60 protein-coding genes (2 of these 60 running past the window's edge) are annotated in these 57,671 nt (G+C 49.2%); 4 read left to right on the top strand and 56 right to left on the bottom strand.

Annotated features, from left to right (window positions below; all coding sequences use genetic code 11):
• The 48 genes from pyrH to ACETK5_RS06685 all read right to left on the bottom strand — a co-directional run.
• A protein-coding gene (pyrH, locus tag ACETK5_RS06920) for a UMP kinase (protein ID WP_006211297.1) crosses the window boundary here: on the bottom strand, positions 1–721 show its 5' portion. The gene continues 8 nt to the left of window position 1, outside the view; the window shows 721 of its 729 coding nt (coding positions 1–721); its start codon is at positions 719–721; its stop codon lies off the left edge, out of view.
• A gap of 295 nt (positions 722–1,016) precedes the next feature.
• The gene (tsf, locus tag ACETK5_RS06915; RefSeq protein ID WP_100538050.1) at positions 1,017–1,667 is read right to left on the bottom strand and encodes a translation elongation factor Ts; all 651 of its coding nucleotides are present in this window, start codon (positions 1,665–1,667) and stop codon (positions 1,017–1,019) included.
• A 248-nt stretch (positions 1,668–1,915) separates the two neighbouring features.
• Entirely contained in the window at positions 1,916–2,614 is a 699-nt protein-coding gene (gene rpsB / locus ACETK5_RS06910; protein WP_071220108.1) for a 30S ribosomal protein S2, read from the bottom strand.
• A 239-nt stretch (positions 2,615–2,853) separates the two neighbouring features.
• Complete coding sequence (locus ACETK5_RS06905) at positions 2,854–3,456, bottom strand: hypothetical protein (RefSeq protein WP_394054776.1); 603 nt, start codon at positions 3,454–3,456, stop codon at positions 2,854–2,856.
• Positions 3,453–3,968, bottom strand: coding sequence for a DUF6115 domain-containing protein (locus tag ACETK5_RS06900; RefSeq protein WP_394054774.1), 516 nt, complete (start codon positions 3,966–3,968; stop codon positions 3,453–3,455). Before ACETK5_RS06900 ends, ACETK5_RS06905 begins: the two co-directional genes overlap by 4 nt.
• Before the next feature lie 25 nt (positions 3,969–3,993).
• Complete coding sequence (locus ACETK5_RS06895; RefSeq protein WP_100539451.1) at positions 3,994–4,305, bottom strand: hypothetical protein; 312 nt, start codon at positions 4,303–4,305, stop codon at positions 3,994–3,996.
• Positions 4,306–4,364: 59 nt separating this feature from the next.
• Positions 4,365–5,774 (bottom strand): DUF342 domain-containing protein, encoded by a 1,410-nt coding sequence (locus tag ACETK5_RS06890; protein ID WP_326112964.1) that lies wholly within the window; start codon positions 5,772–5,774, stop codon positions 4,365–4,367.
• A 30-nt stretch (positions 5,775–5,804) separates the two neighbouring features.
• Positions 5,805–6,593, bottom strand: coding sequence for a FliA/WhiG family RNA polymerase sigma factor (locus ACETK5_RS06885; RefSeq protein ID WP_071220103.1), 789 nt, complete (start codon positions 6,591–6,593; stop codon positions 5,805–5,807).
• 15 nt (positions 6,594–6,608) lie between these two features.
• Complete coding sequence (locus ACETK5_RS06880) at positions 6,609–7,010, bottom strand: hypothetical protein (protein WP_100538054.1); 402 nt, start codon at positions 7,008–7,010, stop codon at positions 6,609–6,611.
• A gap of 3 nt (positions 7,011–7,013) precedes the next feature.
• Positions 7,014–7,511, bottom strand: a complete 498-nt coding sequence (locus ACETK5_RS06875; protein WP_100538055.1) for a chemotaxis protein CheD — start codon at positions 7,509–7,511, stop codon at positions 7,014–7,016.
• A complete protein-coding gene (locus tag ACETK5_RS06870) occupies positions 7,504–8,097 on the bottom strand; it encodes a chemotaxis protein CheC (protein WP_251035541.1) in 594 nt (197 codons plus the stop codon). The genes ACETK5_RS06875 and ACETK5_RS06870 overlap by 8 nt, the downstream gene beginning before the upstream one ends.
• Positions 8,098–8,133: 36 nt before the next feature.
• Entirely contained in the window at positions 8,134–8,595 is a 462-nt protein-coding gene (locus ACETK5_RS06865; RefSeq protein ID WP_071220099.1) for a chemotaxis protein CheW, read from the bottom strand.
• A 50-nt stretch (positions 8,596–8,645) separates the two neighbouring features.
• Positions 8,646–10,715, bottom strand: a complete 2,070-nt coding sequence (locus ACETK5_RS06860) for a chemotaxis protein CheA (RefSeq protein WP_326112962.1) — start codon at positions 10,713–10,715, stop codon at positions 8,646–8,648.
• 23 nt (positions 10,716–10,738) lie between these two features.
• A complete protein-coding gene (locus ACETK5_RS06855) occupies positions 10,739–12,076 on the bottom strand; it encodes a protein-glutamate methylesterase/protein-glutamine glutaminase (RefSeq protein ID WP_394054770.1) in 1,338 nt (445 codons plus the stop codon).
• A 39-nt stretch (positions 12,077–12,115) separates the two neighbouring features.
• On the bottom strand, positions 12,116–13,006 hold the full coding sequence (locus ACETK5_RS06850) for a MinD/ParA family protein (protein WP_326112960.1): 891 nt from the start codon (positions 13,004–13,006) through the stop codon (positions 12,116–12,118).
• Positions 13,003–14,442, bottom strand: a complete 1,440-nt coding sequence (gene flhF, locus ACETK5_RS06845) for a flagellar biosynthesis protein FlhF (RefSeq protein WP_326112958.1) — start codon at positions 14,440–14,442, stop codon at positions 13,003–13,005. Before flhF ends, ACETK5_RS06850 begins: the two co-directional genes overlap by 4 nt.
• A complete protein-coding gene (gene flhA / locus ACETK5_RS06840; RefSeq protein ID WP_100538061.1) occupies positions 14,439–16,472 on the bottom strand; it encodes a flagellar biosynthesis protein FlhA in 2,034 nt (677 codons plus the stop codon). Before flhA ends, flhF begins: the two co-directional genes overlap by 4 nt.
• Before the next feature lie 24 nt (positions 16,473–16,496).
• Positions 16,497–17,585: a flagellar biosynthesis protein FlhB gene (flhB, locus tag ACETK5_RS06835; RefSeq protein WP_394057348.1), complete on the bottom strand. Its 1,089-nt coding sequence runs from the start codon at positions 17,583–17,585 to the stop codon at positions 16,497–16,499.
• 20 nt (positions 17,586–17,605) lie between these two features.
• Entirely contained in the window at positions 17,606–18,394 is a 789-nt protein-coding gene (gene fliR / locus ACETK5_RS06830; RefSeq protein ID WP_100538063.1) for a flagellar biosynthetic protein FliR, read from the bottom strand.
• A gap of 11 nt (positions 18,395–18,405) precedes the next feature.
• Positions 18,406–18,675, bottom strand: coding sequence for a flagellar biosynthesis protein FliQ (gene fliQ, locus ACETK5_RS06825; RefSeq protein WP_100538064.1), 270 nt, complete (start codon positions 18,673–18,675; stop codon positions 18,406–18,408).
• A gap of 39 nt (positions 18,676–18,714) precedes the next feature.
• Positions 18,715–19,467, bottom strand: coding sequence for a flagellar type III secretion system pore protein FliP (gene fliP / locus ACETK5_RS06820; protein ID WP_100538065.1), 753 nt, complete (start codon positions 19,465–19,467; stop codon positions 18,715–18,717).
• The gene (locus ACETK5_RS06815) at positions 19,464–19,988 is read right to left on the bottom strand and encodes a FliO/MopB family protein (protein ID WP_100538066.1); all 525 of its coding nucleotides are present in this window, start codon (positions 19,986–19,988) and stop codon (positions 19,464–19,466) included. The genes fliP and ACETK5_RS06815 overlap by 4 nt, the downstream gene beginning before the upstream one ends.
• Positions 19,989–19,999: 11 nt before the next feature.
• Positions 20,000–20,365, bottom strand: coding sequence for a response regulator (locus tag ACETK5_RS06810; RefSeq protein ID WP_006211317.1), 366 nt, complete (start codon positions 20,363–20,365; stop codon positions 20,000–20,002).
• Positions 20,366–20,394: 29 nt separating this feature from the next.
• Positions 20,395–21,654, bottom strand: coding sequence for a flagellar motor switch phosphatase FliY (gene fliY, locus ACETK5_RS06805; RefSeq protein ID WP_100538067.1), 1,260 nt, complete (start codon positions 21,652–21,654; stop codon positions 20,395–20,397).
• Complete coding sequence (gene fliM / locus ACETK5_RS06800; protein WP_100538068.1) at positions 21,644–22,642, bottom strand: flagellar motor switch protein FliM; 999 nt, start codon at positions 22,640–22,642, stop codon at positions 21,644–21,646. Before fliM ends, fliY begins: the two co-directional genes overlap by 11 nt.
• A 35-nt stretch (positions 22,643–22,677) precedes the next feature.
• Complete coding sequence (locus ACETK5_RS06795; RefSeq protein WP_100538069.1) at positions 22,678–23,142, bottom strand: flagellar basal body-associated FliL family protein; 465 nt, start codon at positions 23,140–23,142, stop codon at positions 22,678–22,680.
• Positions 23,139–23,363, bottom strand: coding sequence for a flagellar FlbD family protein (locus ACETK5_RS06790; protein ID WP_009594749.1), 225 nt, complete (start codon positions 23,361–23,363; stop codon positions 23,139–23,141). Before ACETK5_RS06790 ends, ACETK5_RS06795 begins: the two co-directional genes overlap by 4 nt.
• Positions 23,364–23,415: 52 nt before the next feature.
• Positions 23,416–24,240 (bottom strand): flagellar hook-basal body complex protein, encoded by an 825-nt coding sequence (locus ACETK5_RS06785; RefSeq protein WP_100538070.1) that lies wholly within the window; start codon positions 24,238–24,240, stop codon positions 23,416–23,418.
• A 74-nt stretch (positions 24,241–24,314) separates the two neighbouring features.
• Entirely contained in the window at positions 24,315–24,704 is a 390-nt protein-coding gene (locus ACETK5_RS06780) for a TIGR02530 family flagellar biosynthesis protein (RefSeq protein ID WP_394054764.1), read from the bottom strand.
• Positions 24,701–25,294, bottom strand: coding sequence for a flagellar hook capping FlgD N-terminal domain-containing protein (locus ACETK5_RS06775; RefSeq protein ID WP_394054762.1), 594 nt, complete (start codon positions 25,292–25,294; stop codon positions 24,701–24,703). Before ACETK5_RS06775 ends, ACETK5_RS06780 begins: the two co-directional genes overlap by 4 nt.
• Positions 25,295–25,314: 20 nt before the next feature.
• Positions 25,315–26,658, bottom strand: coding sequence for a flagellar hook-length control protein FliK (locus ACETK5_RS06770; protein ID WP_394054761.1), 1,344 nt, complete (start codon positions 26,656–26,658; stop codon positions 25,315–25,317).
• Between the two features lie 47 nt (positions 26,659–26,705).
• Positions 26,706–27,638: a MotE family protein gene (locus tag ACETK5_RS06765; RefSeq protein WP_394057347.1), complete on the bottom strand. Its 933-nt coding sequence runs from the start codon at positions 27,636–27,638 to the stop codon at positions 26,706–26,708.
• Positions 27,639–27,677: 39 nt separating this feature from the next.
• Positions 27,678–28,121: a flagellar export protein FliJ gene (fliJ, locus tag ACETK5_RS06760; RefSeq protein ID WP_100538075.1), complete on the bottom strand. Its 444-nt coding sequence runs from the start codon at positions 28,119–28,121 to the stop codon at positions 27,678–27,680.
• A gap of 9 nt (positions 28,122–28,130) precedes the next feature.
• Positions 28,131–29,450 (bottom strand): flagellar protein export ATPase FliI, encoded by a 1,320-nt coding sequence (gene fliI / locus ACETK5_RS06755; RefSeq protein WP_100538076.1) that lies wholly within the window; start codon positions 29,448–29,450, stop codon positions 28,131–28,133.
• Positions 29,434–30,288: a FliH/SctL family protein gene (locus ACETK5_RS06750; RefSeq protein ID WP_394054758.1), complete on the bottom strand. Its 855-nt coding sequence runs from the start codon at positions 30,286–30,288 to the stop codon at positions 29,434–29,436. Before ACETK5_RS06750 ends, fliI begins: the two co-directional genes overlap by 17 nt.
• Positions 30,281–31,297: a flagellar motor switch protein FliG gene (gene fliG / locus ACETK5_RS06745; RefSeq protein ID WP_100539452.1), complete on the bottom strand. Its 1,017-nt coding sequence runs from the start codon at positions 31,295–31,297 to the stop codon at positions 30,281–30,283. The genes ACETK5_RS06750 and fliG overlap by 8 nt, the downstream gene beginning before the upstream one ends.
• A gap of 11 nt (positions 31,298–31,308) precedes the next feature.
• Positions 31,309–32,889 carry a flagellar basal-body MS-ring/collar protein FliF gene (fliF, locus tag ACETK5_RS06740; protein ID WP_326112938.1) on the bottom strand — a complete coding sequence of 527 codons (1,581 nt, stop codon included), beginning with the start codon at positions 32,887–32,889 and terminating at the stop codon, positions 31,309–31,311.
• A gap of 34 nt (positions 32,890–32,923) precedes the next feature.
• Entirely contained in the window at positions 32,924–33,232 is a 309-nt protein-coding gene (gene fliE, locus ACETK5_RS06735; protein WP_009594713.1) for a flagellar hook-basal body complex protein FliE, read from the bottom strand.
• A 44-nt stretch (positions 33,233–33,276) separates the two neighbouring features.
• Positions 33,277–33,726 carry a flagellar basal body rod protein FlgC gene (gene flgC, locus ACETK5_RS06730; protein WP_326112937.1) on the bottom strand — a complete coding sequence of 150 codons (450 nt, stop codon included), beginning with the start codon at positions 33,724–33,726 and terminating at the stop codon, positions 33,277–33,279.
• A gap of 5 nt (positions 33,727–33,731) precedes the next feature.
• Positions 33,732–34,139 (bottom strand): flagellar basal body rod protein FlgB, encoded by a 408-nt coding sequence (flgB, locus tag ACETK5_RS06725; protein ID WP_071220075.1) that lies wholly within the window; start codon positions 34,137–34,139, stop codon positions 33,732–33,734.
• 458 nt (positions 34,140–34,597) lie between these two features.
• On the bottom strand, positions 34,598–36,004 hold the full coding sequence (gene hslU / locus ACETK5_RS06720) for an ATP-dependent protease ATPase subunit HslU (RefSeq protein WP_326112935.1): 1,407 nt from the start codon (positions 36,002–36,004) through the stop codon (positions 34,598–34,600).
• 49 nt (positions 36,005–36,053) lie between these two features.
• Entirely contained in the window at positions 36,054–36,596 is a 543-nt protein-coding gene (gene hslV, locus ACETK5_RS06715) for an ATP-dependent protease subunit HslV (RefSeq protein WP_006211334.1), read from the bottom strand.
• A 29-nt stretch (positions 36,597–36,625) separates the two neighbouring features.
• A complete protein-coding gene (trmFO, locus tag ACETK5_RS06710; RefSeq protein ID WP_394054754.1) occupies positions 36,626–37,960 on the bottom strand; it encodes an FADH(2)-oxidizing methylenetetrahydrofolate--tRNA-(uracil(54)-C(5))-methyltransferase TrmFO in 1,335 nt (444 codons plus the stop codon).
• 15 nt (positions 37,961–37,975) lie between these two features.
• Positions 37,976–40,075, bottom strand: coding sequence for a type I DNA topoisomerase (topA, locus tag ACETK5_RS06705; protein WP_326112933.1), 2,100 nt, complete (start codon positions 40,073–40,075; stop codon positions 37,976–37,978).
• 36 nt (positions 40,076–40,111) lie between these two features.
• A complete protein-coding gene (gene dprA / locus ACETK5_RS06700) occupies positions 40,112–41,287 on the bottom strand; it encodes a DNA-processing protein DprA (RefSeq protein ID WP_394054752.1) in 1,176 nt (391 codons plus the stop codon).
• 130 nt (positions 41,288–41,417) lie between these two features.
• Positions 41,418–42,347: a succinate--CoA ligase subunit alpha gene (gene sucD / locus ACETK5_RS06695; protein ID WP_071220478.1), complete on the bottom strand. Its 930-nt coding sequence runs from the start codon at positions 42,345–42,347 to the stop codon at positions 41,418–41,420.
• A gap of 96 nt (positions 42,348–42,443) precedes the next feature.
• Positions 42,444–43,604, bottom strand: coding sequence for an ADP-forming succinate--CoA ligase subunit beta (gene sucC / locus ACETK5_RS06690; protein ID WP_006211339.1), 1,161 nt, complete (start codon positions 43,602–43,604; stop codon positions 42,444–42,446).
• A gap of 207 nt (positions 43,605–43,811) precedes the next feature.
• Entirely contained in the window at positions 43,812–43,967 is a 156-nt protein-coding gene (locus ACETK5_RS06685) for a hypothetical protein (RefSeq protein WP_326112930.1), read from the bottom strand.
• A 130-nt stretch (positions 43,968–44,097) separates the two neighbouring features.
• Between ACETK5_RS06685 and ACETK5_RS06680 the strand changes: the two genes are divergently transcribed.
• Positions 44,098–46,338, top strand: coding sequence for a helix-turn-helix domain-containing protein (locus ACETK5_RS06680; RefSeq protein ID WP_394054749.1), 2,241 nt, complete (start codon positions 44,098–44,100; stop codon positions 46,336–46,338).
• Positions 46,339–46,362: 24 nt separating this feature from the next.
• On the opposite strand, the gene ACETK5_RS06675 is transcribed toward ACETK5_RS06680, so the two are convergent.
• From ACETK5_RS06675 to ACETK5_RS06665, 3 genes are all read right to left on the bottom strand, one after another.
• On the bottom strand, positions 46,363–47,226 hold the full coding sequence (locus tag ACETK5_RS06675) for a carbohydrate ABC transporter permease (RefSeq protein ID WP_394054747.1): 864 nt from the start codon (positions 47,224–47,226) through the stop codon (positions 46,363–46,365).
• Positions 47,227–47,238: 12 nt separating this feature from the next.
• Positions 47,239–48,156 carry an ABC transporter permease gene (locus ACETK5_RS06670; RefSeq protein WP_326112928.1) on the bottom strand — a complete coding sequence of 306 codons (918 nt, stop codon included), beginning with the start codon at positions 48,154–48,156 and terminating at the stop codon, positions 47,239–47,241.
• 149 nt (positions 48,157–48,305) lie between these two features.
• Entirely contained in the window at positions 48,306–49,841 is a 1,536-nt protein-coding gene (locus tag ACETK5_RS06665) for an ABC transporter substrate-binding protein (RefSeq protein WP_326112927.1), read from the bottom strand.
• Between the two features lie 554 nt (positions 49,842–50,395).
• Between ACETK5_RS06665 and ACETK5_RS06660 the strand changes: the two genes are divergently transcribed.
• The 3 genes from ACETK5_RS06660 to ACETK5_RS06650 all read left to right on the top strand — a co-directional run bounded on the left by ACETK5_RS06660 (position 50,396) and on the right by ACETK5_RS06650 (position 53,296).
• Positions 50,396–51,169: a collagen-like protein gene (locus ACETK5_RS06660; protein ID WP_394054745.1), complete on the top strand. Its 774-nt coding sequence runs from the start codon at positions 50,396–50,398 to the stop codon at positions 51,167–51,169.
• Between the two features lie 310 nt (positions 51,170–51,479).
• Positions 51,480–53,093 carry a YifB family Mg chelatase-like AAA ATPase gene (locus tag ACETK5_RS06655; protein ID WP_394054743.1) on the top strand — a complete coding sequence of 538 codons (1,614 nt, stop codon included), beginning with the start codon at positions 51,480–51,482 and terminating at the stop codon, positions 53,091–53,093.
• Between the two features lie 53 nt (positions 53,094–53,146).
• Positions 53,147–53,296, top strand: a complete 150-nt coding sequence (locus ACETK5_RS06650; RefSeq protein WP_326113725.1) for a VOC family protein — start codon at positions 53,147–53,149, stop codon at positions 53,294–53,296.
• 97 nt (positions 53,297–53,393) lie between these two features.
• On the opposite strand, the gene ACETK5_RS06645 is transcribed toward ACETK5_RS06650, so the two are convergent.
• From ACETK5_RS06645 to ACETK5_RS06625, 5 genes are all read right to left on the bottom strand, one after another.
• A complete protein-coding gene (locus tag ACETK5_RS06645) occupies positions 53,394–53,777 on the bottom strand; it encodes a YraN family protein (protein WP_100538151.1) in 384 nt (127 codons plus the stop codon).
• Complete coding sequence (locus tag ACETK5_RS06640) at positions 53,777–54,088, bottom strand: EscU/YscU/HrcU family type III secretion system export apparatus switch protein (protein WP_100538152.1); 312 nt, start codon at positions 54,086–54,088, stop codon at positions 53,777–53,779. The genes ACETK5_RS06645 and ACETK5_RS06640 overlap by 1 nt, the downstream gene beginning before the upstream one ends.
• On the bottom strand, positions 54,085–56,118 hold the full coding sequence (locus ACETK5_RS06635; RefSeq protein ID WP_394054740.1) for a hypothetical protein: 2,034 nt from the start codon (positions 56,116–56,118) through the stop codon (positions 54,085–54,087). The genes ACETK5_RS06640 and ACETK5_RS06635 overlap by 4 nt, the downstream gene beginning before the upstream one ends.
• An 80-nt stretch (positions 56,119–56,198) precedes the next feature.
• Positions 56,199–56,816: a ribonuclease HII gene (locus ACETK5_RS06630; protein ID WP_394054739.1), complete on the bottom strand. Its 618-nt coding sequence runs from the start codon at positions 56,814–56,816 to the stop codon at positions 56,199–56,201.
• 227 nt (positions 56,817–57,043) lie between these two features.
• On the bottom strand, positions 57,044–57,671 hold the final stretch of the coding sequence (locus ACETK5_RS06625) for a GH32 C-terminal domain-containing protein (protein WP_394054737.1). Its footprint extends 3,209 nt past the window's final position; the window shows 628 of its 3,837 coding nt (coding positions 3,210–3,837); its start codon lies beyond the right edge, outside the window; it ends in the stop codon at positions 57,044–57,046.

Genomic DNA, 57,671 nt, shown 5'->3' with positions numbered 1-57,671 from the left:
CACTCCCTTTGACGATCGTTCCGATTTTCTCGCCCAGAACGACGCGCTTGATATTACCTTGCTCCGTAATAGCGAAGACGATGAGCGGGATGTTGTTGTCCATACATAACGATGAAGCTGTAGAGTCCATTACCCCAAGGTTTTTGTTCAATACGTCTAGATACGTCAGCTGCTCGTACTTCTCGGCAGTTTCATCCTTAAATGGATCAGCGGAGTACACTCCGTCCACCTTGTTCTTCGCCATGAGAATCACTTCTGCTTCGATTTCCGCTGCGCGAAGCGCTGCAGTCGTATCGGTGGAGAAGTATGGGTTACCCGTTCCTGCCGCAAAAATAACGACACGACCTTTTTCCAAATGCCGAATGGCTCTGCGGCGAATATACGGCTCCGCAATTTGCTGCATTGAGATAGAGGTTTGCACCCGAGTCGGCACATCGATCTGCTCCAAAGCATCCTGAAGAGCCAAAGAGTTCATCACCGTTGCGAGCATTCCCATATAATCAGCTGTCGCACGGTCTATTCCGTTCGCGCTGCCAGCGATACCGCGCCAGATGTTTCCGCCGCCGCACACGATCGCGACCTCCACACCAAGCTCGACAACCTCGCGAACCTGCTCAGCGATCGATGAGATCGTCTCAGCATCAATACCATATCCATTCTGCCCTGAAAGGGATTCCCCACTGACTTTCAATATCACTCGTTTATATACAGGCTGTTCCAAATGATAACCCTCCACTTTAAGACGGCGCCTAAGTATACGACGCCCGTTTGAAAAACGACAGACAGACACACCGGCACTGCTTGACGGTTTATAAAAATCGGGTAAAAACATCCGTCTCAAGTAGAAACTTCTGGTCGTCTAATCAAGACTTGAGTCCATTCTTTCTTGTGAGATAAGGGGTGCCTTTACTCCGAATTTATAACAATCTTATCTCTCTTATGCCTTATATCTCTTAAAAAAGAAGGAACACAGGTGTGTTCCACTCTTTTCTATAACTTATATTAGCCTATTCGGCTTATTTATTCACCTGGGACATAACTTCTTCAACGAAGTTGTCTTGTTTTTTCTCCAAGCCTTCGCCCAATTCAAAACGAGCAAAACGACGGATGGAAATGTTCTCACCGATCGTGCTGATTTTTTCATTAAGCAGCGTGTTGATTGTTTTGTCAGGATCTTTGATGAAGGCTTGCTCAAGCAAGCAATATTCTTCATAGTATTTGTTGATGCGGCCTTCAACCATTTTCTCAACGATTTTTTCAGGCTTGCCTTCGTTCAGAGCTTGGTTTTTCAAAATTTCTTTTTCTTTCTCAAGGTCTTCCGTTGGCACTTCTTCACGACGAACATATTTAGGATTTGCAGCGGCAATATGCATTGCGATATCGCGAGCAAACTCTTTGAATTGATCTGTTTTACCTACGAAGTCGGTTTCACAGTTGATTTCAACGAGAACGCCGATGCGTCCGCCGCCGTGAATATAAGACTCTACAACGCCTTCAGTTGCAATACGACCCGCTTTGTTTGCTGCTGCAGACAAGCCTTTTTCGCGAAGTACTGCGATCGCTTTGTCGATATCACCATTTGTTTCATCCAGCGCTTTTTTGCAATCCAGCATGCCCGCGCCTGTTCTTTCGCGAAGTTCTTTTACCGCACTAGCTGTTACTGCCATTAGAATTCCCTCCAAATTGGTATGATGAAGTTTTGCGTTTGGACCTCAAGAAGACCGTCATTCTGTTGTTCTCTCCAGGATTCCAGACCGCATTAAGTAGTTGTTCTTCCCCTGCGATGCCAGGCTCCGAATGCCATACGTTATACGCACGTTATCCGTTCTAACATCTTAAAAAAAGGGCAGTGAGAGGTTATACACCTACCAACCACCCTTTTCATTTAATTCATGGTTTATACGTTTAATCCCGATTAAGCAGTTGTTTCTTCGCCTTGGTGAGCTTCAACAACGGCATCGGCCATTTTACCAGTCAACAATTTGACAGCGCGGATCGCGTCATCGTTACCTGGGATTACATAGTCGATTTCATCCGGATCACAGTTCGTATCAACGATACCAACGATTGGGATACCCAATTTGCGAGCTTCCGCTACTGCGATACGCTCTTTGCGAGGATCGATAACGAACAATGCGCTTGGAAGACCCTTCATGTTCTTGATACCGCCCAAGAATTTCTCAAGACGATCTTTCTCTTTGCGGAGAAGGATAACCTCTTTCTTAGGCAATACTTGGAACGTGCCGTCCTCTTCCCAAGTTTCGAGCTGCTTCAAGCGGTTGATACGCTTTTGGATCGTTTCGAAGTTAGTCAAAGTTCCGCCGAGCCAACGTTGGTTGATGTAGTACATGCCGCAACGCTCTGCTTCTTCCTTCACGGAATCTTGAGCTTGTTTTTTCGTGCCGACGAACAGGATTGTACCGTTCTCTCCAGCTACGCTTTTTACGAAGTTGAATGCTTCTTCAACTTTCTTGACCGTTTTTTGCAGGTCGATAATGTAGATACCGTTTCTTTCAGTGAAGATAAATTTATCCATTTTCGGGTTCCAGCGACGAGTCTGGTGACCGAAGTGAACGCCAGCTTCCAAAAGCTGTTTCATGGAAATTACTGCCATCTTCACGCACCTCCTAAGTTTGGTTTTTGTGTGTCCCTCCGCCAAGATCATTTTTCATTAAGACTCCCAGTCCTGGAAGCACCCTTAACGAAATCACTCTAGCGTGTGTTTTAACACCGTCAATTACTATAACATAACCATGGGCAGGTTGCAATGTCTTTTGTGTGCTTGACCAGGTCCATTCTATCAACGGCTGCACGCAGATCCCGCAAAGAAAAAAACCACTCTCAACCGAAGTGCTAGTTGGAGGGTTTTGTAGTGATCTTCGTGATGATCGAATTGTAGCTCTCGCCTGCCGTGAACGAGTATGTACCGCTCAGGATCTTGGTATTGATTTTATTCTCGGTAGCTTTAGTGATGAATGCCTGTTTGTTGTCAATGACGCCAGCATTCAAAAGACTGTTTGCCACATCACTGAGATTGTTTCCGGATTGAATGTTTACTTTAATATGCGCTTCCGCTTTGGCCGGTGTTTTCGGCTCCGCCGGATTCGTCACCCGGGGAGATTCCTGTTTCTTATCCACGCCTGTTTCAGGTTTCTCCGGCTGCTGCGGTGCTTCCGGCTTTTCCGTCCCCGCCTTCAGTACAGGATCGGCTCCTTCGGACTCACCAGCGCCATCAGAAAGCCGTTTCTCTTCCCACTGCTCCGCTGTCAACAGTTCTTCCGAGCCTTCGAAAACTTGCATATCCATGGCTTCCGCTGCAGCCATCAGCTGCTCCTTCGTTAATTCCTCCGTCGTTGCTGCGGTGGTGCCTTGACCGATCCACATCAGCTGAAGCAGCACCGCGCCGATCACGAGACCGCTCCCCAGGCCCATCATAAATGTACGGTTCTTGATCACACGGATTCCTCCTGTTTGGCCAACTGGATAATAAGTTGAACTTCGCCTCGCTGAAGACCCGTGGTCTTGGCAATCATATCGATGGACTTTCCTTGTTCATATAGATCAAACAGCTCCGTGTATCTGGATTTGATGGAATGGACAGGAGGTGCAGGTTCAACCTCGGAAGCCGCTGCAGCGGCTTGCGCCAGCTTCTCTTCCGCCGTTCGAATTCGCGTTTGCGAATCGGTCATTTTCTGCTCCATGGCCAGCATGCGCTGCCGCAAATCACTGACCTGCTCTTGATGTGCTTGCTGCTTGGCATCAAGTTCTTTCTTCATCTGACTAACCAGTTCCACCAGTTGTTCGTTCTCGTTCTGGATTTCCGCCATATATCCTTCAAGCGTGTTCTCCACTTCTTTGACAACCCGCTCGCTGGACACGGCCTCTTCACGGCGTTTCGGCAGCATAAAAGCATACAGCACGGCGGCAATGCCAAGCAGCACGATATATATCCATGGTTTCAAATCCATTAACTCCTTTGTGCCTATAAATTATCTAGAGCGAAACATCGAAATTTTTGCCTTTATAGGGATGCTCTGCCGGCTGCTCCACGATCTCGCCCGATTCCGCCGTTCCCCGGCCTTGCTGCTGCTCAGAGGATTGACGACTCCCGTCATCGCGCACGGCTGTTTCCGCCGTCTCACTCACTTCCGTGCTTCGCTGAGCTTCCGCACGGCTGTTCTTGTTTAACTCACCCGCAAGCAGCGTCTGATCATTCATCGGGCGCTGCTGGGTTTCATTATGCATCTTGCCCGCTTCATTGGTTCTGGGGACCGCAATTTGCATCTCAACCGATTTCAAACTCAATGGAATCACCTCATGATATAGGATCATGTCCACAAGCATTTAACACGTATGTTCTATCCCTACAAGAGCGGCACCATGGTGATATCCCCTTCATGATAGTAAAAAGAAACCCGCTGCGTGGGGTCCTTAACAAAGCGGGTATACCGCCCTATGACAATTTTGGCTCCGCCGTAGATCGTCTTTACCACATTCACTCTTGCTTTGCCGGTATCCTCAAGCATCTTCTCGATTTCCAGCATTCTATCCTTTATATCGGCTTGTTCTGCCATGTTGGATTTCTTGGTCGCATTCAGCTTGATTCGCAGCGCCAACTTGTCTGGAGACAATTGACCCGAGGATGCTAACTGATTCAGAAGATAAAGCGCTTTATCGGTTTTGTCCATACTTTCTAATGACTGCTTCAATTGAGCTCTAAGATCTGCCAGTTCATTCCGCAGCTCGGGCAGCACACCAACTTCAACTACGGTAGCCGTCGACATGCTGTTTCCGATCGTTCGGGCAACCACTTTTTCCCCCGCCTGCAAAATGCCGCCTACCACAAGGCCCTTCATACCGTTGCATTCGATATTCTGAACCGCCCGGATATTGGAGTGCATGATGCTCTGCGAGACGAATACGCTAGCTCCGGCTATGACGTTTCCATCCTGGATGAACGAGCTTTTGACATCCTGACCCGCCTTTACATAACCCTTGTTGTACCCGATGATTCCGCCGGATATATCGATCGAACCTTCAGCCTCCAGCTCGGCTCCCTCCACAAAGCCAGTGACTCGGATATCTCCTGCTGCCTTGATTCTGAAACCGGTAAGCACATTGCCGCGAATGACCACCGTACCGACAAAGTCGATATTGCCTATACTGTAATCAACATCCCCGTTAATCTCATATACCGGAAACACATTGATTTTTCCCTTTTCCGTTTTGGTGAGGAGTCCGTCAAGCGCAGCGTACATTGCGGTTTTCTCCGCGTTAACAACAACGTTCTTCCCAACCTTGAAATGAGCTTCCTTTCCCGGTTTGCTCGGAATCTCCTCTCCGGTTACCGCTGTTCCGGGGACTCCCTTCGTTGGGGGGATTCGGTTGGCAAGCAGCTGCCCCTTCTTTACATTATTTAAACGAATCACTTCTTTATAATCCACTTTGCCATCTTCGATCTCCAGCGGCTTCAGATTCGTCTCATTCCCAAAACTGACGGTAAATTCGATTCTGCCGTTCTGTCCGTGCACAGGTTCCGTTCCCATGGCAATCGGCGTTCTACTATATTGATATTCCTCCGCATGATCTGCGATTCGCCGCAACGTATCATGTTGAAGTCCATATCGTACATCATGACTTCTCAGAAATTGCTCAAGATCTTCTACAGAGCAAGAGAAATCCTTCTCCCACTTGGTGAACTGTATATAGGCGACGACCTTGTCATCCGATAGCGTAACGCTAAAGTACTGATCCAATGCATAATCTACAGACAATCCAGGAACCCCCTTCATAAATGGCAAGCGTCAATCGTTTTGCATCAGCAAATCCCGATCTTTATCGAGCGCGCCCCGAAGTCTCAATATCGCTTTGGAATGAAGCTGAGATATTCGTGAAGGTGATAGCGACATCACTTCAGCAATTTCACTGAGTGATAAATCCTCATAATATAATAAGGAAACTACGGTCCGCTCTTTCGGGGTTAATTTACCGATACCCTTCATCAGGGCTTCTCGCAGGTAAAATTCATGGACCTTGTGATCCGGATTCTTCGCTTTCTCATCAACCAGGAGCGACATTCGGGTCTCAGACTCCTCCTCGCGGATCGGATCCTCCAGAGATGTCAATGTCATGACCGCTACTTCCTGCAGCATGTGCCGGAATTCCTTCTCGGTCACGTCAAGGTAATCACTCATCTCGGAATCACTGACGCTGCGTAAATACTTCTGTTCCAACTGCTGATATGCAGTTTCAATCTTCTTCGCCTTCTCGCGGACGGAACGAGGCACCCAGTCCCCTTGACGCAGCGAGTCCAGTATGGCCCCACGCACACGCCAAGAAGCATAGGTTTCGAATTGCAGCCCTCGCTTGTAATCAAACTTCTCGATAGCGTCAATCAGACCCATTACCCCATTGCTGGCCAAATCTCCCTTAGAAACGTTCTTCGGAAGACCGATGGCCAAACGGCTTGAAACATAGTCAACGATGTGCAAATGATATTCGATTAGTTTCTTCTTCGCTTCATGGTCTCCATCTTCCTTCCATGCGCTCCATAAATCCGCATGATTTAGCACAGAAGCTTTACGTTCGTCCAATTGCCTTCACCCTCCTTATTCTTCCGTAAGGTGACGAACGGCCTTGGCCAGTTCTTCGGGTTCTTTCGTTGAAACCAGCTTAGGAGGATTTAGCGGTACAAAGTCTCCATTCTCTTTGCTGCTGGATTCGGAATGGATTAAATCCATCAATTCCCGATCCTCATCAGGCGTGGATAAATCAAGAACAGTTCCTCGGTTTTGCTCCCGCTGCGTGTCGGCGTCCCCTTGAACAGCGGCTCGCGGACCCGTAATGGCAGCAAACATCCAATTCAACAGGAACGCCAGGAGAAACCAAATCGCACATGCAATGAGAGCCCGATACATGCTAGTCATCCACAGATTGTTACGTATGGAGAAAATAAATGTGAACACAAACCCGGCAATTCCAGTCATCAGATAAAAACGGAGTTTTCCCATTAGCTACAATTCCTTTATGCCCTTTTGTACGCTTCGTATTGTAAACTTACCCGTTGTACAGTCCAACTCAACGGTTCTTCCATAATTTCCTCCGGTATCCTCGGCAATTAGCGCAATCCCCATCTGCTCGAGCCCAGCCTTGCAAGACTCCACATTACGAGGTCCAATGCGCATGGTGTCACCGGATCCGGCAAAAGCAAACATTTGAGCTCCCCCTGCCATTTTGGCTACCATACGTGCCGGAGAAGCACCCAAATTCCTCATCTTGTTCAACAGGATCGGAAGAGCCGTATCGGCGTATTTTGCCAGATTCAGCTGCCCTTCTCTGGCGATCGCCGAAGATGGAAGCATCACATGCGCCATTCCACCAATCTTCGTCACCGGATCATACAACGTCAGTCCGACGCACGAGCCGAGTCCCGTTGTTCGCAAAATACCGTTTGGACCTGCGACGTTCAGATCCGCCATGGCTACTTTCACTATGCTTTGTTCTTCAATCATGCTCTAAAGGCACTCCTAAAGCTTCGAAAATTTGAGCAAATGATTGTGGATCAGGTATCAGGAAGAACTGGCCTTCCACCTCGTTCTGCCCTTCTAGGAACGTCGTGTTGATTAAGAGGGCATCGTCTCCCATTTCTCCGAACTGCAGAAGCCCATAACTTAAGATGGCGCCAGCCATATCCATTGCGAGAGCCGGCACCGTAGGTGTCATGGACAGATTGGTCAAATCCGCGAGCGACGATAAGTACGAGCCTGACAATATGTTTCCGATCTCGCATAATGCGGACTGCTCCATCTCGGAGAATTGCTCCTCATCCGAAACTTCAAATCCCGCCAGATTCTGCAGCAAATTCTTCCCGGCTTCCGGACTCATAATAAAGAAGAGATTGCCCGGCGCACTGCCTTCGACCCTTAAAAATACGGCAAGAACGAGTTGTTCGCTCCCCCCTACACTTTCAGCAATCTGTTCAAACGGCAGGAGTTGAACTTTTGGAACAGCCATATCAATAGGTTTGTTAAGCAAGCGGGAGAGGGCGGTTGCCGCATTGCCCGCTCCGATGTTTCCTACTTCCTTCAAAACATCCATTTTGATTTCCTTGCCATGCTTAAACAGCTCCACTGTCTACTCCTCAAGGCCTTCCAGCTGAATAATCTCACTCTTGTTCAGCACTTCGGACAGATTCAGCATAACGAGAAGGCGCTCCTCTCCTACCTTCGCGACACCGCGAAGATATTTCGCTTTAATTCCGCCGACCACCTCAGGTGGAGAGTCAATGCTGTCCGTATTCAGATCGATTACATCACTGGCGGAATCCACGATAAAGCCTACCTGCATGTCATTGACCGCTACGATGATAACCCGCGTTTGATCGGTTGCTTCAACCTCGTCCAATCCAAAACGGCCGCGCAAATTAATAACGGGGATGACAACGCCTCGAAGATTAATAACCCCTTTTACGAAAGCATAGGTCTTGGGAACACGCGTAATGGGCATCATTCGCTCAATGGTCTGAACCTTGTCTACCTCGATGCCGTATTCTTCCTCGCCAAGTTTAAAGACTATAACCTTGATTTCTTCTCCCATGATAAGTCCTCCTTCAAAATGTGTGGCCTGCCGTGCGTAATAGCAACCCTTTATTTGATAAATGCATTTGCGTCAATGATAAGAGCGACTTGTCCATCTCCTAGGATGGTTGCTCCGGATACCCCCTGGATAGCAGGCAGATATTTACCCAGATTTTTAATGACGATTTCACTCTGTCCGATAAAATCATCGATGGTGAGTGCCGCCAAACGATCCCCCTTGCGGATTACAACGATCTCTGTTTCGTCTTCCAGCTCTTCGTCAAAATCCGGAACTTCAAACAGACGGCTGAGCGAGATGACCGGAATCAGCGATTCCCGGAACTGGATCATGCGGCTGCCGTGAACATGTTTGATTTGTCCACGCTTGATGATGCCCGTTTCAACAATGGAGGAAAGCGGAATTGCATATTTTTCGGATCCCATCCGAATCAGCATAGCTGCAATGATAGACAGCGTTAATGGAAGCTGAACCGAAAAGTTCGTGCCTTTTCCCGGTGTCGAGTAGATGGTGACGTTACCGCCCAGAGCAACGATTTTGGATTTAACAACGTCAAGCCCAACGCCTCGGCCTGATACATCCGAGATTTTCTCTGCGGTGCTGAATCCCGGTGCAAATAGCAGTTGATTGACCTCGTCATCGGTCATGGTCGCTGCTTCAGCCTCCGTAACAACGCCCTTTGCCAATGCGTTCTTCAGGATTTTGTCACGGTAGATACCGCGTCCATCATCCTCGATCTCAATGAAAACATTGTTGCCGCTATGGAACGCACGCAGGTGCACGGTACCGGTCTCCGGTTTACCGGCAGCGATACGGTCGGCTACAGGTTCGACGCCATGGTCTGCCGAGTTCCGCAGCAAGTGGACCAGCGGATCACCGATCTCATCAATAACCGTACGATCCAGCTCCGTTTCAGCCCCGGTAATAATCAAATCAATCTTCTTGTCCAATGTTTTGGCAAGGTCCCGTACCATCCTAGGAAAACGATTAAACACCGTATCTACAGGGACCATGCGCAGCTTCAGGACGATATTCTGCAAATCGCTGCTCACGCGGCTCATATGCTCAACGGTGTCCGTCAGTTCCTGATTCTTGGACTCACTGGCCAATTGTTCTAGCCGTACCCGGTCAATCAGCAGTTCACTGAACAGATTCATTAATACATCCAGCCGCTCAATATCAACCCGTATCGTTCTCGAAGGATTACCTCCCCCTGCATTTCGGGCAGGTGCCTTGGACTCTTTGGCAGGTGCAGAAGTACTCTTGGCTTCCGGTGAAGCCGTTGCCGCTGGAGCTGCCTCTGAAACTTGCGGTTTAACAGCTTCTGCTGTAGCCGCGCTCTCCTGAACCATTTGCTGCAATGATTCATGATCGAGCGCCACAACCGTAGTAGTCTCGATCTCCGAAACGCCAAGAATCTGGCTTTCAATGTCTTGCGTTTCTCTTTGTGTTATGTAATACAACGAAAATACGCGATCGAATTCACCTTGTTCAATCTCTTGAACGTCCGGATACGTCTTGACAATTTCTCCGGATCTTTCCAGCGTTTCGAATACCATGTAGGCACGAACCGCCTTGAGTTGGCAATCCTCTCGCAATGTCACTTGTATATATAGAACCTTATGTCCTTCCGAAATCGATTGATCAAGCACGGAGAATTGAAACTCATCCAATTCAATTCCCTGGACGGCCACAACGGAGTTATCCCCTTCGGCAGCACCACCGCCAGTCGAAGCTCCTTCTCCACGTACAATCGACTGCAAGGAAGCCACGATAGAGGAAACATCCGCTTTCCCGTCCCCGCCTTCGGTAATATCCTGCACCATCGATTCAAGAGCGTCCAAGCTTTTGAAGAGCGTGTCAAAGATAAAATCCTGCATCTTTAGCTTTTCGTTCCGGACAAGATCCAGCACGTTTTCCATCTGGTGGGTAAGCGAAGCCAGATCTTCGTATCCCATCGTTGCTGCCATACCCTTGAGCGTATGAGCCGATCGGAAAATAATCTGTACGATCCCGATATCGTCCGGGTTGCTTTCTAATTGAAGCATGTTTTCATTTAATGATTGCAGATGATCATTTGACTCATCAATAAACATTGTCAAATATTGATTCATGTCCATTGAGAGACACCTCCTCTTCAAGTTCACTTTCCGTTATTTACAGCTTGAACCATTCTAGGTGCAATATCATGAAGTGGCAGAACGTGGCTTACGCATCCGAGCTCAACAGCTGATCTCGGCATCCCGTATACGACGCAGGTTTGCTCGCTCTCCGCATAGGTCGATGTCACCCCTGTATCGTAAAGCTTCTTCATCATTCTCGCTCCATCGCTTCCCATGCCGGTCATCAGTACCGCATGACGCTTGATCATGGTCAACGGCAGCAGGGATTCGAACAGCACATCTACAGATGGACGGTGACCGTTGCGGGTCTCATCCTCACTTATCCTAATTTGGTAAGTGCCGCTGTCCGAGCGGTAAACCCTCATATGGCTGCCTCCCGGGGCAATGTAGGCTTTGCCTGGTTCCAATACCATCCCTTGTTCTGCTTCCATGACCTCCAGCTGGCTGAATGAATTCAGGCGCTGTGCAAGCGATTTGGTAAAACTCGGCGGCATATGTTGAACGATGACAATCGGGGCACAGAAGTCACCGGGAATGGGCTCGAGAAAAGCCTTCAATGCTCTTGGCCCGCCGGTCGAACAGCCCACCGCAACCAAATCCGTCAAATCCGTTGACTGCGGTATCTTTGCTTCATGGCGCTGACGACTCTCGTTCTCTGGAAGCACGACTGGAGCTAAGTCCGTAACCGGCTTACGATCTGCACGTTTTCTCTTTGATCCAGAGGGCTCTGCTCCTTCCGTAGCAGTAGACACCTTCTTCTCAACAGTCCGTGATGACGGCTTACGAGGTGAATCCTTTAGTTTGCTCCGTTGGTCAGTCTCGCTGACCGTCGTTTTAGTCTCATTCACCTGCGGTTTCTTGTTCAGCGTTTTGTCAGAAGGCTTTGGCGAAAGAGGAACCGTTATGTCCGCGCTCCGTCGTCTCTGCTCTTCTTCTTCCCACAATGCCCTCCGCTGTTTAGCCTGCATCGCCGCATTCAGTTGCTTCATTAGTTCTGAACGCACCTGCTCAATATCAAGCGCATTAGAAATGGAAGGCTTTCGTATAAAATCAAATGCTCCTGCCTCAAGGGCAAGAATGGTCTCTTTCATGCCTTGCTCATTAATGCCAGACAACATAATGACCGGACGGGGGCCCGAATCCATAATTAATTTCAGAGCATCCAGGCCGTTCATTTCCGGCATTTCTACATCCAGTGTAATGACGTCCGGATTCAATTCCTTTACTTTCCGAACGGCATCAAGCCCGTTATCAGCTGTTCCGACAACCTGAAAAGAGGGGTCGCGCTCGATGAAATCGGAAAAGATTTTCCTCATGAATGCGGAATCGTCAACGACAAGCACACGAAAAGGCTTCATAGATGTCCACCTCAGTTTTCCATTAATCCAAGCAAAGAATCATTTCGTACGTTTGAGCCACCGATGCATAAATCCTTTGATTCCCTTCGGAGCTTCCGGCTCTGTGGCAGCAGGAACGGTCATGTAGCGGAGCGCGATCCGTCTGATATCACTAGAAGCGTTACATCGCGGATAAGCCGCTGTGAACGGGACCTGCCGCTTAACCGCCTGGACAACATGCGTATCATCGGCAATCGAACCGAGCAGCTTGATGTCGATATCCAGAAAACGCTGGGCCGTCAAAATGATTTTGTTAGCAGCTTCCCGAGCCTCCTGTTCATCACCCGCACGATTGACAATCAGGCTGAACGGAACCTGGCATTCCGTGCCGTGCACCACCTTGATTAAGGCATAGGCATCCGTAATGGATGTCGGTTCCGGCGTCGTGACGACAAGGCATTGATCAGCGGACGTAATGAATTTCATATTTTCCTTGGATAAGCCGGCTCCTGTATCAAAGATGATATAGTCCATCTCGGAAGCAATACGCTCAATCTGGGATATAAAATAATCCATCTCGTCTTCCGATAGGGACATCATGTCCGCCAAACCGGAACCTCCAGCAATGTAGGGAAGCCTGTCCGGCCCGTACTGAATCACTTCTTCAATGCTCTTCTCCCGGCGAATGAGATGATATAGGCTGTACCGGGAGCTTACACCCATAAGAACGTCAATGTTTGCCATCCCGATGTCGGCATCAAACACCAATACCTTTTTGCCCATCGACTGCAAAGTCAGTGCAAAATTCAGTGTGAAATTGGATTTGCCAACCCCGCCTTTTCCGCTGCTGACCGTTATAATCTTGGCAGTTCTTGGAGATGTTGCCATACCGCTGTTCCCTGACTGCTGGGAAGAAACCAGCTGGCGAAGCGAATGAGCTTGATCCGTCATGTACGAATCTCTCCCAGCAGCAGATGGCATAACCGCTCACTGTCGGCCATCAACAGATCATCCGGCACATTTTGACCATTGGTCATATAGGACAAGCGAAGGTTATGGGCATCAATCAGATTAAACAAGGAGCCGTAGCTTCCGGTTTCATCCATCTTCGTGAAAATGACCTTATCGAGTTCGTATTTGCTGAAATGATCCGCGATTTCGATCATATCGCTGCTCTTGGAAGTCAGGCTGAGCACCAGATAGGTTTCGCTTTGATCGGAATGGGAGAACAAACTTTGAAGCTCGGAAACGAGCAGCTCATTCCGGTAGTTCCGACCCGCTGTATCCATTAACACCAAATCACAATCCTGCAGCTTCTGAAGGGCCCGCTGCATATCACCAGGCGATTGCACAACTTCCATCGGCACATTGAGAATGGATGCGTAGGTACGCAGCTGTTCAACGGCAGATATCCGATACGTATCGGAGGTGATCAGACCTACCTTGCGTTGGTTACGGAACAGCTGCTCTGCAGCGATCTTCGCGATCGTGGTTGTCTTGCCGACCCCTGTCGGTCCGGCGATATACACAATCCGCGTCTCGGGCTGAACTCCGCCGCCGATACGACCCTCAAGGAACGCCTCGGCTTGCTTGTAAATCACGTTCTGGAGCTCGGCCTCGCTCATCTGCATATGATTAGCTTTCCAGGCTTCCTCCGCGGCTGTGAGCCACTCTTCCGTCAGCTTGGCTGAAAGATCCTGCTTGAGCAGCTGATCCCGAATGCTTTGCAGCGGCTCGGGAAGATGCTGCGCTTCAAGATTTTGCCTGGATAATCGCGCAATCCATTCCTTCATTTCCTTAAGCTCTTCAAGGACTCTTTGTTCGGATTCGCTAATCCCCAGACGGGAACTTAAAGGCTCCTCCTGTCTCCCACGGGATGACTTAACAGATTCAACAGACACTGCTGTTTCCGTTTGATCGCTTCGCATCGCTGCTTTTGCAGCTGCAGCAGGCTGTTGCGCGTGGTCCAATTCGTCCTTTTGCCTGTCAACCGTCTCCTCGGAAGCTGCAACCTGGCTGAGAATCTCTGCAAAACGACTATAGTCGTCCTCATGCTGTACGCCGGAAGCTGTATCCGTGTTATTCACAGAACTCGTGGAAGTCTGTGAACCTGGCTTCGAAATTTCTGCTGTTCGTTGATATGCCTTGGGTACGGCACCAGAAGGTACAGAAGGCGTAACTTTGGACTTTATCGGAGCAGAACCTTTGGATTTCTCCGCTTGTTCTACTGCCGCGATCACCTCGATCTTCTTACGGGTAAACATCCCTAGGAATCCGCCTACCTTGGTTTCCTTTGTACTCAGTATGACGGCATCCGCACCCAAATCGGTACGAATGTGCTGCATCGCCTCAGGCATCGTGTCGACGATATACCTCTTCACTCTCATAAGTTCACCACTCCGACACTTTGAATTTCGACGTTCGGCTCAAGCTCACTATAGGACAACACCGGAATATCCTGCATGCTTCGTTCAATGACCTGCCTTAAATACATTCTTATGGCCGGTGAGGTAAGCAGAACAGGCTGCTGTCCCATCTGAATGATCCGGTTAACCTGTTCACTGAGCTTCTGAAACACACTCTGTGTCGATGCCGGGTCCATGGCAAGATAGCTTCCTTGGTCGCTCTGCTGGACGCTTTCGGCGATCTTCTTCTCCAGCTGTGGTCCAACCGTGATGACCCGCATGGCCTCTCCCTCTTGAGCATATTGCTGGGTAATCTGGCGCGAGAGGGCTTGTCTTACATATTCGGTAAGGACATCGGGATCTTTCGAGTAATGTCCATAGTCCGCAAGCGTCTCAAGAATCGTGACCATGTCCCGGATCGAGATTTTTTCGCGGAGAAGCTTAGCCAATACCTTCTGCACTTCTCCAATGGTCAGCACGGAAGGAATGAGCTCATCCACAAGGACCGGATAGCTTTCTCTAATGTTGTCAACCAATGCCTTGGTCTCCTGGCGTCCAATCAGCTCATGGGCATGTCTCTTAATTAACTCGGTCAAATGGGTAGCCACAACGGACGGTGGATCGACAACGGTATAGCCCGCAAGATCCGCTCGCTCTTTCATGGCTTCATCTATCCAAAGAGCAGGTAGCCCAAAAGCCGGTTCGGTCGTTTCGATCCCCGTTACGGAATCATCCTCGTACCCAGGGCTCATGGCAAGATAGTGATTTAATAATAATTCACCGCCGCCGACAGCATTCCCTTTTATTTTTATGACATATTCGTTCGGTTTTAGTTGAATATTGTCGCGAATCCGGATAACCGGTACGACGAGTCCCAGCTCAAGTGCGCATTGTCTCCGAATCATAATGATCCGGTCCAATAAGTCTCCACCCTGCTGCGCATCTGCGAGCGGAATCAACCCATACCCGAATTCGAATTCGATCGGGTCAACCTGCAGCAGGTTGATCACGCTTTCCGGACTTCGAACCTCTTCGATTTGCTGTTCCTCCTCCAGTTGCTCCACCTCGACCTGCTTGCGGTCCAGATTGTTCTGCATCCTCCTCGCCGCAATAAATAAAACGAGTGCAATCGGTGCGGTCGTAATCAGATGAATGGGTGTGAAAATCCCTAGCAACAGAACGGTACCTGAAACAATGTACAATAGATGAGGGTATGAGAAGAGCTGCCCTGTCAGATCCTCCGCCAGGTTCCCTTCCGAAGAAGCTCTTGTAACAATCAGCCCCGCTGCAGTGGAAATTAGAAGCGCCGGAATCTGACTGACCAATCCGTCCCCGATTGTCAGGATGGAATATGTGCTCATCGCGTCTCCAAATGACATTCCATGAATCGAGATCCCGATGATAAATCCGCCGATCAGGTTGATCAGCATGATGACAATCGTGGCGATGGCATCACCCTTAACGAATTTACTTGCACCATCCATAGCCCCGTAAAAGTCGGCTTCCCGCTCGATTTTTCTTCTGCGCTCCCTGGCTTGCTGCTCATTGATCAAACCTGCGTTCAGATCCGCATCGATACTCATCTGTTTACCAGGCATCGCATCGAGCGTAAATCTTGCCGCAACCTCGGCAACCCGCTCCGAGCCTTTGGTAATGACGATGAACTGTACGACAACGAGGATCAAAAAGACGATGAATCCAACCGCAATTTCGCCATTCGCTATCCATTTACCGAACGTGGCTACAACCTCACCCGCATTAGCTTCCGACAGGATCAGCTTCGTTGTCGAAATGTTAAGCGCTACACGAAACAGTGTCGTGATGAGCAGTAAGGAAGGGAAGATGGAGAAGTCCAAGGCTTCCTTCGTATTCATGGCCACCAGCAAAATAATAAGCGCCAGCGAGATATTGATAATCAGGAGTACATCGAGCAGCCATACCGGGATCGGAAGAATCATCATGAGTACGATGCCAATGACACCCGCAAGGACAGATAGATCTTTTATTTTCACTGCACTGACGCCTCCCGTCCCTAATTATTTCACTTTACCTTTTAGTTTATATACATAGGCCAGCACTTCCGCTACGGCCTGGAACAGGTCTCCCGGAATCGAATCCCCGATTTCCGACCGTTGGTACAAAGCGCGTGCCAGCGGCTTGTTTTCCATCGTTATAATTCCGTGTTCCTTCGCTATTTCTTTAATCCGCAAGGCCATGAAGTCCTGGCCCTTCGCAATGATCTGCGGTGCTTCCATCATGGACCCGTCATATTTGATCGCCACTGCAAAGTGGGTCGGGTTCGTGATGATAACGTCGGCATTCGGGACTTCCTGCATCATCCGCTGAAGTGCCATCCGACGCTGGCGTTCCCTGATCTTTCCTTTGATCAGCGGATCGCCCTCCATCTTCTTGTACTCGTCTTTGATGTCCTGTTTGGACATTCGAATGTTTTTTTCGTAATCATATTTCTGATACATGTAATCCAAAACGGCTAGAATGATCAGCCCGATGGCAATCTTGAAACCCAGTGACATGGTGATATCGGCCACAAAATGAAAAATGGTATCGGGCCCCATCGTCGACAAGGACGACAATCCTTCCCTGGCAGCCCATAAGGTGGTGTACACGAGGTAACCGATGATGGTCAGTTTAATGACCGATTTCAAAAATTCGACCAAGGAGCGCATCGAAAATATGTTTTTGAACCCTTTGATAGGATCGATTTTACTGAATTTCATTTTCAAAGTTTCGCCCGTCAGCATAAACCCGACCTGCAAATAATTAGCGACCAGCGCTATAACGAAAATCGAAATGAACAAAGGCGCCAGCAGAAGCAGGATTTGAACACCATACTCCCCGAATAACTGCATCACATTGTCTTTCGTTACGTCCATGGAGAGCCGGTTAATATAAACGTCGGTAAACAGTCGAACGGTACGGTCTCTCATATAACCGCCGAAAATCAACAAACAAAAGAATGCGGCCAGCAAAACCGATGCACCCGATACCTCCATACTTTTGGCAACTTGGCCTTTCTTACGTGTATCCTGGCGTTTCTTCGGCGTGGCTTTCTCCGTCTTTTCGCCAGCGAACAGCTGTAAGTCGACCGGATACCGGTATGACATCCGCTTCACCTCCATCCTCCTTAAGTCGGCCCGTCGCCAATAACGCCGAGCAGCTGCCGGAGCGCTTCAAACATTTTGGCAAACAGATGATCAAATAGTGACACCAGCATCGGCATGAGCAGCATCAGCAGTACGAGTCCAACGATGATTTTGAGGATAATCCCGATCACAAACACATTGAACTGCGGTGCCGTCCTTGCCAGAAAGCCAAGCCCGACATCCGTCAGGAACAAGGCTGCTACCAGCGGGGCCGCCATTTGAAGTGCCAGTACAAATGAGTGCGAGAATGTCCGGACGAGGAAATCCGTCACATTGCCGTTATGGATCTTCCCAAACACATCTCCCGTTATCGGGATCCAGTCATAGCTGTACATAATCGCATCGAACAGATAATGGTGACCATTCATGCTCAGGAATACCAGTAGAGCGAGATAATACTTGAAGTTGCCGATTAATGGGGAGGAAGCCCCTGTAAAAGGATCGATAACATTTGCCATGCTGAACCCGATCTGAATGTCAATTAACGCTCCTGCCGTTTGGACGACGGCCATAATAAGATAAGCAGTGAAACCAAGCAGCAGCCCCACCAATACTTCCTGGACAATTAATATGACGTAAGACAGATCTTGCGGAACCGTTTCTCCGAGCCCGAACGAAAAATATACGATCAGGGCGATGATGGCCGAAAGGCCAATTTTGTAAGAAGGAGGTATACCGCGTGAAGTAAACACTGGCGATATTACAAAAAAAGCTGTTATTCGACAAAAAATAAGCATGAAAACAGGTAAACTTTGCTGCAACCATTCCATGGACACTCAGCCTATCCGATATATTTGTAGAGATTGTCCAAAATACCGTGGGTAAAATCCACTAACGTCGTTAATATCCAAGGACCAAACAGCAATAATGCTATAAGAACGATAATGATTTTTGGTACGAAAGCCAGTGTCTGTTCCTGGATTTGTGTTGTCGCTTGAAAAATACTGATGATAAGTCCGACAACCAGTGCGAGAACCAGCATCGGTGCGCTCACCTGGAGCACAATATAAACCGCTTGTCCTGCCAGACCGATAATAAATTCAGCGCTCACGGCGAGTCCCCCTGTATTCGAATTACTTGCCGCTTATTGCTACGTGTTAAAGCTCATCAGCATGGATTTCACGACCAGATACCAGCCGTCTACCAAAACGAAGAGCAAAATCTTGAATGGCAGCGAGATCATGACCGGCGGCAGCATCATCATACCCATGGCCATCAGCACGCTGGCGACCACGATATCGATGACCAGAAACGGAATGAATATCATAAAGCCCATTTGGAAGCCCGTCTTCAGCTCACTAATGGCAAATGCCGGTACCAAAACCGTTAATGGAATATCCTCGTAAGATTCGGGCTTCTCTGCGCCTGTGTAATTCATGAACAACAATAGATCCTTTTCCCGCGTGTGCGCGAACATGAACTTCTTCATTGGATCTTGAGCCTTATCCAGCGCTTCCGCTTGGGTAATCTCACCTTTAAGATAGGGCTGCAGCGCTACATCATTTATCGACGACAACGTTGGAGCCATTACGAATAAGGTAAGGAACAGAGCCAGGCCGATCAACACTTGGTTTGGCGGTGTTTGCTGTGTGCCGAGCGAAGTACGGACAAATCCAAGCACGATAACAATCCTTGTAAAACTCGTCATCAGCACTAGGATCGCCGGTGCAATGCTAAGAATGGTGATCAGGAGTATCAAGGACAAGGAGCTTGTCCCCGGTGTGTCTCCCTCATTGCCGATTTGAATATCGATGTTTGGAATCGGATCCGCAAATGCCGTATGGGAAAACAGAAATCCAAACAATATGAAAATCGCGATAGCGTACGAGATCTTTTTATTCATGAATCTTTATGATCCTCCCGCAGCAATTCTTCGACCTTTTCTTTCCGGTTCGGTACGCTGCGCAGCTTGGATTCGAACACTTCATGGAAAGAAGATGTATCGTCCAATTCCATTTCTTCCGGTGGTTTACCTTTACGGAGTTTTGCCGCCAGTTTCGTTACAAAAGGCGGCAGTGCCCCATTATGTATTCCAGAATCCTGTTCAAATGCAGCTTGGATAAGCGCAACTTCAGCCGGATCAGAAATTTTGTCCACCAACCGGACGTCTTCGCCAACTCCGATCACATAGATACTGCCCCCAATTTCGACGAGCTGAAGGGATTTGTTAGGGCCCATCCCAACCGCACCCAAAGTACGAATGGAGCGGCCCTGCATCCAGCTCTGATTCTTTCTGCTGAGAAAGCGAATCAGGAACACGATCAACGCAACGATGATGGCAAGTACGATAAAGACATAAAACAACTGTAAATAATACCCGGTAGTACTACTTGAGCCTAATCCATCAGAAGCTGCCATCATCATAAGAAGAATCCTTATACGCCAAGCGTCTTATTGATGGCTTCAATGACTCTGTCCGATTGGAACGGTTTAACGATAAAGTCCTTGGCTCCAGCCTGGATCGCATCAATCACCATCGCTTGCTGGCCCATGGCAGAGCACATAATCACTTTTGCGTTTGCATCGACTTTTTTAATCTCTTTCAGCGCAGCGATACCATCCATTTCCGGCATCGTAATATCCATCGTAATCAGATCTGGACGAAGTTCTTTAAATTTCTCGATTGCTTGCGCACCGTCCTGTGCCTCTCCCACAACCTCGAATCCGTTCTTGACCAATATGTCACGGATCATCATTCTCATAAATGCAGCATCGTCCACAATCAGAATTCGGTTAGCCATTGATAAAAATCCTCCCTAAAATGTTTGTGCTATTGTAATTTTTGAATCCGGTCCCATTGGCTTACGATATCCGTCACGCGTACACCAAAGTTCTCATCGATGACAACGACCTCGCCTTTGGCGATCAGTTTATGGTTGACAAGGATGTCTACAGGCTCGCCGGCCAGCTTGTCCAGCTCGATGATCGAACCTTGCGACATTTCCAGGATATCCTTAATTTGCTTTTGAGTCCTCCCTAATTCTACGGTGACTTTAAGGGGAATGTCCATCAGTAAGTTCAGATTGTTTTCATCCACCTGGGTGTAAGGCGCCGATTGCAGATTCGCGAACTGTACGGGCTGTACATTCACATTACGATTCGGCATGCCGCCATACTGTTGCGGCTGCGCTTGGTAAGGCATCTGCGGCTGTCCATATGGCATGGATTGCGGGATCGGTCCTCCCTGTCCTTGCACTGGCTGGTTGTAGCCTTGTCCGTAGTCGTATCCTTGGCCCATATCATTGCTATTAACAGGGTTAGCCGGTGCTTGAGCCGGTTCCTGGGTATTAACAGGTGCTTCCACTGCCGGGGCGGCTTCCTGCTTCGCGGGCTGCGGCTCTTCCGTTCCGTTGATCAGCATGTGAACCATATCCTTGGAAAAATGAACGGGAAGCAGCTGCATAATGGTTGAATCAATAAGGTCACCGATAATTAACCGGAATGAAATCTTAATCAGTGTTTCATCCTGCGGAAGGTTGTTGACCCCTTCACCATTCGCCATGTTCAGAATGTCAATGCCTGGCGGCGAGATATTGACAAATCGGTTAAAAATCGTCGACATGCTCGTTGCCGAAGAACCCATCATCTGGTTCATCGCTTCCTGAACGGCACTGATATGAATCTCGTTTAGTTCCTCTTCCACGGGGTTGCCTTCCCCGCCTAACATCAGATCGGCAATGACCTGAGCATCACGTGTTTTAATAACTAGAGAGTTGATTCCTTCAAATCCATCCACATAAGTAACATGTACCGCTACATGCGGCTTCGGAAATTCTTCCTCAAACTCGCTTCGCTTAATGATCGACACTTTCGGTGTCGTGATATCCACTTTTTTGCCCAGCAAGGTAGACAGAGCGGTTGCAGCACTGCCAAAGGTAATGTTACCAATCTCTCCAAGCGCATCCTGCTCTAGAGGTGTTAATACATCATCGACAGTCGCCGCCGAAGGAATTGATGCTGGTGATGCCATTTCCGACTGTTTTAACAAAGCGTCGATTTCTTCCTGGGATAAATAGTCTTTACTCGTCAAATTCTTCAGCTCCTTCGATGACAATTTCATCGATTTGTACAGCAACCCGGTCTTTTATCGTTCCGGGACTGCCAATAAACTTTAATCTGTCCCCAACCTTAATGGAGAGTCCATCATGCATCGGCTTGTTTAATGAGATGACGTCACCGACACTCAGTCCTAAAAATTCGGACACGGTAAGCTGGGAAACGCCAAGCTCGGCAACAATCGGAAGTTTGGCTTTACTTACACGCTGCTTAAGAGCATCTACTTCCTCTGGAACACTCGCTTTTTTCTCCGAGATAAACCATTGATGCGCGGATAGCTTGGACATGATCGGTTCCAGCACCACATGCGGGATACACAGATTAATCATCCCCGTGGTATCGCCGATTTTGGTGCTAAGGGAAATTAGCGCAATGGTTTCGTTTGGAGAAACGATCTGCATAAATTGCGGATTCGTCTCCAATGCTTCAAGGCGCGGCGATATGTCGAGCACCGTTTTCCATGCTTCCTGCAGACTATCGAATGCCCGGCTGAAAATGCGTTCCATGATGATCGTCTCGATTTCGGTCATCGAGCTGATTGAAGAAGGAGCAATGCCCGTTCCTCCCAGCAAACGGTCCAGCATCGCGTAAGCAATGTTCGGATGGACCTCGAGCACCATGCGTCCGACAAGCGGTTCCGCCTCGAATATATTAAGAACTGTCATTTTGGGTATGGAGCGAATAAATTCATCATATGGAAGCTGTTCAACCTGCACCACGTTGATTTGCACAAAAGTACGTAATTGTGCTGAGAAATAAGTGGTCAAATATCGTGCAAAGTTCTCGTGAATGCGGGTCAAGCTCCGAATATGATCCTTGGAAAACCGGAGTGCCCTCTTAAAATCATAAGAACGAATTTTCTTTTGCGTTTCCTCTTTTTTCAGTTCTTCAGCATCCATTTCCCCTGAAGAGAGAGCGGCCAATAAGGCATCGATCTCATTCTGCGATAAAACATCAACCATCTACTCACCCCCTTACAGGTCGTCCGACGAACAGTCTAGATTTCAGTGACGATAACATCTGTCATTTCAATTTGAATTAAACGTCCAGACGTTAACGACTTATTAACCAGATTCACCAGTTTAGCGTTAAATTGTTCGCGCCCCTTCGAATCATTCAGTAATTCGGGCTTCGTATCGGCTAACGTCTTGATAATAATCGGTTTAATCTTGATATTCTTGATTTTTTCGAATTCTTCCTTAGCTTTTTTATCACTAAGCTGAAAAGCAAAGGACATCTGGGCGATATAGTTTGGATCGGCTAAATTCGTCTTAATCCCGGCGATTTCCGATGTCATCGCCACGATCTCATCGGCAGACAACTTAGGTAAGGCCGCCGCATTGGCTGAAGCCTGACTTTTACCGTTATCGCCAAGCAGCTTGTCCGACAATAGGAATATAGCCAGAACAATCAACGTAATGGATAACAGGATCGTAATTAACCAGGGGAGCATCTTTTTCATGAAGGTTCCTCCAATTGCTGCACTTTAATGGTAGCTTGATGAATGCCTACCTCGTGATGATACGCCTTAACGGAAGCGATGATTTCATTTGCACTTTCAAGCACAATCATGCGTTTTCCATTAATCAATGTAATGTAGGTGTCAGGAGTCTCCTCAACCATTTCTATCAACAGCGCGTTAAGCCACAACTGCGAACCATTTAACCTCGTTACCGATATCATGGACAGCCTCCTTGTTTTAATCAGGGAGGGGATTGCCCCTCCCTATCCATCCTTATCGTTTCAGATTGACAACTTCTTGAAGCACTTCGTCCGAAGTCGTGATGATCCGGGAGTTGGCTTGGAAGCCCCGCTGAGCGACAATCATTTCCGAAAATTCACCGGTCAGGTCAACGTTGGACATTTCGAGCTGACCTGAAATGATAGCACCGGTTCCTTCTTCGGCATTGTTCGCTTCAAACATAACGGCATCCAGGTCGCCATCAGGGACTGCATTAAGGGTCACGCGATACATATTGCCGCCGATTTTCTCCAGGCCTTCCGGATTCGGAATTTTCGCAACGCCGATGATGGCTCCCTCTTCCGTCGTTCCGTCACTCATCTTCTGAATGATGGCGCCATTCTGCGCAATCGTAAAGGCCGTTACATCATCGTCCAACTGGATTGGTTCACCCGCCGAATCAAGAACGAGCATACCATCCGAAGTGACCAGGTTTCGCGCTACGTCTACATGAAAGTCACCTGCGCGGGTCAAGAAAGCCATCTCTTGATCCTCGCTAAGCTTCACCATGAAAAATCCGTCTCCGTCAATTCTCAGATCCGTCGGATTGTTAGTTATCATCGCGCTGCCTGGCGTATGCAAAGTATCGACCGATCCGATCGATACACCAAGACCGATCTGCTTCGCGTTTACACCACCGGATGGATCGTCGGTTCCCGGCGTAACACCGGACATCGTTTGACTTAGTACGTCTTTAAACATCACTCTTCCCGCTTTAAACCCAACCGTGTTTACGTTGGCAATGTTATTACCAATGACATCAAGCTTGGTTTGGAAACCTCTCATTCCGGAAATACCGGAATACATGGATCTTAACATCGATTTTCCTCCTTTTGTTATGGACCGCTTCTGTCGATCAGCGGCCGCCTGGCTTCCTCACGGGCCAGCCAGATTCATGAAATAATTACTGCACTATCAATTTGCGTAAAAACGTTATCCTTCATCGCGTTGCCATCCATTGCAGTGACCACGGTCCGATTCGGAATATTCACAATGAGAGCCATATCCCTCATCAGAATGAGTGATTCCTTGCTTCCCTTCGCTGCAGCTTTGTCCACAGCGCTCTGAATCTGCGCAAGCTGATCACTCTTTAATTCAATGCCGCGCTGCTGAAGTCTCTTCGCCGCATGATTGCTGATTTTTAGAAGATTCTCATTTAAAAGTTCCTGGAACGTCCCGGCGGGTGGATTCGTCTGAGCTTGTGCTGTTTTTCGTTCATTATGAAGTGCTGCGGGATGTATTTTCCCAGGGTATAAATGCCCTATCATCATACGGTCATTCATGACGCTGTTCCCCCAGGCTCTTCTCCCCCTTGTCCGGAATCTCCGGCTTCAGGTTCTGACGGATCGGGATTGCCTGTTTCAGGTACGGAAGGATCCGGATGGTTTGTTGCAGGATCTGTCGGACCTGGATTCGATGCTTCTGGATCATTCTCGGTTACGGCGTTCTCGATTTTCACGATCTGGTCAAGCGATACTTCACTGTCACCGACTTTCGCATAATGGACGCCTTCACGAACCATGATGGAATCTACGATACCGCTCTTCATCACCGACTCCGAACCATCCTCCGGCTTGAACATCCAGCTGATCTGTTTACCGATCAAACTTGAAGCTGCACCCAGAGACTGACTCATCGCTGTTAATTGAGTGTTGATATTCATCAACTGCTCCAGGGAAGTAAACTGGGCCATTTGGGCAATAAACTCCCGGTCCTGCATCGGCTGAAGCGGATCCTGATGCCTTAATTGCGTAATCAGGATGCTCAAGAACTGGTCTTTTCCAAGCTCCTGGCCGTTTCCGCTTTTACTGCTGACATTCCCTTTAGCATAATTGGGCCACATATTATTTGTAGATACCGGATTTGTTGCCATCCAAGCTCACCTCCTCACTGTTAGGCTTTTGCGGTAAATGTTCCTGCTTGCATCCGTTCATCGTCGGCTTGATGCTCAGCAATCCAATCGTTTAATTCTTCTGTCAAATTTGCTGCCAGCACGGCATCATCGGATGGTCTATCCTTCTCCTTTGATCGATGCTGTGACTGCTGCTGGCCTGATCCAGGCTGACGGCCGTCTTGATAAAGATTCGCATTGGAAGGCTGGCTGCTCTGTGTAACTTCAATTTTCTCGACCTGCAGTCCCTGTGCAATCAATGCGCTTCGAAGCTGTGCCATTTGCTGGTCAATCAGCTCTTTAGCATCCGTCGACCTTGTCATGAACTGGGCGATTAATTGGCCATTCTGCATCGTAAGTTTGATATCTACTTGACCTAGATGTTCCGGATTCAAGGAGATTCTCGCTTCCGTAAAACCGGTTTGTTTCACGATTTCGAGCTTATTAATAATGAAGGAAGTCATTTCGCTTGCGAAATTCTCAACAGGCACCGGTGGAGCTGCAGGTTTTACTGCAACTTGCGTTCCCGAACGCAGGGCAAGCTGACCGGCAGTGACCGTTCCTTGCTCCAACAGCGAATCTCCTTCGTTAATCACGAACTCGGATGCTGTACCCTCAACGTGGGTACTTGTCGTCAGTGATGACCACTTGGCATTTGCTTGACCCGTTGATTGAGATGAAGCCGACTGTCCCGAGGTATTCGTGGATACGTTAGGCTGAACGGCATCCGGCTGCTTTTGGGTTAGGATGTTATCAAAACTGCCGCTTGTTTTACTCTCCCCGGTCCCTGTTCCTTGACCAAGCAGACTATGGAAAGATTGGACAAGCTGTTTGACTGCAGCTTCGGTATTCAGATCCACCTGACTCGATTTGGATAGCATCGACGCCAGCTGGCTGATCGTATCCTGTACCGCAAATCGAATGGTCTCAGGTCTGGAAGCCAATGGAGACATCGCATTCCCATCCGTGTTTTCTTGTGCTTGGGGAGCAGCTCCGCTCAACATAAGATTCGCTTGCGACAGCCAGTTCTGCAGCTCTTGCAATAGGGATGGATCCTCCATTAATGCCTGGTCCATGGTGTCCAGTTCCTGCAGCAAACCATGAAGCAATTCCATCAAGCCTTCAAGCGATCCATCGGTTTCCGAAGAATACTGCGTTAGCAAGGATTCCAGCTTGGCAGCGACTTCCGTCGAAGTTGTTGAAGCGCTGTTCCCGCTGCTGCTCATCTGGTATGCCAGTGTCGCATCAAAGGAAACACCTGCTGTCGTTTGACCCGCTGCGCTTGTCTTTCCGCTCCCCGAGGGAGTGCTTACGGATGAAAACATGTTTTGTACCGTTATTGTCATCGTCTTATTTCACCTCCTTTCCTGAGGATGGAGATTCATTTCAGAGCTTATTTAGAGCCCATCAGGCGATTCAATATCTTTGCTGCCAGCTCCGCATCTTTTGAAGACATCGCATTTAAAATACGTGAACGAGTAGCATCATCCACGGTATTCAGAATGGTCATGGTCTTAGCGGGGCTGATCTTATATGTCTGCATCAGCAGCTCGGCAGCGTTGGCAGGTGTCATTCCGGCAAAGGTCTGATTCAACTGGTTTTTATCCAGATTGTCGGATGTCTTCTTCTGCGCCGCTTCCGTTTCGTTCTTCTTGAGCCTGGATTGCAAAGCCGCAATGGCCATATCTTCAGAAGTCTCAGCATCCTTAAGCATCATGGTTGCGTCCGCGGCCGTTTTCGGATCCATTTTCTGCAAAATGGCAACCCGGTTGCTGCTCTTCATCTGGCTAAGCATAAGCACCATTTCTTCCAGCGTAAGGTTTTGCATAATCGGTGCGGCTTTGCTTGGACTCATGTCGGCGTAGAGCTTAGACAGTTCACGAATCTGCTTGGTATACGCGTCCTCCTCTTCTGCCTCACCGCTTGTCGATGTGCTTTGCATCGAATCAATTTGGGTTTCCAGCTCTTTCACCTTGTTTTCCTGCGCCGCTTTTTGCTCCGTTACTTCATTTAATGTTTCTTCGCGTTCAGCAAGCTGCTTCTTGAGTTCAACAATCGTTGCTTCCGCGCTTTCTTCCTGCTGCTTCGCTTCTTTGAGTTTCTGCTCTTCCGGGGTCAGCACCGGATCCGGGACCCAGTTCTTGACGACCGGAATTTTATTGGCTACATCGATTAGTCCATCCCGCACATCGGCTCTAAAAAATACGGCGAGCGCCCCGAGCAGAACGATCGTAAATATAGCAGGTACCAAAATCAACAGTATCCGTTCAAATCCTCCGCCTGATTCTTCCTTATCAAGCGGCATGTCTTTTCGTGCCACTCTCATTCCTCCTTCGCGGTCATAACCCTTCGGTGTTTGCAAACCTTATCGGGCTTTGATCGCAAAACGTACCGTCGCCATCTCGTCCAGCTCGTTTTGTTCCCGAAGGAGACTTTCATGCCGGAACTTTTCTTGGGATTTGTCTCTTGCTTTCAGCCACACTTTTTCGTCAAGCATCTTGTCTGACAATACCTTTTGTTTTTTCGTTACATTGACATGTGCGATCCTTATGTCATCCCGCTTCCGCTCAATGCATTCTTCCAAGTGCTCTGCATATACCTGAATGTTTCGGATCTCAGCGACCGGCACGCACCGCGATGCCGCCTCCTGCTGAGCATGATACATTTGATCCCGCATCTCATACAGCTCATTCAGACTTTTCTCTTCCGCCTGCAGCTTCCCGATGGCACTTGACAGCATCCATTCGGCTTGCGTTTTCTCGTTGCTCTTCAGGTCTACGATTTTCTGGAATGCATAATGAAATTTCATTCTTCAAAGTCATCTCCTTGAAAACTCGGAAATCAAACGTTCCTGAACCTCATTCAATGTTGTCTTCTCATTCACTTTTTGCTTCGTAAAATCCCATATTCGCCCGATATATTCAATCGACTCATCGATATCGGCATTCGAGCCCTGTTGATATGCCCCAATATTAATCAAATCCTCCGAGTCCTTATATATCGCCATCAGTCGCTTTACGTTCTCGGAAGCATCGATTTGTTCCTCTGGAGAAATATCTTTCATCACCCGGCTAATGCTAGCCAGCACATCGATAGCCGGAAAATGCCCTTTGTTTGCGATATTTCGGTTTAGAACGATATGACCATCGAGTATCCCCCTGACCGCATCCGCGATCGGTTCATTCATGTCGTCACCGTCTACCAGCACCGTGTAAAAAGCTGTAATCGAGCCCGTTGGCCCTGTGCCTGCGCGTTCCAGAAGCTTCGGCAGACTAGCAAAAACAGACGGAGTATAACCGCGCATGGCCGGCGGTTCTCCTACGGCAAGCCCTACTTCTCGCTGCGCCATCGCATAGCGGGTAACGGAATCCATCATCAGCATCACATTCAGGCCGCGATCCCGGAAATACTCAGCGATCGTTGTAGCGATCAAGGCCCCCTTAATACGGATGAGTGCCGGTTGATCCGAGGTCGCTACAATCACGACGGACCTCTTTAACCCTTCGGGACCCAAGTCCCGTTCAATGAAGTCCAGCACCTCTCGTCCACGTTCCCCGATCAAGGCAATGACATTGACGTCGGCAGAAGTGTTTCGGGCGATCATTCCCATCAGGGTACTCTTCCCGACACCAGATCCGGCGAATATACCGACCCGCTGGCCTTTGCCGATGGAGAGCAATCCGTCAATCGCGCGGACGCCGATGCTGATCGGCTCCTGAACCCTCGGCCTATTCAGCGGGTTCTGTGGAACATTATGGGTTGAATAATGCGGCATACGCGCCGGAATGATAGATCCGTCCAGCGGTTGCCCCAATCCGTCCAGCACTTTGCCAAGCAGTTCCGAACCTACCTGAACGCTCAGCGGTTTGCCGGTCCCGACTACATCACAGCCGGGTCCGATGGAGTGAAGCTCGCCAAGAGGCATCAGCAACACTTTGTTGTCTCTGAAACCCACGACTTCCGCCTTGAGCGGCTTGGACTGCTTCGTGGGATAGATATAACAAACATCGCCGATGCTCGCATCCGGTCCCTCGGACTCCACCATCAGTCCGATTACCTGTGTAACTTTGCCGTTGATGCGAACGGGGTCCAGATGTTTCAGATGATCCAAGTACCGTGCGCTATTCAGCTTCTTCATCTTGATTTCTCCGTTCCTCGTCATCAAGAGCGAACCGCACGAGTTCTTTTTTGATCTCGGATAGCTGTGTATCGATGCGGGCATCCACGCTTCCGAAGGAAGACCGGATCACGCAGCCGTGATCCTTAACCGTGGAATCCGGCAAAATTTGAAGTTCCGCCTGGGAATCGATCGATAATCCCAGCTCTTCCCGTGCCGCGTATACAAATTCGAATTGTTCAGGAGCAACGCAGAGGGAGATGACTCCTTTTTCCCGTTTGCGTGCCAGATTCTTTCGAATCAGCTCCAGCATGAAATCAGGTTCAATCGTAAGCTGACGATCCAGTACTTTCTCCGCTATGCTGCAGCTGAGCTCCACCAAAAACGGCTCCGCTTCCTGAATCAAATCATCCTTCGCTTGATGGGCCAGCTGAAGCAATTCACTCGCTTGTAATGTCGCTTGCTCCATCAGTTCCTTCATCTCAAGTTCTGCCTTGGCCGAGCCCTCGGCGTATCCTTGGTTAAATCCTTCCATCTTCAGCGTTTCGGACAAATCCTCGTCCTGAAGCCTTCTTTCGGTCCACCACGCTTCAATCTGCTGCTGTGCTTCAGTCAACAGCCGCTCCGCCTCTTCCGAAGCCTCACGGATTTGTCGTTCGGCAAACTCCTGAGCATCCTTCAGCATCTCGTGCTTTAAGCGTTCAGCTTCAGCCAGCGTCTGTACGACGGCCGGCTCGGCAGTCGGCGGAGTATATTCCTCTACCGTTTCCTGGGTCGGTGAAGCGTAACGACGAGCAAGATCCAACTCTTTCAACACATCCATCGGTTTATAGTGGGACGATTTGATCAAGTTAGACAATGATGTCATCTCCTCCGCCACGGGCAATAATGACCTCGCCCGCTTCTTCGAGTCTTCGGATCGTGCTTACAATCCGAGTCTGAGCTTCCTCTACATCACGCAGCCGCACCGGTCCCATATATTCCATTTCTTCGCGGAAGGTTTCCGCCATACGCTTGGACATGTTGCGGAAAATGACATCCCGTACCTCTTCGCTTGCCACCTTGAGTGCAAGCTGTAAATCGGCGTTCTCGACATCGCGGATAATACGCTGTATCGAACGGTTGTCCACGTTGACGATATCTTCGAATACGAACATCCGCTTCTTGATTTCTTCAGCGAGCTCGGGATCCTGGATTTCCAGGGAGTCGAGGATCGTTCGTTCCGTTCCGCGGTCCACACCATTCAGAATTTGAACGATGGATTCAATGCCACCCGCACTGGTGTAATCCTGGGTAACCGTCGCCGACAGCTTCTGTTCCAGCACGCGCTCCACCTGGGCAATGACTTCCGGTGAAGTACTGTCCATGACTGCAACCCTACGAGCTACTTCGGCCTGCTTCTCTTGCGGAAGCGAAGAGAGGATCGCGGATGCCTGCTCGTATTGAAGATATGACAAGACAAGTGCAATGGTCTGCGCATTTTCGTTCTGGATAAAGTTCAGAATTTGGCTTGGGTCCGCTTTGCGGGCAAAGTCAAACGGTCTTACTTGAAGCGTTGCCGTCAGTCTGTTGATCACTTCCATCGCTTTTTGCTGTCCAAGCGCCTTCTCCAAAATCTCTTTAGCGTAATTAATACCGCCTTGGGAGATGTATTCCTGAGCCAGACAAATTTGATGGAATTCCTGAATAATGCTATCTTTCTCATCACTGTCGACTTTGCGAACATTCGCAATCTCCAGCGTTAATTGTTCAATTTCTTCATCTCGAAGATGCTTAAATATTTGAGCAGACACTTCCGGGCCAAGTGTAATGAGCAGTATAGCCGCTTTTTGACGTCCGCTTAACAGTTGGTTATTTCCCTTAGCCAATGCTTCCACCTCTATTCCTCAGCTAGCCATGTGCGAAGTAAATTCACGAATTCATCTGGCTTCTTCTTCGCCAAGGTTTCGAGCTGCTTACGAACCTGGCTTTCATTGGTTATACTTTCGAGATTAATCGATGGGAATTCCGTAACCGGCGGAAGTTGAATGTCATCTTCAAATTCTTCCTGCTGCTGTCTGCGTCTGCGGATTATGAAATAGGTTCCTCCGGCAATTAACGCCAATGCAGCGATACCAATTCCCCATAATACAGGCTGTGAAAATACGGTTTTCGGGTTTTCATCCGCATTTACATTAAATACCTGTGAAATAACCGAAACTTTTTTGGACAAATCAGCGTCTGTATAAGTAGAGCCTGTATCCGCGAGCGATGCTCGTACGATATTAACCAGAATGTTCTGTATTGCCGTTCTTGTTGCGTCATCCAAAGTTTGTTGTCCGGCAGGTGGTTCAACCGAGACATTAATGGTTAAATCTTTAACAGTATATGGACTTGCTATGATATCCTTCGTAATCCGGTTAACTTCATAGTTAACGGTTTTGGAGAGCTCTTCCGAATTCGTTTCCCCGCTTCCAGAATCGCTTGGATATCCCGGAACAGCTTCTTCGCCCACACCGGCCACTCCGCCGGTTGGACTACTGGTTCCCGAATAGTTCTTCTGGATCTCCTGAACACTGAGCTCAATCCCCTTCATTTCTTCTTCATCAACAGGGGTTACGATGTTTTCCTTGCTTTGCACCTGATCAAAGTTCAGTTTGGAAGCAACCAGAACATTGACTTTATTCGATCCCATGTATTGCGAGAGGAACTGCTGAACATTTTGCCTAACGTCGCTTTCGAATTTTTTCTGAAGCGCGAAGTTTTCTTCCACCTTACCAATCAATCCGCCTTGACCGCCTTTAGCTGTTGCGAGCAGCTCGACTTCGTCATTGGTGATTGTAATGTTCTCAACCGGTAAGTTCGGAATGGCCGTCTTCACGAGGTTGTAATACCCGTCAATGACTTCTTGATTAGGACGATAGCCCGGTTTGAATTGCACAACTACAGAAGCGCTGGCTTGATCTTCGTTTCCGTTTTTTGCAAATACACTTTCTTTAGGCAGATTTAATAATACCGTTGCATCTTGAACGCCCTGCATCTTCTCAAGCAGTCGTTCTACTTCGCCATTCAGTGCATTTACATATTTCACTTCGAATTCGTTATCTGTCATCCCGATGGCTGATGCGTTCTTCTCGAAGGTTTCGAATCCGATCGTACCATTCTGTACAAGTCCTTGAGACCCTACATCAATCTGGACTTTAGCTGCACTCGTACTCGGAACCAGGATGCTTCTGCCATCCTCGCTCAGCTTGTAGGAAATCCCTTGGGTCTCCAGGTGGCTGATGATTCCTGCGGCGTCGCTGGAATTTAGATCCCGGAATGCTACTTCGTACTTCGTCTTAGAGAACTGCATCGTTAGTACGATTAGAGCAATCAAAACAAATGCTATTGTAGCGATTAACATTATTTTTTGTTTGTTGCTGAATTGGTTCCAATACTGGGTCATTCTCTCCCGATATTGGGTAATTCTCTCGTTCACATTGTCACCCCATCCGAAACTTTGCTAGAAACATTTAGATTTGCGTGCGCATGATCTCTTGATAGGCTTCTACCACTTTGTTTCGGACCTGTGTTGTGAGCTGAATGCTCAACAGAGCCTGTTGGGCGGATATCATCGCCTGATCTACGTTTACTTGTCCAATCATTAATTTATCGCTCATGACATGTGCATTTTGTTCCTGTGCTGCCACAGAGTTCAGTGCTTCATTCAGGTAAGAGCCAAAATCGCGAATCGATTCGGATGGAGTCGCTCCATTTTTCACTTGCTCCTGCATTTGAAGCGGCTGTACGCCCTGAACACTGAACATTGCATTTTGAATCATCTCTCTCTCCTCCTACAATATGGGCTTATGTATTTACCGCTGTGCTATCTACCGATCTCCAACGCCTTCATAATCATCGCTTTCGAAGCATTTATCGCAGTAACGTTAGCTTCGTAAGAACGGGTAGCTGCCAGCATATCCACCATTTCCTTCGTAATGTCCACGTTAGGCATAAAGACATAGCCTTCCGCATTCGCATCCGGATGTGTAGGGTTATATACCTGTTTCAGCGGGGTTTGATCTTCCCGTACCTGCGCAACCTTTACCCCTTGTCCCACATTCTGACCACTCATCTGAGCTCTGAGAAGCCCTTCAAATGATTCTTGCTGCGGCTGTAACACAACCGTTTTTCGACGATACGGTACAGCTTGGCCGTTCTCGATTCGCGCGCGAGTAGTTTCCGCATTGGCAATGTTGGAGGATATGACATCCATTCGAAGCCGTTGTGCTGTTAGAGCTGATGCATTAATACCGAAGCTATTGCTAATATTCATGAACCCTATCTCCCTTCAATAGCTGTACGCATCATTCGAATCTGCTCATTGACAGCTTGTATGTATGAATTATAACGGAGCTGATTCTCTGCAAGCAGCGACATTTCTCTGTCTGCATCGACATTATTCTGGTTGTTATTCATGGAGCTGCTGCCATCCTTCATGACCGAAGCCTCAGGAATCCCCCCGGTTGAACCAATGACAAAATGCCTGGGATCCGTTCTTCTGCCCTGAAGCGACAATTGGGCCCCATCCATTTCTTTTTTCAGAAGACTCTCAAAGGATACCTCGGATCTCTTAAAATGAGGAGTATCCACGTTGGCGATGTTGTTTGCAATCACATTGTTTCTGAGATTCGCTGCATCCAAACCGCTTTGAAGCCGTTGAAAAGAACTATTGTTCAACAGATTCACTAGCTCATTCCTCCTGACTGGACTTTGCAGAAAGGTATTCCACTCTTCCTAGCTAAATCCTCTTTTTTCGACAAATCATATAATCCGTATGAACTAACCTAGGTCTTAAGTAGAAAAAGACAACATGATGTCACATAAACTAAGTTTCTTAAAGATTGGGACTTTTTACAATAAGAAAAAAGCCCTATCTTTTACCAAAAAGAAGGGCTTTGTGTTCATTTTTATCCGGTTTTTTTCTATATTATTGCAAATCGTATCACTAAATCTGTAAAATTTAAGCGATTTTTCCCGAAGGGTAGGTCCTGGTAGGGACCATAAAATTCACAAAAAATTACGAAATCCGTCCTGATCCCTTCCAACATGCGAAAGCGCTTCGACAACTTGCTGCAAGGGTCGGGATGAATATCGACAATTATTTCCTTTCGCATACCCCGGCAGATAGACCTATATGGATGCAACTACAGAATATACTGGCTCAGGTCCCGGTCCTGGGCGATCCCGGCCAGTTTCTCCCGGACATACTGCGGCGTGATCACCATGCGATCCAGCGTCAACTCAGGCGCTTCAAATGACAGGTCTTCGAGGAGCTTCTCCAATATCGTATGAAGTCTCCGCGCACCTATATTCTCCGTGTTCTGGTTAACCGAAGCAGCAATTTGGGCGATCTCCCGTATCGCTTCCGGAGAAAACTCAACCTCAAGATCTTCAGTACGCAGCAGATTGACGTATTGCTTGGTCAGCGCATTTTTCGGCTCGGTCAAAATGGATACAAAATCGTCGAGTGACAAGCTGCTGAGCTCCACCCGAATCGGAAAACGCCCCTGAAGCTCGGGAATCAAATCCGATGGCTTCGCAATATGAAAAGCACCTGCAGCGATGAAGAGGACAAAATCCGTTTTGACCGGCCCGTATTTGGTCATAATGGTTGAGCCTTCCACGATAGGCAAAATATCGCGCTGCACGCCTTCTCTGGACACATCCGGACCCGATTGACGGCCCTGGCTGGCAACCTTGTCGATCTCGTCGATAAAGATAATGCCGGATTGCTCTGCCCGACGAATGGACTCCTGAATGACATCATCCATATCGATGAGCTTGCCCGCTTCCTCTTGCGTCAGCACTTTCCTGGCTTCCTTGACGGACAGCTTGCGGCGCTTTGTTCGCTTTGGCATCAGGTTGCCGAACATTTCCTGCATGTTCATACCCATTTGATCATTGCCCTGCCCCGCAAACATATCAAACATGTTCGGAGCAGCATCCTCAACATCAATCTCAATCGTTTCGTCTTCAAGCTTACCGGACAGCAGGTTAAAGCGCACCTGTCTCCGTTTCTCTTTGAGACTAACGTCCTTTTCGTCCGCATCCTCATCTTCGGCCTGGGTATCGTTATTAGAACCTCCAAACAGCATCTCAAAGGGATTTCGCTGGCTCTTCTGGCCTTTGGTTGAAGGCGCCAACAGCTGAACGATCCGCTCGTTCGCCATTTCCTCGGCTTTGTCCTTTACCTTCTCGGTACGTTCCAGCTTCACCATCCGGATCGCGGTTTCCACCAGATCCCGGACCATGGATTCCACATCACGGCCGACATATCCAACCTCGGTAAACTTTGTCGCCTCGACCTTGACGAACGGTGCATGGACCAGCTTGGCAAGCCTTCTCGCAATCTCCGTTTTGCCGACACCGGTAGGACCGATCATCAGAATGTTCTTCGGTACGATTTCATCCCGCTCGTCATCCGTAAGCAAACTCCGGCGATAGCGGTTCCGAAGTGCTACAGCGACCGATTTTTTAGCGTCCTTTTGGCCTACGATGTATTTATCCAGCTCGGATACAATCTGTCTTGGCGTCATCGATTCTTTACTCATCGCGAATACCTCCACCCCTGATATGGCTATATGTTGCTGTATGGCATCCTTACAGCTCTTCGACAATAATATTGCTGTTAGTATAGACACACACCTCAGAAGCGATCTGAAGCGCTTCTCTGGCTATGTCTTTCGCTTCCATATGTCCGGCATGACGCTTAAGCGCCCGACCTGCCGACAAGGCAAAATTGCCGCCTGACCCAATGGCCAGCACATCATCATCGGGCTCGATGATTTCGCCGCCGCCTGAAATCAACAGCATCCCTGTTTTATCCATAACAATCATCAAAGCTTCAAGTTTGCGAAGCACGCGGTCTTGACGCCAGTCCTTCGCGAGCTCAACAGCGGCACGCTGCAGGTTGCCATGGTGTTCTTCCAGCTTGCCTTCGAATTTCTCAAATAACGTGATTGCATCCGCCACAGAACCGGCAAAACCGGCGACAACTTGTCCCCGGTAAAGACGGCGCACTTTCTTGGCGGTCTGCTTCATCACTACACTTTCACCAAATGTAACTTGGCCATCGCCGGCAATAGCTGCTGTGCCATTATGCCGTACTGCGCAAATCGTAGTGGCGTGAAAAGTCATTTCCATGATGGCAAGACCTCCCTAAGAAAATAAGATTAGATTGTATTTAGTTCGTTAGCATTAATAAATACTCGTACTCCGTCAAGAGCTCGGCTCGCAAGCGCTTCATTTTTTTCCTTTTTGTTGCGAATGCGCTTCTCGAGACTTGGAAGAAGACCAAAGTTCGCATTCATCGGCTGGAAGTTATCAGGATCTGCATGGGTTATGTAGTAGGCCATACTCCCGATGGTTGATTCCTGAGGGAATACGATCCCTTCCTGTCCCTGAGCTGCTCTTGCTGCATTGATCCCTGCAATCAATCCGGATGCCGCTGATTCTACATAGCCCTCGACACCCGTCATTTGTCCCGCCAGATACAGATTAGGCCGTGTTTTTACCTGATAGGTTTGTTCCAGCAGTTTAGGCGAATTGACAAACGTATTGCGGTGCATGACACCGTAACGCACAATTTCGGCGTTCTCGAGTCCCGGAATCATGGAAATGATCCGCTTCTGTTCGCCCCATTTCAAATGAGTCTGGAAACCGACAAGGTTGTAAAGCGTACCTGCCGCATTATCCTGACGGAGCTGCACCACAGCGTGCGGAAGCTTGCCTGTATGCGGGTTCACCAATCCAACAGGCTTCATCGGGCCAAACAAGGCGGTTTGTTTACCGCGCTTCATCATGACCTCGATCGGCATGCAGCCTTCGAAATAAATCTCCTTCTCAAACTCTTTCAATTGAGCAACTTCGGCATTGATAAGAGCGTCATAGAAGGCGTCAAACTCTTCTTCCGTCATGGGACAATTTAGATAAGCCGCTTCGCCTTTATCATAACGGGATGCCAGATAGACCTTACTCATATCGATGGAATCCTTCTCCACGATTGGAGCAGCCGCATCGTAAAAATAGAAATAGTCCTCACCCATCAGCTCACGAATCTGTGATGACAACGCGGGCGAAGTCAGCGGCCCTGTGGCAATAACAACGATGCCTTCTTCAGGTATATGCTGAATTTCTTCATTTACAACCTCAATTAAAGGATGCTGATGCAGGGTTTCCGTAATTTCTCCCGAAAAACCGTCGCGGTCAACGGCCAATGCGCCCCCAGCCGGGACGGAATTGCGATCTGCCGAACCGATGACAAGCGAGTTCAGCATCCGCATCTCTTCCTTCAATACCCCGACTGCGTTGGTTAAACCGTTCGCCCGAAGCGAATTACTGCATACAAGCTCAGCGAACTTGTCCGTATGATGAGCCGGCGTCTTAACGACCGGCCGCATCTCATATAATGTAACGGGTACGCCACGGCTAGCGATCTGCCAGGCAGCTTCACTGCCTGCAAGCCCTGCACCGATAACCGTAACCCTTTGTGAATCTGTCAACGTCATTACCCCCTGTATGCCTTACAAATCTGCTGCATCGTCCTGTTCCTCGACCATTTCGGAATAATCACAAGAAGTACATTGAAGCTTGATGCCTTGCTTGCTTTTCTTCTCTACCATTAAACTGCTGCAATTCGGACACGGCTTCGTTGATGGTTTATCCCATGATACAAAATCACATTCGGGATAACGATCACACCCAAAGAAGATGCGCCCCTTCTTGCTCCGGCGTTCCACCACATGGCCTTCCTTGCATTTCGGGCACGCCACGCCGATATCTTTCACGATCGGCTTGGTATTCCGGCAATCCGGGAAACCCGAGCAGGCAAGAAACTTGCCGAAACGGCCCAGCTTATACACCAACGGCTTACCGCATTTTTCGCAGATCTCGTCGGAAACCTCATCTTCGATTTCGATTTCCTTCATTTCTTCCTCTGCTACTTCAAGGCGCTTTTCAAAGGATTCATAGAACTCTGCCAATACTTTGACCCAATCTTCGGAGCCCTCCTCCACATGGTCGAGGTCCTCTTCCATGTTCGCCGTAAACTCTACATTGAGAATTTCCGGGAAGAACTGCTCCATCTGTTCGATGACAAGTTCACCGAGCTCGGTTGGCATGAATTTTTTCTCTTCGATGGCAACGTAGCCTCTCTTCTGGATCGTCTCCAGCGTCGGTGCATACGTACTCGGACGTCCTATGCCGAGCTCCTCCAGCGTTCGGACAAGCCGTGCTTCCGTATAACGAGGAGGCGGCTGCGTGAAGTGCTGCTTTGGCTCAATATCCTGCTTCTCCAGAATGTCGCCACTGTGAAGCTCTGGCAGGTATTTGTCTTCCTCCGTCGTCCCATCGTCATTTCCTTCAACATAGACCTTCATGAATCCAGGGAAACGAACCTTCGAACCGGTTGCGCGGAAGACCGTTTTACCAGCGGTGATATCAACAGAAAGCGTATCCAGCACAGCAGAAGACATCTGACTCGCCACAAAACGCTCCCAGACCAGTTTGTACAGGCGAAGCTGATCACGGCTCATAAACGGCTTCATGGATTCAGGATCCCGCAGCACCGAAGTAGGACGTATCGCTTCATGCGCATCCTGAGCGTTGGCTGCTTTTTTCGAGTATTGTCTCGGGCTCTCCGGAACGAACGGATCACCATACTTCTCGGTGATATATTCTTTTGCTTCTTCTTGAGCCGTACCCGAAATGCGTGTGGAATCCGTACGCATATAGGTAATCAAACCGACGGTGCCTTCCTTGCCAAGCTCGACGCCCTCGTACAGCTGCTGGGCAACGGACATAGTCTTGGCAGCACGGAAACCAAGTTTACGTGCAGCTTCCTGCTGCAAGGAGCTCGTCGTAAACGGTGGAGACGGGTGGCGCTGACGCTCGCGCTCTTTTACTTCGCCGACTTGGAAGGAAGCATCCCGAATCGCTTCGAGAATTTCATTCACTTCCTGTTCATTGGTCAGCTCCTTCTTCGCGCCGTTAAGCTGCGTAAATTTGGCTTCGAATGCGGATCCTTTAATAGCCAGCTTGGCCGTAATGGTCCAATATTCTTCCGGAACGAAAGCGCTTATCTCATTCTCGCGGTCGAGAATGATTTTGACGGCTACCGACTGAACGCGGCCGGCAGAAAGTCCCTTTTTTACTTTCTTCCATAGAATAGGGCTGATCTTATAACCAACCAAGCGGTCCAGGATACGTCTTGCCTGCTGCGCGTTAACCAAATCCATGTTAATTTTGCGCGGCGTTTTGAAGGCATCCTTCACGGCCGTTTTTGTTATTTCATTAAATACAACCCGCAGGCTTTGAGTATCATCCAGCTCCAACGCATGCGCAAGATGCCATGCAATGGCTTCCCCTTCGCGATCGGGGTCAGCTGCGAGGTACACTTTTTTCACCTTTTTGCTAGCATCCTTAAGTTCCTTTAAGACAGAACCTTTTCCGCGGATCGTAATGTATTTCGGATTGAAGTCGTTTTCCACTTCAACCCCGATCTGGCTCTTCGGCAAATCGCGAACATGACCCATCGAAGCCTTCACGATATACTTGCTGCCGAGATATTTGCCAATCGTTTTCGCCTTAGCAGGCGACTCTACGATGACGAGTGAATCCGCCACAGGTTCATCCTCCTCTCCAACATTCAAACTTTCCCATTAAATGATCTTATATATAGCACCGGGTAATTGGGTAATCTGCTTTTTTATGATTAAAGATAACAGAACTGAATGCAAATGTCCAAAATCCCACCGGGTTCGCTCGATCATCTCATCCAGCGACCCGGGACCCTGTTCGAGCATATGGTATATTTGTCGTTCGTCATTTGTCAACCCGGCTAGTACATCCGGTTGCTCCTGACAAGGGGCCTGCCGCTCCTTATTGTATGTATCCGAGGCCACTTTTGGCAACCAGGAATCATATTCTTCTATTATATCCCTAGCTTCCGTAACCATCTTGGCCCCTTGCTTAATCAAATCCAGAGTCCCTCTGCTCTTGGGTGAAGTGAGAGGTCCCGGAACGGAAAACACGTCCCTTCCCGCCTCCAAAGCTAAATCCGCCGTGATCAACGATCCGCTGCGGGCATCCGCCTCCACCACCACGGTACCTAGCGTGAGTCCCGCTATAATGCGGTTTCGCTGCGGGAAGAATCCCGGGAGCGCCTTGGTGCCGGGCGGGTATTCCGAAATGATAAGTCCCTTAGCCGCGATCTCTTCATAGAGCGATCGGTTCTCCGGTGGATATATAACGTCAATGCCGGCTCCAAGAACTGCCAAGGTCGGTCCCCCGCTTCGCAAAGCCGTATCGTGGACAACGCTATCAATGCCTCTGGCCATGCCGCTGACAACCATGAGCCCTGCCCTTGTCAACTCCTCGGATAACATCGTTGCAATTTTGCGCCCATATGCCGTAGGCATTCTTGTACCTACCATCGCAATTCCCGGCCTGGACAGCAGATGAGGATCGCCTATGCAATACAGCACCCAGGGTGCCTGTGGCGAAGATTTTAACGTGTCCGGGTAGATATCATCAAGGGCTGTTATAATACGTATTTTTGATCGGTTTGTCAAATTCCATACCCCGGCCTCATTTTGTCGAAACCCGGCATGATCCGCACTCGACAGATCGACCTGCTTACTTTCGACAACGGAAGGAAAGTCTTTGGCCAGCTTATTCGCTTTTTCGACAGGTAGACCACAGGCTCTCCAATCATTCGCATCATATGACAGCAGCCCCTCATGCAGCTCGCCATTCGATATGATTCGGTTAATGGTCTTCCATCCGATACCTTCGCTTTCATGCAATGCAATCAGCAGTAAGCTGTCCACCTTCATAACGGGACCTCCTTAAAATATAAAATCGAAAACAAAAAAGCAACCCTTCATTTCCTGTTTAGGAAATAAAAGGTTGCTTACCTCAAGTAAAAACCATTGACTTAGTCTAATCATGCATCAGAATCTTGTTCTAGTGAGTCGTGCAAGACTCCAAAAGACCTTTCTCCTCAAGCACGCTAACCAGGGTTGAGCCCATTTCAGCAGGTGTAGGAGCTACTTTGATACCACAAGCTTCAAGTACAGAGATTTTCTCCTTGGCTGTTCCTTTACCACCAGAAATAATCGCGCCTGCGTGGCCCATACGTTTTCCTGGAGGCGCCGTTGCGCCGCCAATGAAGCCTACCACTGGTTTGGTCATGTTCGCTTTGATCCATTCAGCCGCTTCTTCCTCCGCTGTACCGCCGATCTCACCGATCATAATAACCGCTTTGGTGTTAGGATCTTCATTAAAGAGTCTCAATACATCGATAAACTCCGTCCCTTTAACCGGGTCGCCGCCAATCCCTACGGCGGAGGATTGTCCGATGCCGCGAGCTGTCAGCTGATGAACGGCTTCATATGTCAGGGTACCGCTGCGGGATACAACGCCGACATGTCCTGGCGTGTGGATGTAACCAGGCATGATGCCGATTTTGCATTCGCCCGGTGTAATGACACCCGGACAGTTAGGTCCGATCAAACGAGTCTTCTTGCCTTCCATATAGCGGGATACTTTCACCATATCCAACACCGGAATGCCTTCCGTAATACAGATAACCAGATCCATCTCGGCATCAACAGCCTCCAGAATGGAATCGGCTGCAAAAGCCGGAGGCACATAAATTACGCTAGCGGTTGCGCCTGTTTTGGCTTTGGCTTCCTCAACGGTGTTGTAAACCGGCAATTTGACGGTTTCGCCGTTCTCAAGCGTAATTTCGACTTCGGTTCCACCTTTGCCAGGGGAAGTTCCCCCGACCATCTGTGTACCGTAATCCAGGGCGCCTTTTGCATGGAAAAGGGCTGTTTTACCTGTAATCCCTTGCGTGATAACTTTTGTATTTTTATCGATCAAAATACTCACGATTGATTCACATCCCCTATTGTTATTTGAAAATGAAAGCAACCGCACGGCAGGGCTAAGAAGCCCATCGTGCCATGCCCCTTCAGGAATGAAATATTACTGAACGAGGGAGACGATCTTCTGTGCTCCGTCGGCCATGGAATCAGCAGGTACGATATTAAGACCGGACTCAGCCAAAATCTGCTTGCCGAGGTCTACGTTCGTTCCTTCCAAACGTACAACAAGCGGACGAGTCAGTCCTAACTGTTTCGCTGCTTCGACAACACCGGTAGCAATAACGTCACAGCGCATAATACCACCGAAAATGTTGACAAAAATTCCTTTTACTTGAGGATCGGACAAAATAATCTTGAAGGCTTCCGTTACCTTCTCCGTTGTTGCACCGCCCCCAACATCAAGGAAGTTAGCAGGGTCGCCGCCATAGTACTTAATGATGTCCATCGTAGCCATGGCAAGACCGGCACCATTAACCATACAGCCGATGTTGCCATCCAGAGCTATGTAACTCAAGTCGTATTTGGATGCTTCGATCTCCTTCTCATCTTCTTCGTCCAGGTCACGCAGTTCAAGGATGTCTTTATGACGGAACAGCGCATTGGAATCAAAGTTGAGTTTGGCATCCAGAGCCATGACGTTTCCGTCACCGGTTACGACAAGCGGATTGATTTCAGCGATAGAGCAATCCTTCTCTACGAATGCCTTATACAAGGCCAGCATGAACTGAACGGCTTTCCCTACCAGTTCATTCGGAATATTAATGGAATACGCTAATTTCCGTGCTTGGAATGTTTGAAGTCCGATCGCTGGATCTACGACCTCTTTGAAAATCTTCTCGGGAGTTGCTGCTGCAACCTCTTCGATCTCGGTACCGCCTTCTTCGGACGCCATCAAAACGACACGGCCGGTAGCACGGTCAACGACCACACCGATATAATACTCTTTGCGAATATCGCAGCCCTCTTCAATGAGGAGACGCTTGACTTCCTTGCCTTCCGGACCCGTTTGGTGAGTCACCAACACCTTGCCCAGAATTTCTTCAGCATAAGCACGAACCTCATCCAGGTTCTTCGCCACTTTAACGCCGCCGGCTTTACCCCGACCGCCTGCGTGGATTTGTGCTTTGACAACGGTTACGGGACTGCCCAAAGATTGTGCAGCTTCAACTGCTTCTTCTACCGTAAACGCTACCTTGCCGTTCGGAACAGCTACTCCATATTGCTTCAGTACTTGTTTTCCTTGATATTCATGGATATTCATTCTCGAATCCTCCTATCAACATGACTGGAACAAGGCTGGCTAACACGGAACGAATCTATGAAAGATTTCCCTGTCAACCTTTATATATTAAACCCAAGCTATTGTAACATGTTTTTAAAACGCTTACCTTAAAAAGTTCACCGTTTATCCACTCGATTTGGCATGGGTATGATTCCTTCCAGATATAAATTGGAGAAATATGTAAAATCATTTGTTTTTTCGTGCAAAGCTTATCAATCCGATAATCCCCAATACGACAACGGCAATGCCTAACAATCCTGCAACTAGTGTAGTGATGATATTTCCCCATAATACGGTCATCCGATTCCCCTCTCCCATCCCCATAATATTTGGTACATTCATTACTATTATACCATTAAATCCCTTTTTGTTTGAGATAAACTTGTGACGCAAAATAAAACTCTTTATCCTTTTTCTGCTATCCGTTAGAATGATTGAAAGATTAGTGAACGCATTCATAAGGAGATTCAGCATGAGTTGGTTGAAGTCATTTTTCCCGCTGCATTCATTATTTGTCAAAATGCTGGTGTATTTTCTCGTCGTGATTTTCCTGCTCTCCTCCTACAACCTATGGTCGATGACATTCTACTCCCGTCATGTTCACAATGAAATTGTCAAATACAATCTGACCCTGATTCGAAATACCGTAGATCATTTTGAGAAACAATACTCCACTTGGAAGAATCTCCTCCTCAACCTTCAGCACGATGAATTTGTCGGCAATATCAGCAGGCAGGCCGATTCCGGCGGAAAGAAAGGCATCGATTATCTGCAGGTGGATATGGTGATGGATCAGATCCGGACCCTGGTAAGCCAGCCCTATTATCACTTGAACAATGTCATGATCTACTACCAGAATCAGTCCTTCCTGCTTGAACGGGATGGCATCGTCGATGATGACCGCATGTTTAACCATTACTACATAAGCGACGCCTATCCGTACGAGTTCTGGAAACGGAGCGATCACACAAACGGCTTTCTGCAAATGTTCCCCAGCAGCACTTTCTCCATCGGGACAGAGAAGAATGAGCTTCAGTTGATGCCTCTACTTACGAACGTACAGGGCAGCCCCTGGAAGATTATAGCTTTCGTAAATATGAAAAGCTGGTATGAATCCTATAAAGGCATGGCCGGTTCCCGTTTTCTGCTGGTGGACTCGGAGGGAGCAACCCTGTACGAATCCGCCCCGGATGAGAAATCCCAGCCACTGCCGGAATGGGACGGCCACTCGGAATGGATGATCGAGAAGGGATCCTATTACTTTTTCGAAAAGGGCTCCCGTTCCGGCCTTACCTACATCTCCATTATTCCGCATAACGAACTCAACCAAAGCATCAGCCGTATGAACTGGATAGCCGTACTGTTATTTGCAGCTACCCTGCTCATTGGTATTATGGCATCCTGGATATTTTCCCGAACAATCAATCGGCCGCTCAAGAGAATGGTAACGGGACTGGGGCAGGCAGAGGTGGAGCTATATCAAGGGAGCATTGCCGAATTCAGCGCCATCTCCAACCACTTGAAGGGTTTGCAGCATGAACGGAAGATCATCAAGGAATGGATGGACCATACCAAACCGTTGTTGACCAGCTACCATTATTTGGCCCAGTTCAAAAACATTGCCCTTGATACCTCCGCTTCCAAAGAGCTTTGGGTCGGCGAGGGTGCATTCATGGTTCTCGTATATCAGTTGAGGTACCGGCACGTCCCTTCTCGTCAGCTTGATGCCTTAATGACACGGGCAACCGGCAAGATCAAAGATATGATCACGCTGCAGATACAAGCATCGTTTCCCCTATCGCACACCCTTCAGATGGAGGGGAAGCAAATTTTATCCATTGTGTATACACAAGAAAAATCTGACATGCTGCAGCAGTGTCTCAGTCAGCTCAAACAGATTTTTGATCAAGATCAAAGCACCTATCTCGTGAATATTGCGGTTTCGTCCGTATTCCAGCAAACCTCTGATTTTGACCGGGCTTATGCAGAAGCCATGTCGCTCCTGCAACAAGCCATGCCGATTGAGGAAACCCAGATTATCTGGGAGAAGGAACGCCGTGAAGATGTAACAGGATTCACTGCCGAGCAGGAACATGAGTTTTACGTGAATTTACAGGCCGGCAACGAGAGCAGCTGCCAATCGCTCATTGAGCGCGCCCTGGATCGTTTGCAGAGACAAGAGGCCACGGCCGATCAACTAAGCCACTTTGCCAAATCGGTATCGGTCCGCATGAGAAGAACAGTAGAACTGCTGAAAATCAACATCGACGCGCTTCCGGATTACGCCGAAAGGCTTGCTTGCAGCGTAACCCCCGAGCAATACCGGGAAGCCCTTCTCGACGAGCTTGCCCATGCAACCCATGCGATCCGTCTGAAACGGGAGGAACATTACGATATTATTCAATATGTCATTCATTATCTGGAGTCCCATTACGCTGAAGAAATATCACTTGAGCAGCTTGCCTATAAACTCAACATGTCGCCTACTTATCTGTCCGGGTATATTAAAGAGAAGACGGGGAGCAATTTCAGCGACCAGTTGAATGCGATTCGAATAACAAAAGCGAAAGTACTTCTGGAGACGACGAACATGCCGATTCAGGAAGTAGGCAACCGGATCGGGTACCGAAATGTCACTTCCTTTATCCGCATGTTCAAAAAAATAACCGGCCAAACACCGGGTGATTACCGGAAAACCAACTGGGTCCGATAACACACAGGTGAGCGGCCGGCCGCTTTAACCTTTAACAGAGCCAATCAAAGCCCCTTTTACAAAATACTTCTGTATAAACGGATAGACAAGCAGGATCGGCAAGGTGGACACCATAATGGTAGCGAATTTCAAGCCATCCTCCACCACCACGATATCACCCACGACCGGACCGTCCGTTCCCGTCAATTGCCCTGACAGCACGATGTTTCTTAAAATCACCTGGAGGGGCTGCATATCGGCATCCCGCAAATACAGCAGCGGCCCCATGAAGTTATTCCACATTCCGACGGCATAATACAAGCCGATGGTGGCCAGCACCGGCTTGGAGAGCGGGAGCACAATCCGGAAGAAAATCCCGATCTCAGACAGTCCATCAATTTTTCCGGATTCCTCGAGCTCTTGAGGCATACCCATGAAAAAAGTTCGCATGATGAGCAGATTCCAGGTGCCTACCGCTCCGGGCAGCACCATGCCCCAGAGGGTGTTGACAAAGCCAAGCTCCTTCACGACCAGAAACGTCGGAATCATCCCGCCGTTAAAAAACATCGTAAAGACGATCAGCATCAGGACCGGTTTGCCCATGACCATCTTGGTCTTGGACAGCGCATAAGCCCCAAGTGCCGTGACAATCAAAGAAATGGCGGTCCCTGTAATCACATAAATCAGCGTGTTCTTATATCCTTTCAGCACCCGTCCGTCCTCGAACACATACTGATACATATCCAGGTTGAAGCCCTTCGGCCATAACCACACTTCCCCGGAGGCGATCGATGCGGAATCGCTAAGGGACACGGCCAGCATATAAACAAACGGGTATAGACACGCCATCACAATTCCGGAAAGAATCAAGGCATTGAGCGCGTCAAACCAATTCCATTTCGGTTTCATCACGTTCCTCCTTTACCAGATGCTGCTTCCGCTAACTCGCCGGCTAAACGAATTGGCCGCAATAATGAAAATAAAGCTGATGATGCCGGTAAACAGATCAATCGCCGTGGCATAACTGTAGTTGCCTTGCGTTAAGCCGACCCTGTACACATAGGTGGATATAATATCGGCTGTCTCGTAGGTGGCCGGAGTCGCGAGCAGATATACTTTCTCAAAGCCGATCTCCAGTATTTTTCCGATATCAAGTATCAAGATGATCACGATTGCCGGCGCGATGCCGGGAAGTGTAATGTTCAGCGCCTGCTTCCACCGATTAGCCCCATCTATCCGTGCCGCTTCGTATAATTGCGGATCGATTGCCGTCAAAGCAGCCAAATAGATAATGGTCCCCCATCCAATATGCTGCCATACATCGGTCGTTACATAAATCGACCTGAACCAGGCGGACTCAACCAAAAAGTTGATTCGTTCGAGTCCGATGGCACTCAGCAGCTGGTTGACCACCCCGCCTGTCGGAGATAGGAACATAACCGCGATCCCCGCTACAACCACGTTAGATATAAAGTGTGGAAGATAGCTGACCGTCTGGACAAACCGTTTTAAAAACGATTTGCTCACTTCATTGATGAGTAACGCAAGTATGATGGGGGCTGGAAAGCCGAAGATCAGCTTGTATAAGCCCAGCAGGAATGTATTTCTGAGAACAGGCCAGAAGTCAGGCGTACTAAAAAACATGCTGAAATATTTAAAACCCACCCAGTCACTCTCCGTGATCCCCTTAAATAAGTTGTAGTCCATAAAGGCGATCGAAATGCCGAATATGGGAACATACTTAAAGATGATGTAATAAAGAGCACAGGGCAGAAGCAGCAGCAGCAGGTATTTGTCCCGCTTCACTTTCGTCAAGAAACCCGGATTCTGTGCTTGCAAAAAACGTTTCCTCCTTTTGCAGCGAAATCCATGCTGTATCTGCAAGCCGCTCTCCTTGCGGACCGGGACCAGGCTTGATACGCGTCCGAAGAGCCGGTCCGTAAAAGAGAGCCACTGCGTTCATCCAACAGCATGGCGTTCCGTATAAATTACTTAGCTTCATTCAAGAACTTTTGCGTCCGCTCATAAGCACTTTTATGAACATCCAGCACCTGCTGCACGCCAAGCTTGTTTATTTCATTAACGTAAGCATCCCAATCATCCATTGGTTTCTGTCCTAGAATGAACTTGGCAATCTGCTCCTCATGAAACTTTTTCACGGTTTCGCCGACCATGCTCAGCACTTCATTTTCTTCATTCGTATAGGCAAGCCTTGGCTGCGGTTTCGTTTCATGGTCCGGCGCGATTTTCATCGCTTCCCGCATTTTTGGGGAATACATGGACTCGTAAGCCGTCATATCCAATACCGTATGTGCTCCGATTGTTGCGATGCCCGTCTTGGTTCTCAAGTCGCCGAACTCTTTGTAATCCGTATTGAATTTGCGAACCCCGTTCTCGGTTGTAAATGTCTCCCCTTCCCTGCCCCAGGTTGCCAGCTCAATCCCTTCGGGAGAGAACAAGAAATCCAGGTACTGCAGCAGCCGATCCCGCTCCTTGGAATTTGCCGCCACCGCAAAGCCGTCGGACTGCAATCCGGCAAATACGTTGTGCGACTTGCCATCCGGGATTCCAACAGGAGGAACCATATAATCGAGACTAAATTCGGATGCCTTATCCCCAAGCATTAACGGAAGTTCGTCCATGATGCCGATATAATCGCTGGCAATAAACGATTTGTTCTGAAGCAGCAGATCATTAAATTGCTTACGTTTATGCGCCATGAAGTCAGGCGCAACCAATCCCTCCGTGTAAAATTTATTCATATACTCAACCATTTTCTTGTAGTTGTCCTCTGTCGGACCGTAGCGCCATTCATTCTTCTCGAAGTCGTAATAGTAGCTGCTGTTGGTATTAAACGCAGGTGCCATATTGACCAGCGGACTCAAACCGTTAAACACGGCAATCGGAAAGCTGTCCGGGTACAATTCCTTTATTTTTTTCGCGACCGTATACAGCTCGTCGTAAGTCGTCGGCGGTGTCAGATTGTGTTTCTTGAATACGTCGTCCCGGTAAAGCCATGACCGCCTGGATTGCTGCTCAAGTCCATACAACGGCATAAAATAGTTCTTTCCCTCAGGAGACAGAATAGCTGCTTTCACTTCCGGATGATCATCGAGAAACTTCTTATAGTTTGGCATTTGATCCAGATGCTCGAAATAGTCGACAAACGCTCCGCTGGCCCCGTGCGTATTGGCGGCATTCAAGCTGTTAACCATCATAAGATCCGGTATCTCGCCCGAGGATATTGCCAGGTTCATCGTTGTGGTGTAATCGCTCATTACGGGTTGTACCTTGAAGGAGATGCCGGTTTCTTCTTTTAAGTACTTATAAATCGGCCAGTTTTCCTTATAGGGCCAATTCGTATGAGAGAAGGTCATCATTTCTAGTGCGACTTCCTTGCCTAAGGCGGCACTTTCAGGATTCTCCTCTTTTACCGCGTTCTCTTTTGAGCAGCCGCTCAATACTGTACCGGTTATAACGGCGGCCAATGCCACCAACCCGAGCTTTCGGTTCCAAACTTTCACGCAACCCTCTCCCTTATGTATTGATGATGTTACGCCAGCCGCTCTTAAGGCAGCATGTCGTTTATGATTTTGATTCTACTTGCCGGACCCGTGTTTTGACTATTTACATTCCTTCCCGTTATTGCCTGAAGCTACGATTCTGAAAAAGTGACAACTTTCTGAACCATGGTACATTCACCGTTCAGATCCCGCGCCGTGGCTGGCTCTTACCTATTGAATAAAAGCAATAAATCATATTGCCCAGCAACCCCATCTTCGTCTCTAATAAGATAGAAAATTGGTAGAAATCTCATAAGTATATGAAAAAAAAGTCAAGATCCGAAAACGGATCTTGACTTGTGAGGTGCGCTGAAACGTTCACTTTATCTAACACAAATAAGACCTTGATTGACTGGGCAATACATTCTTTAATTTAAATTGACTGATGAACATCGAGTTACGATCGCCCCTTTTTGGATAAATGGACTTGAGACTATTAATTCCTTAGGTAGCCATCTATTCATTCTCAGGTTATGTGACATATCCTGCAAGTACATCCTAAGGAGGTGCTCATATTGAAAAGTTCTATTGGAAAATTACACAAAAAACCACTAAAAAGAAATCTCTCATGTTGTAAAGGGAAAAAGAAAAAAGAAATCGTATGTAAAAAGAGAAAGGTTATCAATCTTTCCTGCCCGCCACCTAGAATCAATGTAACACCTGTGCCTGGACCTCAAGGGCCTCAAGGACCTGCCGGAGCACAAGGTATTCCAGGACCTCAAGGACCGGTCGGAGCACAAGGACTTCCTGGAGCTCAAGGAATTCAAGGGCCTGTTGGACCCGCTGGAGCCCCAGGAGCAACTGGAGCAACTGGAGCGACAGGGCCGGCCGGCGTTTCAGCATTTGCTTTTGTATGTAGTACGGAAACGCAATCTCCTGCCGCTGCTCCAGCACCTGGTGCTCAAGGAGGCGCAGTAACCTTCAACAATCCTCCTATAATTGGAGGAACAGCCCTTACGTTCACTGCTCCTTCAACATTTACTGTCAATGAAACAGGCGTATATAATATAAGTTGGGAGGTATTCCCAACCCCGGGTGTGAATGCATTTGGTTTGTTCTTTGATCCAGATGCAGCCGGTCCGGCAGTTCCAGCCCTGGTTCCTTGCAGCAATTATGGAACGAATGCAGGCAATCAGCCATACCAAGGCCAGGTAGTTGCCTTTTTAACAGCTGGTGGGGTCTTGACCCTGAACCGTATGGACAATATGGGGGCATTAACTTTACAAAGCGCTATCGGTGGAGGTACGCCAACCGTGAGTGCATCTATTGTTATTGAGCGTTTGGCTTAACAATAATTCAACTATTTAACTTAAGGAAAGAATCCGTAGATATTGGGTTCTTTTCTTTTTTTTCATAAATCCCCATCCAACTGAAATAATTTCATCGATCTTGATCCAATATGCGGCTTAATGACATCGAGACTGGGCTCTTACCTGCTCGACGAGGTTTTGGTATATGATCACGAATTGACATGCGGGAGGTAAACTTTTACAATACGGACTAGAGTTACCCAACGAAAATGAGGAAGCACCCTTTTCGAATCTTGGATGTTCTATTACGATTCAATCCACTGATATCTGAAGAGAGGTGCTTTCATTTATGTACGGAAAACTTCATAGCGCTTGCTTGCACGGCATTGACGGGGTTGTCATCCAGGTGGAGGTGGACCTGGCGAACGGGCTGCCCCAAACCTCTATCATCGGTCTGCCCGATTCCTCCATTCGCGAATCGATTGAGCGGGTACGGGCAGCAATTAAGAACTGCGGTTTTACCTATCCCTTAAAACGGGTAACCGTCAATCTTGCACCGGCTGATCTGCGCAAAGAGGGCTCTTCCTTCGATCTGGCGATCGCCGTCGGCATATTGCTAACAAGCGAGCAATGGACCTTTGCGAATGCCGGAGAAATGTTGATCCTGGGCGAACTTGCTCTGGACGGTACGCTTAGGCCCATTACAGGGGTATTGCCCATGGTAGAGCAAGCGAAAAAGGAAGGGTATGCCGGAGTTCTTCTTCCGCGCGAAAATGCTCCGGAAGCCACACTGATCGGCGGTATTGAGGTTTATGGGCTTCAGCATTTAAAGGAGCTTGTCCAGGAAGGACCCGATGATCACAGCCAAAATAGTGAAACTGGGGGAGCTACAAGCTATACCGTTTCGCTGTCCAAGCTCAAATATGATCGGTCAACGCATTTAAGCAAAACACAAGGGGACGGCCTGCAGGACAAGCAGCTGGAAGACTATAGAGATGTAATTGGTCAGCAGCATATCAAACGCGCCCTGACCATCGCAGCTGCAGGCATGCACAACATTCTGCTTATTGGGCCCCCGGGTACTGGAAAAACGATGCTTATGAAGCGCCTCCCTACCATACTGCCGCCGCTGGCGGATCAAGAAGCGTTGACTACAACGAAAATCTTCAGCGCTGCCGGAAAGCTAAAGCCATCCGATGGGTTGATGACAAGACGTCCCTTCCGGTCTCCTCACCATACCATTTCGGCCGGCGGGCTCATCGGAGGCGGCACCATTCCGAAGCCGGGAGAAGTCAGTCTGGCCCATAAAGGCATCCTGTTCCTGGACGAGCTTCCTGAGTTCTCGAGGCATGTGCTGGAGGTGCTGCGACAGCCCCTGGAGGATCGTGAAGTAACCATCAGCCGGGCACGGGCGGTATTTACCTTCCCGGCGCATTTCATGCTCGCTTGTTCGATGAATCCCTGTCCGTGCGGTTATTACGGCAGTGATCACCCCCATCAGCGCTGCACGTGCAGCGTTACACGAATTGCTCAATACCGCGCTAGAATATCGGGGCCCTTGATGGATCGGATCGACCTTCAAGTGGACGTGCCGCGGCCCAAGGAATGGCCGGGGAACGCGATACCTATATCCTCAGAGCAAATGCGGGATCAAGTCTATGCGGCACAAACGATTCAATTGAAACGCTACAGCAGGCTCCCGTTCAGCTGGAACAGTGAACTGTTCGGCAGCTTCCTGAGGAAGCATGCCATACTGGACAAGGACTCGGCAGAGCTTCTGCAAGCGACAATCGATACGCTGGGCCTGAGCATGCGCGCTTACGACCGCATCCTGAAGCTGGCCAGAACCATCGCCGATTTGGAGGCATCCGATGAAATACAGAGCCAGCACGTTGCAGAAGCGATTCAATATCGTCAGCTGGATCGACAATATATCACCGCCGAAGAAACAACTCGTTTATGAAATGTAGTCTTTAGCCCACGGGGGAAGCGAAGTACTTCGAGCCGCGACATGCCCTGTTTAATTTTTATGTCTCCAATGTCGAAGAAGCTTATCAGCATCTGAAAGAAAACGGAGTACGTGTCGATACCATCCTGGAGTACGGCGCAACCTATTTCACTTTTTATGATCTGGATAACAACGGTCTGGAAGCTTGCTCCTATTGAATAAATAACCTGTCCTATGCAAAGAAGGTGATGGAGCTCAGCTCCTATCACCTTCTTCTTTATTGTAATTCTTATGGATTCTTTGGATCGCATCCATCTAAAATGCATTCTCGATATGATCCATCGAGACAAGCGTCAGATCTGCCCGAAGCATAACCGAGATAACATCAAACCGGATCGGCCGTTCATAATAACGCTTATGATGAACGTACTGCTGGGCCGTGTTCCGGACCTGCATCACTTTACGGGCGTTCACGGACTCGGAAGGCGTACCGAAGCTGGTCGTTCCGCTCCGGCTTCTGACCTCAATCACCACAAGGGTCTCCCCTGTTTCGGCAACGATGTCCAATTCTCCGGTGCGGCAGCGCCAATTCCGGTCCAGAACCCGGTATCCTTTTTCAATCAGGGCAGCGGCCGCCAGCTCTTCGGCAGCCGCTCCCTTTTGTTTGCGGTTGTCCTTTTTTCCGGATGGCGAGGTCATTACGGCATTATCCCTCCATCCTTCGCTTGACGATCCGCACGATAAACATATGTCAGCACTTCCGCAACCAGCTGGTACAATTCCTCCGGAATCTGCTGATCCAGATCCAGCTTGGAGAGAATCTCCACCAAAGCGGCATCTTCCTGGACAAGGACGCCATGCTCTTTGGCTTTGTCTAATATAGACTCCGCCAGTTTCCCTTGTCCTTTGGCAACCACAACCGGCGCTTCGCTCTCGCCGGGCGTATATTTAAGGGCGACCGCCTTTTTCATGGCCGTTAGTTCCCCTTGCTCTTTCTCAAGCTTATTCATATTCGCATATCCACCCCTTTGTAGGTTTGCGGGGTGTATTCTGCTGCCGTTCCCTGCACGGACGTGTCTGAAGTAGGCGGCGCAGCTTGGGGCAGCGGTTCTGTTTTTACGCTGAGCAATTGGTAGCCGATAGACGAAACAGCCTGAGCCAACTCTTCCTTTTTCCCCTCAAACAGCTCAGCGGCATAACTTTGATCATTCCGAAAGTTAAGGCTGACAATCCGGTCAACGACCTGCACATCGATCAAGGTCGGACCCAGAAATTTCATGTCCAAGTCGAACAACAGCCTGCAGTTGGTTGCATCCAGCTCACCTCTGCGGCCTCTGCGTGATTGAATATGTACGGATGCAGTCTGTTCCCCGTCGGCCCCATGCAGGGGTATGAACATCGTGACCTGTGCGAACGGAGCCGTTCGATCGGTGTTTAGCAAGAGCTGCTGGCCCGTTAAATGCTGAACGACTTGCTGTGCCGCTTCCTTTAGGGCAGGCGGCGCATCCTGGCTGGATAACACCTGAAGCAACACTCCCTTCAGCGTGTCTTGCAGGGCAAGCGCCGATTCACCCGATGGCGTTGAGGCCATGACGGCTTGCTGTACGCCTAAGGCGATATTCTGCTGGCCGGATGGCACAACCGGCTGTGTTAAGCCCGGCTGATTCACGGCACCGGCCTGAGCATTCGGGACAGCTTGCTGGTTCGCATTCGCCGCACTCCCTGTCGTGGCGAGGGCCCCTGGTGTAATCGCTGCTGAGCCACTGCTGCCAGGGGCAGGGGTTGCTGGCAGGGATCCCGCTTGTCCGCCTGCTTGACCTGCAGCAGCAGCGGTTGGCTGAGCTGCAGGGGGCGGCGGTGCAGCAGCTCCCGCAGCTGGAGCAGGAGCGGGTGCTGGCACAGCCGCATTCGCTCCGGGCGCGGCGGCGCCGGGAGCCGCGCCCGCGGCCGTGCCGCTGCCGGGCAGCCCGGCCCCCGGCTGCCCGGCAGGTGCTGCGGCGCTGCCCGTGCGCGCCGCTTCGCCCGCGGGGCCCGTACCGGCCCCGCGCAGGGCTTGCTGCTCGTGCTCCGCACCGAGCAGCTTCAAGCCCCGCCCCCCCCACGGCTCCGCGCCGGGGGTGGGCGGCTTTGGCGAAGGGCCTGCGACCCCTTCGCCTAGAGCTGCCGCCGGCCCCGTGGGCACGGCGGCGGGTTGTCCGGCGGCAGGCGTTGCCGTGCCGCCGCTGGCCCATGGCTGCGCGAGCTCGCCGCGCAGCTGCTGCAGCAGGCCTTGCAGCTTGGTCAGCAGCGCCTGCTGACCTGAACCGGCCTGCGCTGTACTGCCAGCGGCACCGTTCGCCGCTGCTGCTTGCTGCTGAGCGGCAGCGGCTCCTTCTCCGCCAGCTGCCGTCGGAGGCGCAGCGGATGCTGCATTTTTCCCCGCAGCGGATGCGTCTCCAATACCGTTGCTTAAAGCAGACGCCAGCTGCTGCTCCAGCGACTGCAGCAGCTGATGCAGCTGGGGTCCGAATACCGCCTGATGCAGTCCCTTCACGCTTTCGGGGGTAATCGGCAGTCCGCGGTGAAACGCGATCGCAGCCGACTCCGCCCATTCTGCCGCGGGAATCTGCGGAGGCTTCACGGCCAATGCCTCACGGAACATGGCGATATTGTCCTTCGTCAGCGGGACTCCCGCGTTCTGCATACCCTTGATCATTTCGCGGTTTTCCTTCGTATCCGGAAGACCGGCAAAATCCAGAACCTCAGCCATGGAAGAAGGGGACAGCGGCTGTCCTGGCGTTTGACTAAGCGGCTTGAGAACGGCCGTCCCTCCCTCTCCTGGCGGCTGAACCTGTAGAAGAGCGGTTTCCCCGGCTCGAAGCGGCGTTTCCAGCTTCGCCTTCACTTGAACACCCTGGATCTGCACCACAGCTTCCTGCCCGTCCTCCGATACGTTCATAACGACACCGCGAACGACCTGACCCGGCTTAAGTTCCAACGTCTTGGCGTCTCCCGGCTTCTGCTCGCCCAGGAGTCCGCGAATCAACGATCCGATGTTCACGATAGTTCCTCCCACACCTTCTGTATACCTTATATATCGGCAGCAGCCCGCCTTTTGACGAGGGCGGGCTGCATCGAAATCTAGAATAGGGACAATTGCTCAATCTCCATACTTTTCAGAAAACTTCTTCTGTGCATCGCGGTAGGTCCGTGCAGCTGCAGCTGTTCACGGTGAAACTTGGTAGCGTAGCCTTTATGTACGGCAATTCCATATTCCGGATAACGCGCCTCCCATTCCCCTTCGCACAATCTGTCGCGAGTAACCTTGGCAATAATGGAGGCCGCGGCAATGGACTGACTGTTAGCATCGCCTTTGATGATGGCACGCTGGGGAATATCGCATTCCACCTTCTCGGCATCAACAAGCAGAAACTGGGGAGTAACAGCCAATTGCTCGATCGCCATCTTCATGGCAAGCCTTGCGGCTTGTTTAATGTTGATGCGGTCAATCGTTTCCGCATCCACCAAACCAACGCCGACCGCCAGTGCCTGTTCCATAATGAGATCATAGAGGGTCTCCCGCTTCTTGGCACTGAGTTTCTTCGAATCGTTAATTCCTTCAATGACCAGCCCCTCCGGCATAATGACCGCTGCAGCGACCACGTCGCCGAACAAACAGCCTCGGCCGACCTCGTCGATGCCTGCAATATGTATATAACGGCTCCAATACTCTCGCTCGTACATTAATAAATCTGTCATAGGTTTAACCCCTTTGGTTCCGAATTACCGTTTGTTACCTATTCGTGCACACGGTGTAACCCATCTATTCTATCAATCTAGTAACTCTTCTAGATTATCACACTCGCCACAGAGCGTCACCCTTTTATCCCTGCCCGCATCCCGGCAGGAATTGGTTCGTCCATCGCCGAACCATCGGTTATCATCCCCGAAAAAAAAAGAGCTGCCGGCATCGGCAGCTCTTTCCCTTATTCGATGATCGATCCCTCCATTTCATTGCCAAGCCGCCACCTCTGACGATCCGAAGCGGCATCCGGCACATTCAATTCCAGCCCCGCACCGTCAGCATTCACGGCAAGGGCCCGGCCATCGTGCACCGATAGGATGGAGACCGTATCATCTTCCTGACGTTTCACTCTCCATCGCTGATTGTTATAACCGAGATACGTGTATAGCTGAATCCGGTTCTGCCCGGTATCGACATCCAAAGCCTTCCCTTCCGGCGTGCGAATGGAATAGGTGCCTTCCTCTCCTGTTGGTACCAATACCCATAGCGGGTTGCCCGTACCCGCTGATTCCTTCACGGTAACGGGTTCGCCGTTTACGGATTTCTCGGTATAGATCACTTGGTTCACGGCTTCGTTCGTGAAGCTGGTTTTCGTAAGATGAGCTTCAGACGAATGACGGACGTAGACATTTTGATAGGAAGCCTGTCCGCCGAACACATTGACGCCAAAATTCCCTTCGGCAAATGTCCCGTCCATCACATCGATCACCTTCTTCCCGTCCACGTCGACCTGAATATGCGGACCTTTCGCTTCAATCCTCAGGTGATAGGTTCTTCCCCCTTGGATAAATTCAGGGACTTTGGCCAGT

The sequence above is a fragment of the Paenibacillus ilasis genome, assembly GCF_043195395.1.
Classification (GTDB): domain Bacteria; phylum Bacillota; class Bacilli; order Paenibacillales; family Paenibacillaceae; genus Paenibacillus_AQ; species Paenibacillus_AQ lautus.
Note: the sequence above shows the minus strand (reverse complement) of the source record. Positions and strands in the feature narration are given on the sequence as shown.

What these genes read in the sequence shown, in the direction of transcription:
- tsf (WP_100538050.1), bottom strand. Translation starts at nt 1,667, where the DNA reads ATGGCAGTAACAGCTAGTGCGGTAAAAGAACTTCGCGAAAGAACAGGC.
- rpsB (WP_071220108.1), bottom strand. Translation starts at nt 2,614, where the DNA reads ATGGCAGTAATTTCCATGAAACAGCTTTTGGAAGCTGGCGTTCACTTC.
- ACETK5_RS06900 (WP_394054774.1), bottom strand. Translation starts at nt 3,968, where the DNA reads ATGGATTTGAAACCATGGATATATATCGTGCTGCTTGGCATTGCCGCC.
- ACETK5_RS06880 (WP_100538054.1), bottom strand. Translation starts at nt 7,010, where the DNA reads ATGGGAAAACTCCGTTTTTATCTGATGACTGGAATTGCCGGGTTTGTG.
- ACETK5_RS06875 (WP_100538055.1), bottom strand. Translation starts at nt 7,511, where the DNA reads ATGATTGAAGAACAAAGCATAGTGAAAGTAGCCATGGCGGATCTGAAC.
- ACETK5_RS06870 (WP_251035541.1), bottom strand. Translation starts at nt 8,097, where the DNA reads ATGGATGTTTTGAAGGAAGTAGGAAACATCGGAGCGGGCAATGCGGCA.
- ACETK5_RS06865 (WP_071220099.1), bottom strand. Translation starts at nt 8,595, where the DNA reads ATGGGAGAAGAAATCAAGGTTATAGTCTTTAAACTTGGCGAGGAAGAA.
- ACETK5_RS06860 (WP_326112962.1), bottom strand. Translation starts at nt 10,715, where the DNA reads ATGGACATGAATCAATATTTGACAATGTTTATTGATGAGTCAAATGAT.
- ACETK5_RS06855 (WP_394054770.1), bottom strand. Translation starts at nt 12,076, where the DNA reads ATGAAGCCTTTTCGTGTGCTTGTCGTTGACGATTCCGCATTCATGAGG.
- ACETK5_RS06850 (WP_326112960.1), bottom strand. Translation starts at nt 13,006, where the DNA reads ATGACGGATCAAGCTCATTCGCTTCGCCAGCTGGTTTCTTCCCAGCAG.
- flhF (WP_326112958.1), bottom strand. Translation starts at nt 14,442, where the DNA reads ATGAGAGTGAAGAGGTATATCGTCGACACGATGCCTGAGGCGATGCAG.
- flhB (WP_394057348.1), bottom strand. Translation starts at nt 17,585, where the DNA reads ATGTCATACCGGTATCCGGTCGACTTACAGCTGTTCGCTGGCGAAAAG.
- fliR (WP_100538063.1), bottom strand. Translation starts at nt 18,394, where the DNA reads ATGGAATGGTTGCAGCAAAGTTTACCTGTTTTCATGCTTATTTTTTGT.
- fliP (WP_100538065.1), bottom strand. Translation starts at nt 19,467, where the DNA reads ATGAATAAAAAGATCTCGTACGCTATCGCGATTTTCATATTGTTTGGA.
- ACETK5_RS06815 (WP_100538066.1), bottom strand. Translation starts at nt 19,988, where the DNA reads ATGATGATGGCAGCTTCTGATGGATTAGGCTCAAGTAGTACTACCGGG.
- ACETK5_RS06810 (WP_006211317.1), bottom strand. Translation starts at nt 20,365, where the DNA reads ATGGCTAACCGAATTCTGATTGTGGACGATGCTGCATTTATGAGAATG.
- fliM (WP_100538068.1), bottom strand. Translation starts at nt 22,642, where the DNA reads ATGGTTGATGTTTTATCGCAGAATGAGATCGATGCCTTATTGGCCGCT.
- ACETK5_RS06795 (WP_100538069.1), bottom strand. Translation starts at nt 23,142, where the DNA reads ATGAAAAAGATGCTCCCCTGGTTAATTACGATCCTGTTATCCATTACG.
- ACETK5_RS06790 (WP_009594749.1), bottom strand. Translation starts at nt 23,363, where the DNA reads ATGATATCGGTAACGAGGTTAAATGGTTCGCAGTTGTGGCTTAACGCG.
- ACETK5_RS06785 (WP_100538070.1), bottom strand. Translation starts at nt 24,240, where the DNA reads ATGTTAAGATCCATGTATTCCGGTATTTCCGGAATGAGAGGTTTCCAA.
- ACETK5_RS06780 (WP_394054764.1), bottom strand. Translation starts at nt 24,704, where the DNA reads ATGAATGACCGTATGATGATAGGGCATTTATACCCTGGGAAAATACAT.
- ACETK5_RS06775 (WP_394054762.1), bottom strand. Translation starts at nt 25,294, where the DNA reads ATGGCAACAAATCCGGTATCTACAAATAATATGTGGCCCAATTATGCT.
- ACETK5_RS06770 (WP_394054761.1), bottom strand. Translation starts at nt 26,658, where the DNA reads ATGACAATAACGGTACAAAACATGTTTTCATCCGTAAGCACTCCCTCG.
- ACETK5_RS06765 (WP_394057347.1), bottom strand. Translation starts at nt 27,638, where the DNA reads ATGAGAGTGGCACGAAAAGACATGCCGCTTGATAAGGAAGAATCAGGC.
- fliJ (WP_100538075.1), bottom strand. Translation starts at nt 28,121, where the DNA reads ATGAAATTTCATTATGCATTCCAGAAAATCGTAGACCTGAAGAGCAAC.
- fliI (WP_100538076.1), bottom strand. Translation starts at nt 29,450, where the DNA reads ATGAAGAAGCTGAATAGCGCACGGTACTTGGATCATCTGAAACATCTG.
- fliE (WP_009594713.1), bottom strand. Translation starts at nt 33,232, where the DNA reads ATGATTCAAAATGCAATGTTCAGTGTTCAGGGCGTACAGCCGCTTCAA.
- flgC (WP_326112937.1), bottom strand. Translation starts at nt 33,726, where the DNA reads ATGAATATTAGCAATAGCTTCGGTATTAATGCATCAGCTCTAACAGCA.
- hslU (WP_326112935.1), bottom strand. Translation starts at nt 36,004, where the DNA reads ATGAGTAAAGAATCGATGACGCCAAGACAGATTGTATCCGAGCTGGAT.
- hslV (WP_006211334.1), bottom strand. Translation starts at nt 36,596, where the DNA reads ATGGAAATGACTTTTCACGCCACTACGATTTGCGCAGTACGGCATAAT.
- trmFO (WP_394054754.1), bottom strand. Translation starts at nt 37,960, where the DNA reads ATGACGTTGACAGATTCACAAAGGGTTACGGTTATCGGTGCAGGGCTT.
- dprA (WP_394054752.1), bottom strand. Translation starts at nt 41,287, where the DNA reads ATGAAGGTGGACAGCTTACTGCTGATTGCATTGCATGAAAGCGAAGGT.
- sucC (WP_006211339.1), bottom strand. Translation starts at nt 43,604, where the DNA reads ATGAATATCCATGAATATCAAGGAAAACAAGTACTGAAGCAATATGGA.
- ACETK5_RS06685 (WP_326112930.1), bottom strand. Translation starts at nt 43,967, where the DNA reads ATGAATGTACCAAATATTATGGGGATGGGAGAGGGGAATCGGATGACC.
- ACETK5_RS06680 (WP_394054749.1), top strand. Translation starts at nt 44,098, where the DNA reads ATGAGTTGGTTGAAGTCATTTTTCCCGCTGCATTCATTATTTGTCAAA.
- ACETK5_RS06675 (WP_394054747.1), bottom strand. Translation starts at nt 47,226, where the DNA reads ATGAAACCGAAATGGAATTGGTTTGACGCGCTCAATGCCTTGATTCTT.
- ACETK5_RS06655 (WP_394054743.1), top strand. Translation starts at nt 51,480, where the DNA reads ATGTACGGAAAACTTCATAGCGCTTGCTTGCACGGCATTGACGGGGTT.
- ACETK5_RS06645 (WP_100538151.1), bottom strand. Translation starts at nt 53,777, where the DNA reads ATGACCTCGCCATCCGGAAAAAAGGACAACCGCAAACAAAAGGGAGCG.
- ACETK5_RS06640 (WP_100538152.1), bottom strand. Translation starts at nt 54,088, where the DNA reads ATGAATAAGCTTGAGAAAGAGCAAGGGGAACTAACGGCCATGAAAAAG.
- ACETK5_RS06630 (WP_394054739.1), bottom strand. Translation starts at nt 56,816, where the DNA reads ATGACAGATTTATTAATGTACGAGCGAGAGTATTGGAGCCGTTATATA.